Origin of the sequence: Coleofasciculus sp. FACHB-542, assembly GCF_014695825.1 — a bacterium.
Taxonomy (GTDB): Bacteria; Cyanobacteriota; Cyanobacteriia; order Cyanobacteriales; family FACHB-T130; genus FACHB-T130.
The window spans coordinates 115,343-173,013 of the sequence record NZ_JACJPB010000038.1; the positions used below are offsets into that span (position 1 = coordinate 115,343).

Annotated in this window: 48 protein-coding genes and 1 tRNA gene (1 of these 49 cut by a window edge); 21 read left to right on the forward strand and 28 right to left on the reverse strand. The window is 46.7% G+C overall.

Features of this window, described 5'->3' with window-relative positions:
- On the reverse strand, positions 1-269 hold the start of the coding sequence (locus tag H6F52_RS13860; protein WP_347276214.1) for a cation:proton antiporter. The gene continues 1,321 nt to the left of window position 1, outside the view; only the first 269 of its 1,590 coding nucleotides appear in the window; its start codon is at positions 267-269; its stop codon lies off the left edge, out of view.
- Between the two features lie 272 nt (positions 270-541).
- Between H6F52_RS13860 and H6F52_RS13865 the strand changes: the two genes are divergently transcribed.
- Entirely contained in the window at positions 542-1,417 is an 876-nt protein-coding gene (locus H6F52_RS13865) for an NAD(P)-dependent oxidoreductase (RefSeq protein ID WP_190535557.1), read from the forward strand.
- Positions 1,418-1,554: 137 nt separating this feature from the next.
- Here the strand turns inward: H6F52_RS13865 and H6F52_RS13870 are convergent, their stop codons facing one another.
- Complete coding sequence (locus H6F52_RS13870) at positions 1,555-2,067, reverse strand: DUF1648 domain-containing protein (RefSeq protein ID WP_190535559.1); 513 nt, start codon at positions 2,065-2,067, stop codon at positions 1,555-1,557.
- Between the two features lie 163 nt (positions 2,068-2,230).
- Between H6F52_RS13870 and H6F52_RS13875 the strand changes: the two genes are divergently transcribed.
- Together H6F52_RS13875 and H6F52_RS13880 are read left to right on the forward strand one after the other, a co-directional pair.
- Complete coding sequence (locus tag H6F52_RS13875) at positions 2,231-2,632, forward strand: hypothetical protein (RefSeq protein ID WP_199300552.1); 402 nt, start codon at positions 2,231-2,233, stop codon at positions 2,630-2,632.
- A gap of 75 nt (positions 2,633-2,707) precedes the next feature.
- Positions 2,708-5,311, forward strand: coding sequence for a tetratricopeptide repeat protein (locus H6F52_RS13880; protein ID WP_190535562.1), 2,604 nt, complete (start codon positions 2,708-2,710; stop codon positions 5,309-5,311).
- Positions 5,312-5,456: 145 nt separating this feature from the next.
- Here the strand turns inward: H6F52_RS13880 and H6F52_RS13885 are convergent, their stop codons facing one another.
- From H6F52_RS13885 to gcvH, 3 genes are all read right to left on the reverse strand, one after another.
- Complete coding sequence (locus tag H6F52_RS13885) at positions 5,457-6,089, reverse strand: type I restriction enzyme HsdR N-terminal domain-containing protein (RefSeq protein ID WP_190535565.1); 633 nt, start codon at positions 6,087-6,089, stop codon at positions 5,457-5,459.
- Positions 6,090-6,279: 190 nt separating this feature from the next.
- The gene (gene gcvP, locus H6F52_RS13890) at positions 6,280-9,231 is read right to left on the reverse strand and encodes an aminomethyl-transferring glycine dehydrogenase (RefSeq protein ID WP_190535568.1); all 2,952 of its coding nucleotides are present in this window, start codon (positions 9,229-9,231) and stop codon (positions 6,280-6,282) included.
- Positions 9,232-9,485: 254 nt separating this feature from the next.
- Positions 9,486-9,875 (reverse strand): glycine cleavage system protein GcvH, encoded by a 390-nt coding sequence (gcvH, locus tag H6F52_RS13895; RefSeq protein WP_190535571.1) that lies wholly within the window; start codon positions 9,873-9,875, stop codon positions 9,486-9,488.
- Between the two features lie 84 nt (positions 9,876-9,959).
- Here gcvH and H6F52_RS13900 point away from each other — a divergent pair, with 84 nt between their 5' ends.
- Entirely contained in the window at positions 9,960-10,802 is an 843-nt protein-coding gene (locus H6F52_RS13900; protein ID WP_190535574.1) for an alpha/beta hydrolase, read from the forward strand.
- An 81-nt stretch (positions 10,803-10,883) separates the two neighbouring features.
- Here the strand turns inward: H6F52_RS13900 and H6F52_RS13905 are convergent, their stop codons facing one another.
- Both H6F52_RS13905 and gcvT read right to left on the reverse strand, forming a co-directional pair.
- Positions 10,884-11,921: a M28 family peptidase gene (locus tag H6F52_RS13905; protein ID WP_190535577.1), complete on the reverse strand. Its 1,038-nt coding sequence runs from the start codon at positions 11,919-11,921 to the stop codon at positions 10,884-10,886.
- A gap of 4 nt (positions 11,922-11,925) precedes the next feature.
- Positions 11,926-13,077 (reverse strand): glycine cleavage system aminomethyltransferase GcvT, encoded by a 1,152-nt coding sequence (gene gcvT / locus H6F52_RS13910; RefSeq protein WP_190535580.1) that lies wholly within the window; start codon positions 13,075-13,077, stop codon positions 11,926-11,928.
- A gap of 54 nt (positions 13,078-13,131) precedes the next feature.
- Between gcvT and H6F52_RS13915 the strand changes: the two genes are divergently transcribed.
- Positions 13,132-13,314, forward strand: a complete 183-nt coding sequence (locus tag H6F52_RS13915) for a hypothetical protein (RefSeq protein ID WP_190535583.1) — start codon at positions 13,132-13,134, stop codon at positions 13,312-13,314.
- An 88-nt stretch (positions 13,315-13,402) separates the two neighbouring features.
- Here the strand turns inward: H6F52_RS13915 and H6F52_RS13920 are convergent, their stop codons facing one another.
- The 4 genes from H6F52_RS13920 to hisF all read right to left on the reverse strand — a co-directional run bounded on the left by H6F52_RS13920 (position 13,403) and on the right by hisF (position 17,892).
- Positions 13,403-16,198, reverse strand: a complete 2,796-nt coding sequence (locus tag H6F52_RS13920; protein WP_190535585.1) for a tetratricopeptide repeat protein — start codon at positions 16,196-16,198, stop codon at positions 13,403-13,405.
- Positions 16,199-16,666: 468 nt separating this feature from the next.
- Positions 16,667-16,739 (reverse strand) — tRNA-Ala (locus tag H6F52_RS13925).
- Between the two features lie 67 nt (positions 16,740-16,806).
- Entirely contained in the window at positions 16,807-17,019 is a 213-nt protein-coding gene (locus tag H6F52_RS13930) for a hypothetical protein (RefSeq protein ID WP_190410773.1), read from the reverse strand.
- Between the two features lie 102 nt (positions 17,020-17,121).
- Entirely contained in the window at positions 17,122-17,892 is a 771-nt protein-coding gene (hisF, locus tag H6F52_RS13935; protein WP_190535588.1) for an imidazole glycerol phosphate synthase subunit HisF, read from the reverse strand.
- 103 nt (positions 17,893-17,995) lie between these two features.
- Here hisF and ruvB point away from each other — a divergent pair, with 103 nt between their 5' ends.
- A complete protein-coding gene (gene ruvB, locus H6F52_RS13940) occupies positions 17,996-19,099 on the forward strand; it encodes a Holliday junction branch migration DNA helicase RuvB (RefSeq protein ID WP_190535590.1) in 1,104 nt (367 codons plus the stop codon).
- A 115-nt stretch (positions 19,100-19,214) separates the two neighbouring features.
- Positions 19,215-20,036, forward strand: coding sequence for a tetratricopeptide repeat protein (locus H6F52_RS13945; protein ID WP_190535650.1), 822 nt, complete (start codon positions 19,215-19,217; stop codon positions 20,034-20,036).
- A 355-nt stretch (positions 20,037-20,391) separates the two neighbouring features.
- On the opposite strand, the gene cax is transcribed toward H6F52_RS13945, so the two are convergent.
- Entirely contained in the window at positions 20,392-21,513 is a 1,122-nt protein-coding gene (gene cax / locus H6F52_RS13950; protein ID WP_190410779.1) for a calcium/proton exchanger, read from the reverse strand.
- 492 nt (positions 21,514-22,005) lie between these two features.
- Between cax and H6F52_RS13955 the strand changes: the two genes are divergently transcribed.
- Entirely contained in the window at positions 22,006-24,651 is a 2,646-nt protein-coding gene (locus H6F52_RS13955) for a DUF3536 domain-containing protein (RefSeq protein WP_190535592.1), read from the forward strand.
- Positions 24,652-24,814: 163 nt separating this feature from the next.
- Here the strand turns inward: H6F52_RS13955 and H6F52_RS13960 are convergent, their stop codons facing one another.
- Positions 24,815-25,792, reverse strand: coding sequence for a DUF2382 domain-containing protein (locus H6F52_RS13960; RefSeq protein WP_190535594.1), 978 nt, complete (start codon positions 25,790-25,792; stop codon positions 24,815-24,817).
- A gap of 1,602 nt (positions 25,793-27,394) precedes the next feature.
- On the opposite strand from H6F52_RS13960, the gene H6F52_RS13965 reads away from it, so the two are divergent.
- A complete protein-coding gene (locus H6F52_RS13965) occupies positions 27,395-28,552 on the forward strand; it encodes a helix-turn-helix domain-containing protein (RefSeq protein ID WP_190535596.1) in 1,158 nt (385 codons plus the stop codon).
- Between the two features lie 44 nt (positions 28,553-28,596).
- Here the strand turns inward: H6F52_RS13965 and proB are convergent, their stop codons facing one another.
- The 5 genes from proB to H6F52_RS13990 form a co-directional block, all read right to left on the reverse strand.
- On the reverse strand, positions 28,597-29,706 hold the full coding sequence (proB, locus tag H6F52_RS13970) for a glutamate 5-kinase (RefSeq protein ID WP_190535598.1): 1,110 nt from the start codon (positions 29,704-29,706) through the stop codon (positions 28,597-28,599).
- A 305-nt stretch (positions 29,707-30,011) separates the two neighbouring features.
- Positions 30,012-30,560, reverse strand: a complete 549-nt coding sequence (locus tag H6F52_RS13975) for a YqeG family HAD IIIA-type phosphatase (protein WP_190535600.1) — start codon at positions 30,558-30,560, stop codon at positions 30,012-30,014.
- A gap of 167 nt (positions 30,561-30,727) precedes the next feature.
- The gene (gene mltG / locus H6F52_RS13980; protein WP_190535602.1) at positions 30,728-31,813 is read right to left on the reverse strand and encodes an endolytic transglycosylase MltG; all 1,086 of its coding nucleotides are present in this window, start codon (positions 31,811-31,813) and stop codon (positions 30,728-30,730) included.
- 110 nt (positions 31,814-31,923) lie between these two features.
- Positions 31,924-32,493 (reverse strand): DUF3727 domain-containing protein, encoded by a 570-nt coding sequence (locus H6F52_RS13985; protein ID WP_190410787.1) that lies wholly within the window; start codon positions 32,491-32,493, stop codon positions 31,924-31,926.
- Positions 32,494-32,688: 195 nt separating this feature from the next.
- Positions 32,689-34,356, reverse strand: coding sequence for an alpha-amylase family glycosyl hydrolase (locus tag H6F52_RS13990; RefSeq protein WP_190535604.1), 1,668 nt, complete (start codon positions 34,354-34,356; stop codon positions 32,689-32,691).
- A gap of 490 nt (positions 34,357-34,846) precedes the next feature.
- On the opposite strand from H6F52_RS13990, the gene H6F52_RS13995 reads away from it, so the two are divergent.
- Positions 34,847-35,080, forward strand: a complete 234-nt coding sequence (locus H6F52_RS13995; protein WP_190410789.1) for a hypothetical protein — start codon at positions 34,847-34,849, stop codon at positions 35,078-35,080.
- A gap of 367 nt (positions 35,081-35,447) precedes the next feature.
- Here the strand turns inward: H6F52_RS13995 and H6F52_RS14000 are convergent, their stop codons facing one another.
- Complete coding sequence (locus H6F52_RS14000) at positions 35,448-37,100, reverse strand: alpha-amylase family glycosyl hydrolase (protein WP_190410790.1); 1,653 nt, start codon at positions 37,098-37,100, stop codon at positions 35,448-35,450.
- 550 nt (positions 37,101-37,650) lie between these two features.
- Positions 37,651-37,776, reverse strand: a complete 126-nt coding sequence (locus tag H6F52_RS26135) for a hypothetical protein (protein ID WP_277879652.1) — start codon at positions 37,774-37,776, stop codon at positions 37,651-37,653.
- Positions 37,777-38,035: 259 nt separating this feature from the next.
- On the opposite strand from H6F52_RS26135, the gene H6F52_RS14005 reads away from it, so the two are divergent.
- A complete protein-coding gene (locus H6F52_RS14005; RefSeq protein WP_190535606.1) occupies positions 38,036-39,994 on the forward strand; it encodes a chloride channel protein in 1,959 nt (652 codons plus the stop codon).
- Between the two features lie 79 nt (positions 39,995-40,073).
- Here the strand turns inward: H6F52_RS14005 and H6F52_RS14010 are convergent, their stop codons facing one another.
- Positions 40,074-40,487, reverse strand: a complete 414-nt coding sequence (locus H6F52_RS14010) for an AbrB family transcriptional regulator (protein ID WP_190410793.1) — start codon at positions 40,485-40,487, stop codon at positions 40,074-40,076.
- 394 nt (positions 40,488-40,881) lie between these two features.
- On the opposite strand from H6F52_RS14010, the gene H6F52_RS14015 reads away from it, so the two are divergent.
- From H6F52_RS14015 to H6F52_RS14045, 7 genes are all read left to right on the forward strand, one after another.
- Positions 40,882-41,325, forward strand: a complete 444-nt coding sequence (locus H6F52_RS14015; protein ID WP_190410794.1) for an Rrf2 family transcriptional regulator — start codon at positions 40,882-40,884, stop codon at positions 41,323-41,325.
- Entirely contained in the window at positions 41,270-42,403 is a 1,134-nt protein-coding gene (cbiB, locus tag H6F52_RS14020; RefSeq protein WP_190430628.1) for an adenosylcobinamide-phosphate synthase CbiB, read from the forward strand. Before H6F52_RS14015 ends, cbiB begins: the two co-directional genes overlap by 56 nt.
- Before the next feature lie 244 nt (positions 42,404-42,647).
- Positions 42,648-43,265, forward strand: coding sequence for a peptidoglycan-binding protein (locus H6F52_RS14025; RefSeq protein WP_190535608.1), 618 nt, complete (start codon positions 42,648-42,650; stop codon positions 43,263-43,265).
- A gap of 168 nt (positions 43,266-43,433) precedes the next feature.
- Positions 43,434-43,970 carry a bifunctional pyr operon transcriptional regulator/uracil phosphoribosyltransferase PyrR gene (pyrR, locus tag H6F52_RS14030; protein WP_190535610.1) on the forward strand — a complete coding sequence of 179 codons (537 nt, stop codon included), beginning with the start codon at positions 43,434-43,436 and terminating at the stop codon, positions 43,968-43,970.
- Positions 43,971-44,058: 88 nt separating this feature from the next.
- Positions 44,059-45,132: a type 2 isopentenyl-diphosphate Delta-isomerase gene (gene fni, locus H6F52_RS14035; RefSeq protein WP_190535612.1), complete on the forward strand. Its 1,074-nt coding sequence runs from the start codon at positions 44,059-44,061 to the stop codon at positions 45,130-45,132.
- An 88-nt stretch (positions 45,133-45,220) separates the two neighbouring features.
- A complete protein-coding gene (gene sppA, locus H6F52_RS14040) occupies positions 45,221-47,035 on the forward strand; it encodes a signal peptide peptidase SppA (RefSeq protein WP_190535614.1) in 1,815 nt (604 codons plus the stop codon).
- Positions 47,036-47,145: 110 nt separating this feature from the next.
- Positions 47,146-47,388: a hypothetical protein gene (locus tag H6F52_RS14045; protein WP_190430108.1), complete on the forward strand. Its 243-nt coding sequence runs from the start codon at positions 47,146-47,148 to the stop codon at positions 47,386-47,388.
- A gap of 91 nt (positions 47,389-47,479) precedes the next feature.
- Here H6F52_RS14045 and H6F52_RS14050 read toward each other — a convergent pair whose 3' ends face one another.
- The 3 genes from H6F52_RS14050 to H6F52_RS14060 all read right to left on the reverse strand — a co-directional run bounded on the left by H6F52_RS14050 (position 47,480) and on the right by H6F52_RS14060 (position 50,424).
- Positions 47,480-48,160, reverse strand: coding sequence for a GDYXXLXY domain-containing protein (locus H6F52_RS14050; protein ID WP_190535616.1), 681 nt, complete (start codon positions 48,158-48,160; stop codon positions 47,480-47,482).
- 15 nt (positions 48,161-48,175) lie between these two features.
- Positions 48,176-49,663 carry a DUF2157 domain-containing protein gene (locus tag H6F52_RS14055; protein WP_190535617.1) on the reverse strand — a complete coding sequence of 496 codons (1,488 nt, stop codon included), beginning with the start codon at positions 49,661-49,663 and terminating at the stop codon, positions 48,176-48,178.
- Positions 49,664-50,019: 356 nt separating this feature from the next.
- Entirely contained in the window at positions 50,020-50,424 is a 405-nt protein-coding gene (locus H6F52_RS14060; protein WP_190535619.1) for a PPC domain-containing DNA-binding protein, read from the reverse strand.
- Positions 50,425-50,561: 137 nt separating this feature from the next.
- On the opposite strand from H6F52_RS14060, the gene H6F52_RS14065 reads away from it, so the two are divergent.
- Together H6F52_RS14065 and H6F52_RS14070 are read left to right on the forward strand one after the other, a co-directional pair.
- Entirely contained in the window at positions 50,562-53,018 is a 2,457-nt protein-coding gene (locus H6F52_RS14065; RefSeq protein ID WP_190535651.1) for a dynamin family protein, read from the forward strand.
- Between the two features lie 154 nt (positions 53,019-53,172).
- Positions 53,173-53,565, forward strand: coding sequence for a KGK domain-containing protein (locus H6F52_RS14070; RefSeq protein WP_190535621.1), 393 nt, complete (start codon positions 53,173-53,175; stop codon positions 53,563-53,565).
- A gap of 64 nt (positions 53,566-53,629) precedes the next feature.
- Here the strand turns inward: H6F52_RS14070 and H6F52_RS14075 are convergent, their stop codons facing one another.
- A complete protein-coding gene (locus H6F52_RS14075) occupies positions 53,630-53,923 on the reverse strand; it encodes a DUF4090 family protein (protein ID WP_190535623.1) in 294 nt (97 codons plus the stop codon).
- Between the two features lie 33 nt (positions 53,924-53,956).
- Here H6F52_RS14075 and H6F52_RS14080 point away from each other — a divergent pair, with 33 nt between their 5' ends.
- Positions 53,957-54,202, forward strand: coding sequence for an HNH endonuclease (locus H6F52_RS14080; protein WP_190535624.1), 246 nt, complete (start codon positions 53,957-53,959; stop codon positions 54,200-54,202).
- Positions 54,203-54,465: 263 nt separating this feature from the next.
- Here H6F52_RS14080 and H6F52_RS14085 read toward each other — a convergent pair whose 3' ends face one another.
- The 3 genes from H6F52_RS14085 to H6F52_RS14095 all read right to left on the reverse strand — a co-directional run bounded on the left by H6F52_RS14085 (position 54,466) and on the right by H6F52_RS14095 (position 57,339).
- Positions 54,466-55,428, reverse strand: coding sequence for a DUF362 domain-containing protein (locus H6F52_RS14085; protein ID WP_190535626.1), 963 nt, complete (start codon positions 55,426-55,428; stop codon positions 54,466-54,468).
- A 121-nt stretch (positions 55,429-55,549) separates the two neighbouring features.
- A complete protein-coding gene (locus H6F52_RS14090; protein WP_190535628.1) occupies positions 55,550-55,852 on the reverse strand; it encodes a hypothetical protein in 303 nt (100 codons plus the stop codon).
- Between the two features lie 59 nt (positions 55,853-55,911).
- Complete coding sequence (locus tag H6F52_RS14095; protein WP_190535630.1) at positions 55,912-57,339, reverse strand: aspartate ammonia-lyase; 1,428 nt, start codon at positions 57,337-57,339, stop codon at positions 55,912-55,914.
- Positions 57,340-57,671: the final 332 nt, after the last annotated feature.

Here is a 57,671-nt window from a genome sequence, read left to right on the forward strand (position 1 = left end):
AGACGACTGATGTCGGTATTAATTGCCGATTCAAACAGTAGAATCGGCAAAAAAAGATTAAAAATCAGGGAGGAATCGAGACGGATGCGACCTGGCAAAAGCTCTGTAATCGCTAACCCTGCCAATACTAACCCTGTAATGTAGGGAATCCGAAATCGTCGAGATAGTAAGGCAACCCCCGTGGCAACCAACAACAAGACGATCAGAAAAATTACTAATTCAGCAACATTTCCCTGATTCTCGCTGCCTGTGACCGTCGGGACTGCCATGAGCGATCGCTCGCTTAGCCACTGCATAGCGCGTACTCACAAGTGATGAACGATACACCAAGGGTCAGGTTCTACAAAACTGCCCTTAGTATCTTAAAGGATGAGCTACGATGCTTTTGTTCTGAGTTAACAGCCGTTACCTTTAAAGGTACGGCTTTCGCGGGCTTTGGCTGCGGTTGACGCTTCCAGAGATTTTCGTCTGCGATCGCAGGCTTGGTTGGTTTAGCCCCTGGCGGAAGCTTGTGGGCTTATATGACAGGTTTGGTAATCCGATGAAAAAACTCTTAGTTACAGGTGCCAGTGGTTTTTTAGGGTGGCATCTTTGCCAGCTAGCAAAACAAGAATGGGAGGTTTATGGAACTTATTTTTCCCATTCTCTAGAGATTCCTGGCGTAAATTTGCTGAAAGTTGAGTTAAAGGATTTTCAGGAACTCAAGCATTTGTTCCAAGAAATTAAGCCTGATGGAGTGATTCATACCGCCGCGCGATCGCAACCTAATTTTTGCCAACAATATCTTGATGAATCCTACCCGATTAATGTCACTGCATCTTGTAATATTGCTGGACTTTGTGCGGATGCTTCGATTCCTTGCGTTTTCACTTCAACTGACTTAGTTTTCGATGACTTAAACCCTCCCTATCGGGAAACCGATCCCGTGTCTCCTGTCAATGTTTATGGGGAACAAAAAGTGATGGCGGAGCAAGGGATGTTAGAACGTTATCCGATGACTGCTGTTTGCCGAATGCCTTTAATGTTTGGGATGGCAACGCCTACCGCCACAAGTTTTATGCAGCCATTTATCCAAATGCTGAGAGAGGGGAAAGAATTAAGTTTATTTATCGATGAATTCCGAACACCAGTCAGCGGAACAACGGCAGCAAAAGGGCTTTTATTGGCATTGGAGAAAGTAAACGGACGCCTTCATTTAGGCGGGAAAGAGCGGATATCGCGCTATGAGTTTGGACGTTTATTAGTGGAAGTTTTGCAACTTCCTGAAGCGGGGCTTAAATCTTGCCGACAAGAAGATGTGAAAATGGCTGCACCAAGACCAGCAGATGTTTCTTTAGATAGTTCAAAGGCTTTTGAATTAGGATACTCGCCTTTATCTGTACGGGAAGAGTTAGCGGCATTGCGGGAGAAGGTTTGAGATTAATTGTTTAAACAGTTGTCATTTGGAACCTCACCCCCAGCCCCTCTCCGCAGGCGGAGAGGGGTGCCGGAGGCAGAGAGGGATAAGTTCAAGGTGGCTTATGAAATGTACATAATGAGCATTAAAGATATTCACTAACGAGCTTGATATGCTTGCCAAAAATACAGCCCATTTGTGACCAAAAACAGTGGCATTACTACCGAGAAAAAATCTACGCTCAATTCAGCAGAATGTCCCAAACTTACCTGGATAATCTGCCATTCTATAAATGCAAGTATCCACATAACTTCTGCCTTATTCCAGTCTAATAAGTTAACGGCTAGCTGATATTGTTTAGCGACATTTTGCTCTGTAATTCCCCAAATATAATTAAAGGTATGGGGAAACTGACGCAGCACTGTAAACACTACATAAACTAAAATAGATAAGCTGGGGAAAAGCCAGATTAATTGTTTGCTACCCGTAGCATTTGGTTTGCCTCCCATCTTAAAATGGATAGGAATACTGTTGGGTAGATTTGGCCAAGATTGTAGGGTAATTACAACGATGCAGAAAAGCCCTGCAACTGCGGCTATTTCTAACATCCAACTAATAGGCGATCGCACTATTGTCAAAATCGGTCGTTGATTTGATGGGTTCCTAGTCATAGGGTTAATTGCTAGGCGAGAACGGCATATATTTAATACACAGTTTATCTCTAAAGTCAATCGCCATAATTAGAGAGAAGTTAGTAAAGCCATCAATCTTAACATTGGCAGATAGAGGGTTGATGGGCTACAACAAATGGAAAGCATAGCCAACCTGTGACAGATGATATTTGAATTTACAGCAGCAAAGATTGCAGAAATTGCCTTTGGCGGAATGATAGAAGGTGGCGCTGGTAAGTTGACGGAAATCGCCATTGAAAAGTTAAATCTGCTACGCCAGAAGATTTGGAATCAATTATGGGGTAATCCGGAGGCAGAAAGAGCCATTAAAGCCGTTGAGCAAGGCTCGAAGTCCGAATTAGTGCAGGTTACTGAATATTTGCAGGCTTGCATGGATAAAGAGCCAACCTTTGCCCAAGAGATTCAAGCACTTGCCAGGGAAATTAATGACAGCAACCTGGAAGACAACAGCAGCATGAATCAGAGTAACTACGACAGCAGTAAAGGCTATCAAGTCAAAGCTGATACAGTTGGGCATATTGGTGACGTTATCCATAACCCCTGACTGCTGGTAGTCAACCAGGGAACCAACCCTCAACCAGTTCAAAACTCACCTAACCTCGATGAAAGTCCTCCTAGCTTGGATTATTGGCAAGGGCGCACGGAGGAAAGGCAGAAAATCGGGGAATGGATGGCGGATGGAAATATCCGGCTGATTGGCATTACGGGTTTGGGTGGCTTTGGTAAATCTACCCTGGCTGCGAAAATCTATGACGACGATAGCGCTGAGTTTGATAAAAAATTCTGGGTAGATGTCAATCGCCGGGTGACTTTTACCGAGTTTGCGCGGCGAGTCTTGCTGCGGTTGGGATTTTCCGCGTCCACTGTGGATGCAATTTCAGAATTGTCACTGGTGAATGCGTTGGTGAACCATCTGCGGGAGGGGCGGCATTTACTTGTCATAGACAACCTGGAAAGTCTGCTGCAACACGATGGGCAGTGGTTGGATGCTATCTACGAGGAGTTTTTTCATGGTTGGTTGGGATGTGGCGGTAAGAGTGTCATTCTGGTGACGACGCGGGAACGCCCGGATTTTCCAGCAATCAAGTTGAAATGGCTTCCTTTGCCGGGATTGTCACCAGCAGAGGGGGCTAATTTGTTGAGGGCTGCGGGGGTTCTGGGAACTGAGACAGAGTTGCAAGATTTTGCGAAAAAGGCACAAGGACATCCCCTGCTGCTGACGCTGGTTGCAGGTTTTTTGAAGGCAGAGGAGGAATCAGATCCGCAGATTAGCTACTTACAGAGGTATGGTTTGGCTGACGTAGCCCAGTTAGTGACTGACGAGAAGCTAAAAGGGTTGCACCGGGGCAAAACAACCGATAGCTGGATGCGCCTAGTGTTAGATGCCAGCTTTAACCGACTCAGTGACAAGTTGCAACGACTGCTACTAAATTTGAGTGTTTATCGGATTGCTTTCAATGCGGCGATGGCAGTTGCCCAATTACCAGGGGAAGAGGTATTGGAACGGGATTTAAGGCAGTTGGCTAGACGTTCTTTGTTGCAGGAGGAAAGGGATAAGAATAGGGAGCGATGGTTTCAGTTTCACCCGTTCATTTTGGCATATATCAAGCAAAGAGCGAGCGATCTAACCGAGGCGCACCAAAAAGCGATCGCATACTACAAAGAAAATGCCAAATCAGAACCCTGGCAGACAATAAGTGATGTAGCAGAATACCTAGAAGTTTTCTATCACTGCTATCAGTTAGGAGAGTATGACGACGCCTTCAACACTATTCGCCTGTGTGAAGATTTTCTAGCTTTACGGGGTTACAACACTGTCCGAGTTGAACTGTACAGGCCGTTAGTTGAAGCATGGCAGCAAAATAACTCCGAGAGTTGGGAATTCGTAGCTTCTCTAACTAGCTTGGGCAATGCTTACAATTCCCTGGGACAATACCGACTCGCCATTGATTACTATCAGCAGTCTCTGGCAATATTCCGGGAGATTGGCGATCGCCAGAGGGAAGCGGCTTCTCTCGGTAATTTGGGCATTGCTTACGATTCTCTAGGACAATACCAACTGGCAATTGATTACCGTCAGCAGTCTCTGGCAATATTCCGGGAGATTGGCAATCGCCAGGGGGAAGCAAATTCTCTCTTAAGCTTTGGCATTGCTTACGATTCTCTAGGACAATACCAACTGGCAATTGATTACCGTCAGCAGTCTCTGGCAATATTCCGGGAGATTGGCGATCGCCAGGGGGAAGCAAATTCTCTCAAGAGTTTGGGCAATGTTTACGGTTCTCTAGGACAATACCAACTAGCAGTTGATTACCATCAGCAGTCTTTGGCAATATTTCGGGAGATTGGCAATCGCCAGGGGGAAGCGAATTCTCTCAATAGTTTGGGTAATGTTTACGGTTCTCTAGGACAATACCAACTGGTAATTGATTACCGTCAGCAGTCTCTGGGAATATTCCGGGAGATTGGCGATCGCCAGGGGGAAGCAAATTCTCTCAACAGTTTGGGCATTGCTTACCATTTTCTAGGAAAATACTCACTGGCAATTAATTACCATCAACAGTCACTGGCAATAGAACGGGAGATTGGCGATCGCCAGGAAGCAAATTCTCTCAGGAGTTTGGGCATTGCTTACCATTTTCTAGAAAAATACCCACTGGCAATTGATTACTATCAGCAGTCCCTTGCAATATTCCGGGAGATTCGCAATCGCCAGGGGGAAGCAAATTCTCTCAACAGTTTGGGCATTGCTTACCATTTTCTAGAAAAATACCCACTGGCAATTGATTACCATCAGCAGTCCCTTACAATATTCCGGGAGATTGGCAATCGCCAGGAGGAAGCAAATTCTCTCAATAGTTTGGGCGATGCTTACGATTCTCTAGGAAAATACCCACTGGCAATTGATTACCATCAGCAGTCCCTTACAATATTCCGGGAGATTAGCAATCGCAAGGGGGAAGCGAACTCTTTATTTAATTTAGGATATGCCTTGGCAAAGCTAGGTCGAAAATCAGAAGCCATTCATGCTTATCAAAATGCCCGCGATCTATATCAAGCAATGGGACTGGATGTAAATGTCCAAAATGTTGAGAATGCAATTCAAAATCTTTTCAGAAAGACTAACGTTTGGGTCAGTTTTCCAAAAGCTATAGTCGGCTTTTTATTGCGATGGGTTTACCGCCTATGGCGATTGCTACACACCTTCTTCAGGCAGCGATGAGTCAAGGACGATACCCTTTTTGCGTCCTCTACACCTATGTCGTTCAAAAAAAATGCGATCGCCTCTCTCTTCCTTCCTTGTCCTAACGGCTATCGCCTTCGCTACACTAGCGCATCTTTGTGGTTCAAATTATTAAATGCGATCGCTACCCTACCACCAATTCACCCAATCGCTTTAAGATACTCAGAACACTATACAACTCATTCCCCCGTCGATAGAGGGTAAATTCATCCGATAAGGCGTACTGGGGCGTGTCTTGCTTGGTGAGTTTTATAAATCTGAAATGACTGCCATTGCTGATAAATCCAAATGTTGGTTTATCAGAATGAGGATTAGCTAAGATATAAGCGAGTATTTGAGGTATCGCTATATCCAAAGAAAATAGCGGTCTTTTAGACTCTATAACCACCACCCATAGTTCACTTTGTAAAACCAAAATATCAATTTTTCCCTGCACTATAACTCCGTCTTCATCTTTATCTGAAATCGTTACAGATTTTTCCGTTTCAATTTCATAAGGTGGACGATAAAAACCAGCTAATTTTAGCAATGGAGAAAGTACCACCATTTTTACTAAATCTTCTAGCATCGGACGGCGTTCAATCAAATGCTGATATTCCTCTTTAACTTCGTCTAAAAATTGCTGTTCCTGAGAGGTAATTTGAGGTAAACTATCTACCCATTCAGTAAAAAAATTCTTATTTTTAGAAGGTAACAAACCAAATTTATGTTCTAAGTCTCGCAGGGTAATATCTTTAGCTTGAATTGTTTGAACCATAGGGGTATTAGTTATTAGTGTTAATTTATGAATTAATTGTAACCATTAATACCCAATAAAAAAAATAGGGTTTTCTCGTTACTAGCCGAGAAAACCCTACTTGATGTCAGCGCAAATGGACTACTGTGAGATGCCAGCGGTTCAGATCCCCGACTTCATAAGAGAAGCCCTAGGATCTCGCCTTCACGAATCATTGAAGACTGCTATAAGCTTCCATCGGGAGACAAGCGCAGACAAAGTTGCGATCGCCAAAAGCATTATCGATGCGTCCGACAGTAGGCCAAAACTTGTGTTCTCTTGTCCACGGCGCAGGATAAGCAGCTTGTTCGCGGGAATAGGAATGATTCCACTCGGAAGTCATTAAAGCTTCTGCGGTGTGGGGTGCGTTCTTCAAGACATTATCTTGAGCGTCCATCTTACCCGATTCAATTTCGGCAATTTCTTGACGAATTGAGATCATGGCATCGCAGAAACGATCCAGTTCTTCCTTCGATTCGCTTTCTGTGGGTTCTACCATTACCGTACCCGCAACAGGCCAAGATACAGTCGGGGCGTGGAAACCATAGTCCATTAAGCGCTTGGCGATGTCATCCACTTCGATACCCGCAGACTTTTTAAGCGATCGCAAATCTAAAATACACTCGTGCGCCACCAAACCATTCTGCCCTTTGTACAAAACAGGATAGAAAGCTTCTAAGCGACGGGCGATGTAGTTTGCATTGAGGATCGCGACTTTTGTCGCTTCTGTTAAGCCTGCCGACCCCATCATGGCGATGTACATCCAAGAAATGGGGAGGATGCTGGCGCTACCCCAGGGTGCGGCTGCAACGGCACCGATGCCTTGTTCGCCGCCAGTTGGGACAACCGAGTGCCCCGGTAAAAATGGCACGAGATGCGGCATTACCCCAATTGGCCCCATTCCAGGCCCACCGCCGCCGTGAGGGATACAGAAGGTTTTGTGCAAGTTTAAGTGACAAACATCTGCCCCGAAGTCTCCGGGACGGCACAAGCCGACTTGGGCGTTCATATTCGCCCCGTCCATGTAAACTTGTCCGCCGTTGGCGTGGACAATATTGCAGATTTCTTTAATCGGTTCTTCAAAGACGCCGTGAGTGGAGGGATATGTCACCATCAAGGCGGCGAGTTCATTGCGATGCTTCTCAGCTTTCGCTTTGAGATCGTCTACATCAATATTGCCTCGATCGTCGCAAGCGATCGCGACTACTTTCATCCCACACATGACCGCACTGGCAGGATTTGTCCCGTGGGCAGATTGGGGAATCAGACAGACATTCCGATGTTCTTCCCCGCGACTTTCGTGATACTGACGAATTACCAGCAGTCCCGCATATTCGCCTTGAGATCCGGCATTGGGTTGCAGAGAAATGCCCGCAAAGCCAGTGATTTCAGCTAACCACGCCTCAAGCTGCTGGAACAGAATTTGATAACCCCGCGTTTGCGAATGAGGGGCAAAAGGATGAATTTTGCCAAATTCCGCCCACGTTACCGGAATCATTTCCGCCGTCGCATTCAGCTTCATCGTGCATGAACCTAAGGGAATCATCGATGTTGTCAGCGACAAGTCTTTCGCCTCTAGACGGTGCAAGTAGCGCAACAACTCGGTTTCTGAGTGATAGCGGTTAAAGACGGGATGAGTTAAATAGCTGCTTTTACGGGCAAAAGGTTCCCCTTGTATGGACGGGGTTACGCCTTTCCCCAACTCTTCCACCGTAAAGGGCAACTCATGTGTCCCGGCAAAAATTTCAAATAAGTCTTGCAAGTCCTGTACGGTCGTGGTTTCGTCCAAGCTGATTCCGACAGTATTTGCATCCAGAATCCGCAAGTTAATCTGACGAGCTTGGGCATCTGCGAGAATGTCTTCGAGAGTGCGATCGCGTAATTCAACCCGCAACGTATCAAAAAATTGCTCTGCACCGATGCCGTACCCCAGCCGCTTCAATCCTGACGCCAGAATTCCCGTTAGCTGATGAATATTCTGGGCAATTTTTTTCAGTCCCGCTGACCCGTGGTAAACGGCATACATACTTGCCATCACCGCCAGGAGAACTTGCGCGGTACAAATATTACTGGTCGCTTTATCACGCCGGATATGCTGTTCGCGGGTTTGCAAAGCTAAACGCAGCGCTGGCTTGCCGTTAGCATCCTTGGAGACTCCGACGATCCGCCCGGGCACCTGCCGCTTATACTCTTCCTTGGTGGCAAAGTAGGCTGCATGAGGTCCCCCGTATCCGAGGGGGATTCCAAACCGCTGAGTGCTTCCTACCGCAATATCTGCGCCAAATTCTCCCGGTGGTGTCAGCAAAGTTAGGCTTAAGGGATCTGCTGCCACGGTGACTAAAGCACCCGCTGCATGAGCTTTTTCTACAAAACTCCGATAATCGTATATCGTGCCATCCGTGGCAGGATATTGCAGGATTGCCCCAAAAATTGCTTGCTCAAAATCAAAGTTCTGATGAGTGCCGACAATAACCTTAATGCCCAGCGGTCTCGCCCGTGTTTGCAATACTTCGATCGTTTGGGGATGGCAGGCGCTGGAGACAAAAAAGGCGTTTGCCTTGGTTTTACAGAGGCTATAACTCATCGTCATCGCTTCTGCGGCTGCGGTTGCTTCATCAAGCAAGGAAGCATTGGCAATTTCCAGACCTGTCAAGTCAATAATCATTGTCTGGAAATTCAGCAACGCCTCTAGTCGCCCTTGGGCAATTTCTGGCTGATAAGGGGTGTAGGCGGTGTACCAGCCGGGGTTTTCTAAAATATTCCGTTGAATGACTGGCGGGGTAATGCAGCCGGAATAACCCATGCCAATCAATGAGCGAAACACCTGATTTTTGGAAGCGATCGCTTTCAATCGACTCAGCGCTGCGTACTCACTCTGGGCTGGGGGAAGCTGGAGCGAATCTGTTTTCGGAGTTGCTCCATTCAGAGAACGCGATCGCCGGATTGCCTGCGGAATCGTTTGGTCGATTAGGGCATCTAGGGTCGATATCCCCAATACCTCAAGCATTTGCTGGACTTCGTCCGGGGTAGGGCCGATATGCCTCTGTACAAAAGAAATCGGCTCTCCCATTTCTTCTAGCAGATGCTGACGGCTAGACTCGGTATGAGGGATAGAAATTACCACAGGTTGCTCTCCAGACGCGACTATTTCATATTTTGCAATAATTTTTCGGGGTCAGGCGCTGTAGAAACACCGATTTGCCGCGTCTCGAAGTTACTGCAATTTTAGATTTTAGATTTTGGAAGGAATTAGTTATAGGAATGACGCAGAGATCCCCCTAAATCCCCCAATAAAAAGCGGGACTTTTCTGGCTCCCCCTTGAAAAGGGCGGTTAGGGGGGGATCTAGGGTTCAAGCTTTCAGTGCGTAAGTCCCGATTTACTCTCCTTCCACCTGGGAGCGATACTCATCCGCCGATAAAGCCTCATCCAGCTCATCCGGGTCGTTAATCCGAACTTTTAAAAACCATCCTTCGCCGTAAGGATCTTCCGCCACGTGTTCCGGAGCTTCCAAGATAGCAGTATTGCGTTCTATAACAGTCCCGCTGATCGGGGCATACATATCTTCAACGGCTTTCACCGATTCAATTGTCCCAAAACTCTCTCCCTTGGAGAGGGCGTCGCCGATTTCTGGCAAATCCAGAAATACAATATCGCCCAGCTGATCGATTGCAAAGGCGCTGATGCCAATTGTGGCAATCTCACCCTCCAGTCGCACATACTCGTGAGAATCCAAATATTTTAGGTCTTCAGGATATTCCAGAGCCATTGCACTTCCTTCCTCAAATACGCGCTCAAATAGCTTTAACCAGCCATTAAGTTTACAGCTTCAAACCGTAATATCAGAAACATTATGGATAAGAAAAAGCTTAAACGCCTGGTTTTCGGTGAATTTTCTCTTAAAAGACTTATGCGCTCTGCCATCTTCATCTACGCTTTTCTTTGCTTCTACGCCTATTTCTTTTCCGATAGGATGATTTTTGTGCCCCAGCCGTCCAGCTATCGGGACAGTAGCGAGATTCTCAAGCTAACCACAACGGATGGCGTGCAAATCTCGGCAGCTTATCTGCCTAATCCCAATGCCACTTACACAATTTTATATAGTCACGGTAACGCCGAAGACTTATTTGATGTCTTGTCGGTGCGTCAAGGTTTGCGGGACATGGGCTTTGAGGTCTTCGCCTACGATTATCGTGGCTATGGAACCAGTCAGGGAACGCCTACCGAGCGCAATTCTTATCGGGATATCGACGCTGCTTATACTTATCTGACTCAGCAACTGGGTGTGCCACCGAATCGAATTATTGCCTACGGGCGTTCGGTGGGAAGTGGGCCTGCGGTGGATTTGGCTTCTCGTCAACCGCTTGCGGGTTTAATTGTGGAAAGTGCGTTTATTACGGCGTTTCGAGTGCTGACGCGCATCCCGATTGTGCCGTTTGATCGGTTCCGCAATCTCGACAAGATTAAAAAGGTGCGTTGCCCAGTCTTGGTCATGCACGGGAGGCGGGATGAAGTGATTCCCTTTTGGCACGGGGAGCAACTTTTTGCGGCTGCTAACGAACCGAAGCGCTTTTTGTGGGTGGATGAAGCCGGTCACAATGACTTTGGCTGGGTTGCAGCACAGAAATCTGAGAAAGCTGTGCGGGAGTTTGCCCAGTTGGTAGAGCAGTCTCAGCGCAATTTGCCCAGAGGCTGAAGCTTGGGGATAGGCACACTCCCCGCAGGCTTGACTGGAAACGCGATCGCTTGACGCTTGAAGCCGTGCAAATAACCTTGATTACTGACTCCCCGCCAAGTCTGCAACAACGCCCTCTAATCCAGCCACCACCCGCGCCAAACGGTCGTAATCAATTTTATCGGGGGTATCTTGTGAAGTGTGATAGTGGGGGTAACGGGAGGGTGCAGTGTCTGTGACGATGATGCCGGGATAACCTTGCTGCCAGAAAGACCATTGATCCGACCAGCCGACGCCGGGAATACTTTCTGGGAGGGCGGCACCTTCGGAGGGGAACTTCGCGTGACGACGGAAAGATGCGATCGCTTTCCTCACCAAATCAGCGGAGGTTGGGTTGCTCACAAAGGCAATAAAGTTACCCTGTGAGGGATAAAACAGGCTTAAGGGAAATGGGTATTTCTGGGTTCCTGGCTTGTCGGAGTAGTAGCCGATTGTTTCCAAACTGAGCATGGCAACAATATTTTCACCGGCGTTGCGGCAACGTTTGGCATAAACGACGCTTCCCATTTCCGGCGTTTGGAAAAATGGCGGTTCCTCATTCACAAACTCAACGAAGCGCAGAGTTCGGGAAGTCTTTTTTCTAGCAAAGGCACGCGCCAACTCTAGGACGGCTGCGGCACCCGTGCCGTTATCATTGGCACCGGGACTTCCAAATACAGAGTCATAGTGACCTCCAATCACCACAATCTCGTCGGCTCGATTTGTCCCGACAATCTCGGCTTCTAGGTTGTAGTAGGTATTCTCAGCAATTTTGTATCCTTGCCGTTGAACTTTGTAGCCAGCATTGCTCAAAGATACTTCCAAGAAATCAGCCGCCGCCGCTAGATTCTTATAGTTCGAGAAGTTATGTTCTCCCAGTTCACCGGCAATCTTTTCCACATCTTGCCGGAGGGCATCTCGCAGCGTTTCCTCCTTGGGAGTCAGCAGCGGCAATGCAGCTTGGTAACTGACTCCGGGCATCCAAATCGATGTAAACCACGCCCAAGCGATCGCAATGCCCAGAAGAATGCCAATGATGGCGAGTCCGATCAATGCTGCCCGATTCACCAGCCACCTTCTCCATCCACCTCGGTTCGCCATAAATTTACTTGCTAGGAAGACGGCTGGGGGAGCGATAAAAAGGTTTTTTAACCACAACGGCTGGATAAGCTTTGCCCCGGATTTCTACCTCCAATTCCTGACCTATCTGAGCCAGATTCGGAGGAACATAGGCGAGGGCGATGGGTTGTCCTACCGTTGGTGCTAAGGTGCCGCTGGTGACAACGCCGATGGCTTCACCTTTGGATAGCACCGGGTAGCCATGACGCGCAATAAAACGCCCCTGCATTTGCAGCCCTACCAAGCGTCGTTCTACGCCATTTGCCTTCTGCTTTTCTAAAACTGGACGCCCGATAAAATCGCCTTTCGTATCCAGATGAACCAGCCAACCCAATCCAGCTTCTAAAGGGGTGGTGCTTTCGTCCATATCTTGCCCGTAGAGGCCCATTGCCGCTTCGAGGCGCAGGGTGTCTCTGGCACCGAGTCCGCAGGGTACGACGCCAGCAGTGAAGAGACTGCGCCACAAGTCTACCCCCACTTCTGGGTCTACCATCACTTCAAATCCATCCTCTCCGGTGTACCCAGTTCGGGCGATGAAAGCAGGCTCATTCAAGACGGTTGCTTCCAAATGTCCAAATGCCTTAATCGGCGTCAGGTCTTCCTTGACAAATTCCTGAAGATATGCGAGCGCTTGCGGTCCCTGAACGGCAATCAAAACTTTTGCCAGGGAAAGATCCTCGAAATCAATTTGAGAAGATTCTAGTTGGGCAAACAGCCATGCTTTATCTCTGGATCGGGTGGCGGCGTTGACAATCATCGCTCCTCGCTGCTCGCCGTCTGCATCTTCGCCCTGATAATAGAAGATAATGTCGTCCAAAATGCCGCCGTGAGAATTCAGCAGGACGGTGTACTGAGATTCACCAGCTTTCAAGCGGCTCAAATCTGAGGGAATGAGAGGCTGTAAGTACGAAATCAGCTGTTTCCCTTTGAAGGTAAATTTCCCCATGTGGGAGATGTCGAACATTCCCGCTGTGGTGCGGACTGCCAGGTGTTCTTGTCCGATTCCGGTGTATTGTACGGGCATTTCCCAGCCGGAAAAGGCAGTCAATCGGGCTTTTTGTTCTAGGGCAAGTTCATACAGGGGAGTACGGGCAAGTGCAATCGCCGTCTCTGGATGCAATTCTTCTGACTTAGCCACAGATAGTCATTCCGTCGCAGGTGGATATCTTTTATCCTACGGGATGCTTCTTGCTTGAGCAGTATAAAACGGCAGGTAGCGATCGCACTCTCTGGATATGGTGGATGCGATCGCGCGGTAGATGTGGTGAAGGTGATCGCACTTTCACCCAGTGCCTCTAATTTTTGTAGCTTGGCGATTGGAAATCGCAGCTACACAGACGAAACCCGCCTTCGCGGGTTAAATAAAATTTATTAGTCCGCGCAGGCGAACTTTGTTTGTATAGCCGCGAATTACATTCGCCAGGGTATATTTGGTTCCCAGGATGTCCCAGATGCGATCGCTTTCATTTTGGCGAATTATCCTCTGATTCTTCCATGATTGCTATCATTTGCGCTAATATTTCCTGACCTAGAGGATGCTCCCGCAACGCCTCTATATTAAACCGATTCTCCATCATTCCTTGCATCCAAAATATTGCAAAACTTCGTTTAATTGTCACCGTATTCGGATGGTTATCTCCTAAACTACGCTGACAAATTTCAATCGCTTGCAGATACAAAGGTTCCGCTTCGCTGTAGCGTCCTCGACTTTTGTAGAGTCCGGCTAAGTTGTTGAGGTGGGTCGCAATTTGTGGATGGTCAGGGGGGAGACTTTTTTTATGGATTTCAATTGCTTGGAGATACAAAGGTTCCGCTTCGCTGTAGCATCCTTGACTTTGGTAGAGTCCGGCTAAGTTGCTGAGACCGATGGCAATGTGTGGATGGTCGGGGGGGAGACTCTTTTTATCCATTTCAATGGCTTGCAGATACAAAGGTTCCGCTTCGCCGTAGCGTCCTTGAGAAGAGTAGAGGTGGGCTAAGTTGTTGAGGTAGGTCGCAATTTGTGGATGGACGGGGGGGAGACTCTTTTTATTGATATCAATCGCTTGCAGATACAAAGGTTCTGCTTCGCTGTAGAATCCTTGACTTTTGTAGAATCCGGCTAAGTTGTTGAGGTGGTTGGCAATTTGTGGATGGTCGGGGGGGAGACTCTTTTTATTGATATCAATTGCTTGCAGATACAAAGGTTCTGCTTCGCTGTAGAATCCTTGACTTTTGTAGAGACCAGCTAAGTTATTGAGACCGCTGGCAATGTGTGGATGGTTGGGTGGGAGACTCTTTTTATTGATATCAATCGCTTGCAGATACAAAGGTTCTGCTTCGCTGTAGCGTCCTTGATCTCGGTAGAGATTGGCTAAGTTGTTGAGGCTAGCGGCAATTTGTGGATGGTCGGGGGGGAGACTTTTTTGAACAATGTCAATTACTTGCAGATACGAAAGTTCTGCTTCGCTATAGCGTCCTTGATCTCGGTAGAGATTAGCTAAGTTGTTGAGGCTAGCGGCAACATCGGGATGTTCTGCACCAAGGCAACTTTCAGTTACTTCTACACACTGTTTTTTCCAAGGTTCTGCTTGCTGATAAAACCCTTGGCCTTCGTAGAACCTGCCTAAGCCTGTAAAATGCCAAGCTAAATCCTCATCGCTAATATATTCAACCAAATAATTAGCTGCTTCTTCAATATGAGGAATTACTAGACTAAGATTGATAATCTCCTCACGAGTCGGCTGATAAGGAATTTTCCTGGCTTCTGCCACCATTGCCGCTGCAAATTGGCGTTTCATTTCATCAGCCACATCTGACTCATTTAGCTTTTGTTGGAAAAATTGCCGAAGCAAGGGATGTAAACGATAAGTTTCATCACCCAGGTTTTGTACCAAATGTAAACTTATTAAATCTCTTAGCGTTTTTTCCCATATCTCTTGCTGTTCATCATCCTCCATCTCTAAAGATAAAGGAATCGGAGATAATGCATACAAACTTAACAAAGCACCAAGAGATTGTGCATTTTCATCCAACTGTTCCCAACTCAAATCAAAAGCCGCCGCTACCCCCAATTCATACCGCATTAACGGGTCAGCTTTCAGAATTGCTTCATGTTCCAGCCGCTTTCTTTCCAATCGCGCCAGTAGTTTCTTCAGCGACAAATTCGACTGTTGATCCAGATATCTCCCAACTAACTCTAACCCCAAAGGCAAATATCCCAACCATTTACAAAGTCTTCTCACCACCCAAGCTTCGCGTTTTAGCCGTTCCCTGCCAATTATTGATTCTAATAACTTCATCGACGCCAAAGGTTTCAGCACATCTAGCCGTAACTGCGGCAAAGATGACCCAAACTGAAATCTCGTCGTCAGCAGCACTTTAAATCGAGATAATTTCTGTCGCGGCAAATAAGGCTGGACTTGTTGTTTGTAGTCGGTGACATCATCCAACACAATTAAAACATTGCCGGGATGCCATTTCTTCCAGCAAAACTCCAATTGCTCTGCTAATTCCCAATCTTGCGGCGGTTCAATTTCAAATTCTAACTGGACAAATCTAATAATATCAGTTGCAATATTCCCCTGTGCAGATAGCCAGCAAACACCACCCACGTAACTTGATAAATACTGTCTTGCATACTGAGTAGCGAGTTCGGTTTTACCCACGCCACCCATCCCAACCACAGCAGCGATGGCGACTTGCTTGTTTTCCTGCAATAACTGGTGAACTTCTAACAATTCTTCTGTGCGTCCGACAAATTCTTTTACAGCACTCCGAGGAATATTGTTAGCAACAGATTTCGATTCTCCTTTCACCTTATTAAGGGCAGTAGACGTAGCGGTTAGGTTATCAGTTTGCAGCTTAGTCTTCTTGGCAATAGCTTGGGATTTTGGCGGTCTTTTATTTTCCCACTCAATATCAAATTGCCTCAGATTATCCTCTTTATCTTTGTGCCACAGCTTCAAAGTAAAGTGCCAATCTTCCGAACCTTGAGTTGAGACACGGTTATCTTCTAAAACTTCTAAATAATCTTCCAGAAGATTTAGGGCTTCCCTAACTTGCGCTGGGGTTAACTTACCTTTGTATTTGTCTTTTGCGGTCAGTTCTTCCAGATATCGGCGCTTTGTCCTAATTATCAACTGCGTCTCGCTTTGCGGTTTGAAATCAATTCCGAGTTTATCGCCATCCTCAAATTCATCATCAACATAAGCTAGCAACGCCTCAAACAGACGCTTCACCCGCGCCTTGACATCATCACCCAGAGAACGTCGCGCCATAGATTAAGTCCAAAGATTTTGCCACAAAGTTTGGGGATAACCCTAAACTTCGCACCTACCCCAAACTGCTTATCGCTTATTATAACTAGCTTTCAGCAGTTGCCCAGTCTGCCTTGCTTTCAGCTACAGCCCCAAAAATACCTTGCATTCAACCCCAATAAATACAGGTTGAATCAAGATGAAACTTTCCCCGAAGCAACGCCGCAACATTGTTCTGTTTGTAATAGCAACAACAATCGGACTAATCAACAACCCATTAGGTATTGTCCTTGATGTCTGCTTCCTAATCTGGCAACTGATGGAAGAAGACGATGAATAAAAATTAGTTTTGTGGAGTACGCGATCGCCTTCTTCCCTCTCTTCCTTCGCGTCCCCTGCGTCTTTGCGGTTCATTAAAAACGCGCGATCGCAAAACTCTTACCCCCCTCTCCGTTAACGGAGAGGAATTGGGGGTGAGCTTTATTCTTATGGAGCTAAGCGGATTCGAACCGCTGACCCCCTCAATGCCATTGAGGTGCTCTACCAACTGAGCTATAACCCCTTACGGTGCTTTATGATTATGCCTTAAAAATTCGCAAGTCGTCAAGTAAAATTTCAGCAACTATAAATTAATAAAATGAGCAAGGGTGTTGAGCAAGATGGCTGATATAACCCATGTAGCTGTTCATCAGGAAATATACGACTAGCATGGCGGCTGCGGATAGCGCTACCAGGGTGCCAGCAAGCATTAAGGAAAACTCCTGTTGGTCGAACGCTTCCTGCATCAGGTGCAGCGACCACGCCACCAGAGCCACATCAAAAATTAAAATACCAACTAACATAATTTACGTTTTGTAACACTTCCTTTATTCTAATATATACAACCGAGCAGATTGATGCTACAAAGCCAAAGCCGCTTCTTCCAGAAGGAAGAAGTTTCGCCTTTACAAAAGCCGCACCGGCACCTGATGCTCTGCGAGATAGTTTTTAATTTCTGATACAGTGAGTTCTCCGTAATGCAGGAGAGAAGCCAGCAGAGCCGCTTCCGCTTTACCTTCCGTTAAGGCGTCATAAATGTGACTCGTGTTACCAGCACCCCCAGAGGCAATCACTGGAATTTGTACTTGTTCCGCGATGGTGCGGGTAAGCTCTAAGTCATACCCCGCCTTGGTTCCATCGGCGTCCATACTGGTTACGAGCAGTTCGCCCGCGCCGCGTTGCTCGACTTCTTGCGCCCAATTAATTGCATCGAGGCCTGTGTTTTCCCGCCCACCACGCACGTAAACATCCCAACCGGGGTTGGTGGGGTCTTGCCGTTTTCGTGCATCAATTGCTACCACAATGCACTGATTGCCGAAGCGATCGCTCGCCCGATCGATCAACTCTGGATCGCGTACCGCCGCCGAGTTAATGCTGACTTTGTCTGCGCCAGCCCTTAACAATTGTTTAATATTTTCTAAGGATTGAATTCCCCCACCCACGGTAAGGGGGATAAATACCTGCTCAGCGGTGCGATAGACCACATCCAGAATGATGCCCCGGTCTTCGTGAGTGGCAGTAATATCCAGAAACACCAACTCATCTGCACCCGCCTGATTATAAGCTTGTGCCAGTTCCACCGGATCGCCAGCATCCTGGAGATTGACAAAGTTAACCCCTTTGACAACTCGCCCTGCTTTCACATCTAAGCAAGGCAGTATTCTTTTTGCAAGCATGACAATCCTCTGGTTCCCCGATGTAATGATAATGAAAGCCTATACACTCTAGACCTTCTGTGTCTTCATGTCTTGGTATTGTTTTTAAAATAAATTTTTAATCATGGCGATAATTTCTTCTAAACAACAGCCTCAAGAACCCAACGGGAAACCCCAGGAACGCCGAAAGCCAGGGGGACGCCGCAAATCTCAGCCAGAGGAAACGGTTGAAGAGTTATTACAGCCAACTGTCGCAATGGACGAAACCGAGAAGCAGGAAGAAGGTCTGCGACCCCAGCGACTGGCTGACTATATCGGGCAAAAAGACCTCAAGGGCGTTCTAGAAATTGCGATTCAAGCGGCAAAAGGCAGAGACGAGTCGATGGATCACTTGCTACTGTATGGCCCGCCGGGTTTGGGAAAAACCACGATGTCGCTGATTTTAGCGACGGAGATGGGAACCACTTGTAAAATCACCTCCGCACCCGCTTTGGAGCGTCCCCGCGATATTGTAGGGATACTGATGAGCCTGAAGCCGGGAGATATTATATTTATTGACGAAATCCACCGATTGAGTCGGATGACGGAGGAATTGCTATATCCGGCAATGGAGGACTTTCGGTTAGATATTACGATTGGCAAGGGTCAAAGTGCGAAAACTCGCAGCTTGCCGCTCCCGCCATTTACGCTAGTCGGAGCAACAACGCGGGTAGGTTCGCTGTCGTCACCCTTGCGCGATCGCTTTGGTTTAATTCAACGGTTACGCTTTTATGAGTTGGATGAACTGATTTTGATTGTGCAGCGGACGGCTGAAGTGATCCAAGCCCCGGTTACACCAGATGGTGCTGAAGAAATTGCGCGTCGTTCCCGTGGAACTCCCCGAATTGCCAATCGCCTTTTAAAACGGGTGCGAGATTTTGCTCAGGTAAAAAAAGTTGGGGAAATTACACAACCTATTGCAGTGGAAGCTTTGGAAGTCTTCGGTGTCGATCCAATGGGTTTAGATTGGGCAGATCGGTTGATGCTGACCGTCATGATAGAACAATTTAATGGGGGGCCTGTAGGCTTGGAAGCGATCGCCGCCGCCACAGGAGAAGATGCCCAAACAATTGAAGATGTCTATGAGCCGTATTTATTACAGATTGGCTATTTGCACCGAACGCCTCGCGGTCGCATTGCCACTCCAGCAGCCCGAAAGCACTTAGGATATGATTCGTCATTATTCTAAGGATAATAAGCTAAAGACAAATGACGAATACAGCAGTAGTAGGATGGGCATTGCCCAGGAATTAGCTTTCTGCTGGGCAGCGCCTATGCTACCAAAATCTAAAAGCCAAGATAATATGATTCGTTGGATTCTGACTTTACTGAGCATTCTGTTTATTACTGTTTCAACTGGGTTCGTGAATGCGCCGCCAGCGATCGCCCAAGAACAACCTTCCACTTACACAGAAACTGAGTTGCAGGAAGGAGACGAACTCGCAGCTAAAGCGTTTACCGCGACAAATGCCGGTGATTTTGTTACGGCTGAAGGGCTTTGGACACAGCTAATTGAGCGATTTCCCACTAATCCGGCTATTTGGAGCAATCGGGGAAATTCCAAGGTAAGCCAAAATAAATTGTCAGATGCGATCGCTGACTTTAATAAATCTATTGAACTCGCCCCGAATGCCACCGATCCCTATCTGAATCGCGGGACTGCATTAGAAGGGCAGGGGAAATATTTGGAAGCGATCGCCGATTACAATCGGGTGCTGGAAATCGATCCCAAGGATGCAATGGCTTACAACAACCGGGGGAATGCCAAAGCGGGATTAGGAGAGTGGGAGGAGGCGATAGCCGACTACAAAAAAGCAGCCGATCTGGCTCCCAATTTTGCGTTTGCCAGAGCCAATTACGCGACCGCTCTGTATCAAATGGGTGAGCAAAAAGAAGCGATTCGCAATATGAAGAATATTGTTCGTAAATACCCCCAGTTTCCTGATATGCGGGCTGCCCTTACCGCTGCTTTATGGGAACAGGGAAATCGGGGTGAAGCCGAAAGTAACTGGGTTGCCGTTGTCGGAATGGATCGTCGCTATAAAGACATTGACTGGGTGAAAAATGTCCGCCGTTGGCCTCCAGTCATGGTTGCCGCTTTAGAGAAATTTCTGAGTCTACAATAAAGGCGATTGCAACTAGCCCCAAGATTTGTGCCACAAATATCAGAAAACCGCCTTCTTCAAGAAAGCGGTTTTTTGAATTGGCAATTTTCCGTATAGAGCTTCTGTATATAAACGATCGCGTTTAGTGAGAAAGGGCGATCGCGGTTTTGATTCACTTCTAGGGATGACCTGGAAGCAAATCAAAACTTTTCTACAGTTCCAAGGTAATCTGCTTTGCCACGCTTCCCCCTCACCCTGCCAGGTAAAAAAGAATCACCCATTCAGGTTAGATCGCCTTTTCTAACAATCGACAGACGCCGGAGGAGTCATCACAAAACACAAAAGCTCGAAGAAAGAACTTTTACCTTTTGTCTTTCTACCCAATCCCCCCCATGACTGGGTGGAAGTAAAAAGCCAACGCCAAAATTGCATAAGCAGCCAATAGCAGCGTACCTTCTAACCAGTTCGACTTGCCATCAGAACTAATCGAATTGGCAATGAGTACCGACACCGCCACTGCCACCAATTCAAACGGGTTGAAGTCCAAATCCATCGGTTTGTGCAACGCCCAACCCGTCAGAACAAGAACCGGAGCCACAAATAAGGCAATCTGCAAGCTAGAACCCACCGCCACTGAGATAGAAAGATCCATCTTATTTTTCATCGCTACGGTGACAGCGGTAGCGTGTTCGGCAGCATTGCCAATAATCGGAACCAGGATCACCCCTGTAAACAGCGCCGTCAGACCCAGTTGGGAGGTGGCTTCTTCCAAGGAGGAAACCAATAGTTCCGACTCCGCCGCAACCAGTAGCGTTGCGCCTAATAGCACTCCAATCCATAGGGGCAGGTTAACTTTATGTTCCGGATCTTCTGGAGCGAGATTTGACTCAGCTAACTCAGTGAGTATCTCCTGTTCTGCCACACCCGCATCGTAGAGATAGCTGTGGGTCTTCATCGAAAATAGCAGCGTCAACCCATAGACTCCGATTAATACTACGGCAACGGCGACCGAAAGTTGCTGGACGATGGCTTCATCAATCCCGGTGGAGGTATAGTCCATCGCGGTTGGTAACAGCATTGCAATCACTGCTAGGTTCATTGCCGAGGCATTTACCCCTGCCACCATTGGCTGAAATTCCTGCTCTTTGAAGCGCAAGCCCCCCAATAGCATGGAAAAGCCCATGACCAGGAGTAAGTTGCTGATAATAGAGCCGGTGATACTCGCTTTGACGACATCCACCAGCCCCGCGTTGAGGGCAACGAGGGAGATAATTAGTTCGGTGGCGTTGCCAAAAGTAGCATTCAGCAGTCCTCCCAAGGAGGGGCCAAGAACAACCGCGATTTCCTCTGTGGCGGTGCCCATCCAAGCGGCAAGGGGAATGATCCCCAGACAAGCGGTGATGAAGACGACTGACGATCCCCATTCCAGAAAGTGGGCCGTAATGGAAATAGGGATAAACAACAAAAGAATGGAAAAAAGCGTGTTTAGAGACAGCATCCAAATTATTCGTATTTAGCTCGTGTCTAGGATAGCCGCTTGTTGAGTGTTCTGGCTTCTTTCAGTCTTTGAGTATGTAACAGAATATTTCTTTAGATGCAGGATTCCTTAAGCAAAGTTAATTTACTATTCATTTGCATGAAGTTAGTGTTCCAAGCATGGCAGCATTACGCTTGAATCATGTAAGTAACAAGTAACTATCCTGGCTTTTCAATTTTGTTCATTGACCGTTACCGGCATGGGGCACAGGCAGTTGCTCATCGGTACGGGCAAAATAATTGGATGTTAAACCGATTGCTTTGATCCCCCCATTTAAGGAGAGAAGGCTTCGCCCCCAAGAGTCTTTGCCATGTTTGGGTGGTGAGTCTTCGCCTTCTCCAGATGGACTGATTTAACTTGCTGTTTCCCTGGCGTTCAAGTAAACGCGGGGATGCTCAGTCTATCTAGATAAGTTATTGACCCTAATTTTTTACTAATTTTGGATGCGATCCTATGACTTCTGCTGCTGAAAGACCAGCTTCACAGTATTCTGCTGAGGGAACAGCAAACACCAGTGTAGCAACCGATCCCCTGCAAACGGCTACCGGCGTTTATGTTACGGTTCACGGTCATTTTTACCAACCGCCCCGCGAAAACCCTTATCTAGATGCGATTGAACGGCAGCCGAGTGCGTCTCCGTTCCATGACTGGAATGAGCGGATTCACCATGAATGCTATCGCCCGAATGCCTTTGCCAGAGTGCTAAATGACCGGGGCGAAGTCGTGGGGATCGTGAATAACTATGAGTATTTCAGCTTTAATATTGGTCCCACATTGATGTCGTGGCTGGAACGCTACGACGTGGAGGTATATCAGCGAATTCTGGAAGCGGATCGTAAAAGTAGCGATCGCCTGAACGGACACGGCAATGCGATCGCGCAAGTTTACAATCACATCATCATGCCGCTTGCCAACGAGCGGGATAAGTACACCCAAATCCGCTGGGGCAAAGAAGACTTCCGCTCCCGATTTGGGCGCGATCCCGAAGGAATGTGGCTGGCTGAGACTGCCGTAGACTATGCAACTTTAGAAGCATTAGTTGCAGAAGGAATTAAATTCATTGTTTTAGCACCTTCTCAAGCTGAACGTTGCCGCCCGATCCCCACAGACGAGCAGCCCGTGACTCAGTGGTTGGAAGTGGGCGGTTCGCAGATCGATCCCACCCGTCCCTATCGCTGTTATCTAAAACCCACACTCAGCAATCAAGATTCACCCCTCAGCGCTGAGTATTCATTTCCCACCAACGAAAGCTCTGATACCCCTTACATCGATATCTTTTTCTACGATGGCCCAATCTCGCGGGACATGGGATTTAACGATGTCCTGGGCTGGGCGGGTACGCTAGCTGGGCGCATCGGTTCAGCAGTGCGCGGGGATCGCCGGACTTCGCAGCTCATCTCTGTTGGCACAGATGGCGAAACCTTTGGACACCACAAAAGCGGGACAGAGAAAACCTTAGCCTTCGCCTTTGTAGACGAGTTTCCCCGGCGCGGCTGGACTGTCACCAACTATGCCCATTACCTGAGTCTGAATCCTCCCACCTGGGAAGTGGAACTGAAGCCAGTCACGGCTTGGAGTTGCGCTCACGGAGTCAATCGATGGCAGGATGATTGCGGTTGCGGTGGCGAAGGTGGAGTTTGGCACCAAAAATGGCGGCGTCCCCTGCGGAATGCCCTAGATTGGTTGCGGGATCAGCTAAGCAAAGTTTATGAGGAAACGGGTCGCCAGTTCTTCCGCGATCCTTGGGCGACACGGGATGAATATATCCACGTAATTCGCGATCGCTCTCCTGCTAATGTAGAGCGCTTCCTCGCCCGCCATCGCACCCGCAAACTAACACCATCAGAACAAGTAGACGCCCTGCGCCTATTAGAGATGCAGCGCCATAGTCTGCTGATGTACACCAGTTGCGGCTGGTTCTTTGAAGAACTCTCAAGACCCGAAGGAACGCAGATTCTCCGCTACGCTGCTAGAGCCTTAGAACTTGCCGGTGATGTCTCTGGTGTGCAGTTGGAAAAAGGATTTATCAAACGCCTCTCCCAAGCTCCCAGTAATGTTGAGTTATTCAAGCACGGAGCTGAGGTGTATCGGCAGCTGGTAGTCAGTGCCCAGATTGGTATAGAGCAAGTGGCAGCGCACTATGCCATCAGTTCCCTATTCACTACCTATCCCCAACAACAGCGGGTCTACTGTTACGATGCCCATCAGTTGGATTACCAGATGCAACGCATGGGATCGCTGACTCTAGCGGTGGGGCAACTGCGACTAACTTCAGAAATTACCTGGGAAAGTACTCATTTAGTCTTTGCCGTTCTTCATTTGGGCGGCTGGGATTTCCATTGCTGTATTCAACCATTTGGCGGTCGCCGCACTTATAGCCAGATGAAGGAAAAGCTGTTTGCGGCGCTGCAACAGGCTAGTGCTGCTCACGCGATCCTGGCGATGTCCCAACTATTTGGGGGTAATTCATTCAATTTGCAGAAATTATTTGCTGAAGAACGGCACCGGATTATGCGGCTGCTGAGTCAGAAAACTTTAACGCGCTTAGACCAGCTTTATACGCAGGTTTACCGGGATAACTACGGCATCTTGATGGCGTTCCAGCGCGATGAGCTGCCCGTTCCGCAAGAGTTGCAAGTAGCGGCAGAAGTGGCAATTTCTAACCGCGCCCGGATGTCTCTACGGGCACTGGAGCAAGAAAACGGTGAACCCCAGCAAGGTTTGAATCAGCTGGCAGAACTGGAAGCGATCGCGAAAGAAGCGAATCAATTGCGCTGTCAGCTAAATATTCCCGATGCCAAGCAAACGTTAGAGCAGTTGATCTTGCGATCGCTCTGGAAGCTTCTGCACGACTCTAACCCAGCCACTCTAGAAGCAGATATCCAACGCTTAGAGCGCATGATTTCTATAGGCAACCAGCTACACCTCGGCTTATCTTTGCATCGCCCTCAAGAACTCTACTTTAGCTGCCTGCACAGCCAAATTGTGCCTCTGCTGGAGTCAGACACTAACGGCAATTCGTCTCAGCTACGTCAGTTGCTATTACTCGGTCAAAAGCTAGCTGTAGATGTCAGTCCCTGGTTGAACCAACTGTCATAAATGTCACGGGTAATGGGGAATTGTCCGACGAATCACCCATTACCTGAATCAATTAGCTGCTCTCAAATATTAAGGGGTAAGTTACAAAACCTACCCCTTAATATTTACACTTGAAGCGTTTCACCCATTATTTCAGATTCAAAAGGGTGTAGCCTCTACGCGATTAGATGCGATCGCGATCGGTGCGGATGTTTTGATCCCGAACGGGCAGATCGTTACTATTCACATCCAGTTCTTCTCGACGAAGCTGTTCTTCAGCATTAACCGTTTCACGATCTACTTCTTTTCTGATTCTGACTTCCTCACGTACAAAAGCTTCCTTTTGAATGTTAGGAGTTTCTTCGTAGATTTCTACCCGTGCAGCTTCCCCTTCCTGGAAGGCAGCTTCGCCCGGAGTAACAGCTCTTCCCGCATCTGCTGGAGTCACGCGCTCAACGATCACTCGCTCCCTTTCAATGGGGACTGAAACTCGCGCTGTCTCAGTTTCAACGTGTTTACCCACCGCTACCTCGCCTGTTTTCTGGCGGGTTTTATTAGCAATCAACCGTTCTTCGTACAACTTGAGGGTTTGATGATCCCGATCGTTCATATCGTACAAAGATGGCTCTTGCTGATAATTGTAGCGATCGCGATCGTAAGCTTCATAATTATCCTCAACAGGTACAGCACCTGCCATCGGAGCGGCGTAACTAGGTTCCACAACAGGTGCCCCCAAAGGTGCAGATGCATCTAAAGGTGTTGCTGTGTTTATCGGTGCCGATGTTTCCACAGATGGCTCTACCGCCGAGTTGCGATAAACTCCTCTCACCTGCTCTTCGTAATCGTAATCAACCTTGAGCTCGTCGCCAAATTCCGGTAAATTTTCTACTTGCTCTTTGGTAAGCCCAACAGCGTAGACGTGCCGATTATCATAGTCGATCCGAGAACGACCCACTGGTAGCAATACTTGCTTACCGAAAACCCAGAAGCCTGTATCAACAACTAAATAGCGGAAACGCCCCGATTCATCAACTAAGATATTTTTGACGCTACCAACCTTGTCATCGCTGATATCTGAATAGACGTCAAATCCCTTAACGTCTTCACCGCCAAAAGTGTCTTGATAGTCTGTGTCGAAATCTTCAAGCTTGTATAAAACCATGCTTTTCTTTTCCTCCAAATTTCTTGTGTATTTCTTATGTATCTATGCTAAAAGTCTCTACGCTGGCTCCATCTGGCTAGCGACTGACTTCAATAAATTCAATACATAAGCCCTAAAGAGGATGCACAATTATGAAGCATTCGCTCAGATTTTGTTAGTTAATTATTAAGTAGAAATAAAAATAAGTTTTTTTTACAAATGATTACCAATTATCTTTGTATATTTGCTATAACAAGCAGCAAGTTTTGATTTTCTATCTCCCCGCAGACAGGTATGTATATATTTCAATGGATAGATATAGAATTTAATTAATAAACTCTTCAAAAGATTAAATTATTCTTAACCTAAGAGAAGCATCTAACATTTTTTGAATGAGATGAATTGCTCCTGCAATCTTAGATTCAATATTTTGTAAAACTAATAGACTGCTTCTGAGCTTTCCTTGGCCTTCTTTGCGCCTAAAGCGGAGATTGTGTACGTCAGCATCGCTTACGAAGTTTTTTTATTTCACAAGTCGAATAAGGTTGCTACAGCAGTTCTAAATGATTCCCGAAGGCAAGATACCCAACTTCTTAGAAGTTGGGTATCTCAAGCCCTGAATTATCACAACTTGAGTAGGATTGCTGTATCTTGTGAACTTAATTGAGGTTGTAATCGATCTTTGCAGATTAAAACTTACGCAATTTACTAGCCTTGGTGCCCCTGACATTTTAAGATTTGTAAATTTATTTAAGCCTGCTCGCCTATAAATTTTTTCTATCTTTGGTAGTAGTAGAAAATCTCGCTACATCTATTAAGTATAAGTACCTAAGATTCAATTGTTGAGCTGCTCCTTGAAATATCTTGACACGGTCTCTAGAAGAGCGCTTACATAGCGCTTACGCTCTAGTAGCAGAGTACCCTAACTGGGCAGTTCAACAGCGCATCCGTGGAAGTACAGAGTTTGCAAAAACACTTTCTAGAGATTCCGTAATCTAACCCAAGCAAATTTGTAGTAATCTTTGGCAAGGTAATATTAACCAAGCAGATGTCACCATAGATAGATGCACGGTGCCCCTGTTTTGTACTACTGCTATCTGGAATTTTCAAACTATGGCTCCCCAAAACGGCAAGATTCGGTTCCCTCTGTGGCAGTTTCTCAATCAGCCCCTGTTTAGTTCCAAAACTAAATTAGTGCTCAATCCCCGCCGCTTCTCGTATTGTTACAGAATTCACCTTTTGGAACGCTGCTGGGTTAAAGATTACCAGCCAGGAAACCGCCGTCAGCACTAAACCGCCAAATTGCATTCAGTTGTCAGGAGCCAAGTTGAGACTGACCACCACAAGGTCTCTACAGAATCCAGGAGCCAGAATCTATCCTCAGTCTGACCCCTGGATTCTAAATAAGGCGAAAATTGTTATTTTAATTTATTAAGTTTAAACGCACTTCAGGTTCTAAGTGACGCCGCTGAACAGAGAAAATTGACTTTTGCTCGATCCGGAATCTAGTTCCTGCTTGCCGAATACTTTACTCAGATAGCTCAAACAGCCTGCGAATTCACCGTCAGTTATGGGTGAAAAGCCCCTGTAACCGTCGTGGGGAGCCGTTTTAGGCTCTCAGGAATGCACGCTCGCGAGCGATCGCATAAGTTTGGTTTTCCTCAAGCACGCTCGACAAGAAAAGTCATGGCATTACAATCGGCATATGGTAGCGGTATTACCGAAAGCCCAACCATTGAAATTTCTCAGGAAGTATTACGGTCTATCCTTAGCCGGATAGAATCTGAACTCCATAGCAGCGAAGTCTACAATCGTGCCTTGGCTGGGTTACAGACAATCTTGGGAGAAGCTGCTGGGAGTGCCCAGATTATGGTTAAGGCAGTAGGGAGAGAAGCCATCCGGCTAGCGTTCCAGCAGTTTGCGAAAACTTATAAGGTTGTCCCAGTCACATCTCCAGAAATTGGTAACAATCAACAAGAGCCGCAAGCTAGCACTCAGCCTCAAGAGTCATCAGTCCATAGCGAACAGTCATCCGTTAATCACCCAGAATCAACGACGAATGACTTAACTTTAACGAATGACCAAGGACGCAGTATGAATGCCTCACCTGCCGATTTAGTAGACATTAGGCCACTGCCTGTGCCAACCAGCCCAGATCCGGTTTTTCCCAAACCACTCAAAAAGCTCTCCAAGGCGGAATTGGCAGCGCAAATCGCAGATGAGCAACGGCAAGAGTGCCTGCGTCAAATTGGTCAGCAATTAGGGCAAGCACGTCATGCACAGTCAATGACTCTGCGGCAACTTCACAATCAAACACTCGTGCCGCTTCATCACATTCAGGCTTTGGAAGTCGGTTGCTTCGAGCATTTGCCTGAGGATATCTATGTCCGAGGTTTTATTCGCCGGATGGGGGTCGCCTTGGGGTTAGATGGTGCTGCAATGGCTGCTTCCTTACCCGCGCCCGATCCTGCAAAATCTGTACTGCCTTCTTGGTACCGACCGAAATCAGTGCCTGGGTTTGGATTTCAGCTCAATACAGTTCATTTATACGTGGGTTATGCTGCGCTAGTGGCAGGGGCAGTGGGAGGACTCGCTTTGATGTCGAACCATTCACAATCATCGGCGTCTGCTGATTCTCCACCGGATGTTCCTAACAACTCATCTGCTTCTGAGTCGCATCGTCCTGTGAAACCTGCTGCGAAACCCGGTTTAAAGGCGGGTCAGAAAGGAGTGGCGGTTGGGCCTGATATTGCTCCGCCTGAAGCAATTAGTCGTAATTAGTCATTTGTTATTAGTTATTGGCAGAAAAAACAACTGACTGCTGACTAACTAATGACAAGATTATCTCGATGGACGACGGTTTCTGCACCGGCGTAGCCTAAAATGGCAGGAATTTCTTCGGAACGGCGTCCACTAATTTGCTGTAGCTCGTCGCTGCTGTAGTTCACCAGCCCTCTAGCTATTTCCCGTCCTTGGGGGTCGCATAACTGCACAGCGTCTGACGCCTGGAAGTCTCCCTCGACTAGGGTAATCCCAGCAGCTAAGAGAGATTTTCCTGCCTGACTAATTGCCGCGATCGCTCCCTTATCCAGATATAGCTTCCCCGCAGGAATCAACCCGTGGGCAATCCAACGCTTACGGGCGTTGCCCATCGTGTCGCGGGGTTCAAACTGAGTGCCGAGGGGTTCTCCTTGCAAGATTTTTTGGATGTTGCGGGGAAATCGCCCTTCGGTGATGACTGTCCGAACTCCGGCGCTGGTAGCAATGCGGGCGGCAGTAATTTTTGTAACCATGCCGCCTGTGCCCCATTGAGAGCCGCGATCGCCTGTTTGCACTTGTAATTCTTCCAGCTCATCAATGTGGTTTACTAGAGCGATCGGCTGAGCATCCGGAACTTGACGCGGATCGGCGGAGTACAGTCGGTCTACATCGGTCATTAAAAATAGCCAATCTGCCTCTATCAAGCTGGCGACTAGGGCTGAAAGCGTATCATTATCCCCAAATTTCAGTTCCTCTACGGCTACGGTGTCATTTTCATTCACCACGGGGATGACGCCCAACCGCAACAGTTCCCGAAAGGTGTTGGAGGCGTTGATATAAGCTGAGCGTTCTTTGAAGCTACTGCGAGTCAGGAGAACCTGGGCAATGGGTTGTTCTAAGGTTGTAAAAAAGTCATCGTATACGCGCATCAGGCGTCCCTGACCGACTGCTGCCACTGCTTGTTTGAGTGCTAGGGTGCGCGGACGTTGCACGAGTCCCAAGCGGGCGCAACCCACTCCGACAGCACCCGAAGAAACTAGCACCACTTTATGACCTTGCCGCCGTAAATCTGTGAGGGTTTCTACTAAGGCAGCGATAGTGGAAAGAGCCAGATGACCTGTTTCAGGCGATGTCAGGCTAGAAGTACCAATTTTGATGACAAGGGTTTGACTCACAAAAGAGAGGGGGCGCAGGGGAGTAGAGGGGAGGGGGAGCAGATTGTCGAGACGCGATAAATCGCATCTGATTTATCGCGTCTGGAGGCTGGGAATTGGCAATGAGTGATTAGCTTCAGCCGATTTCCCATTCCAAATTGTAAAACGCCAGCTCCTCCATCGGGGAACTGACGCTTCACACAGGTATTCACGGGGATTAATGTTTAGGGTCTTTATATTGGCTGACCCCATTTGAACCATATGTATAATGCCAGGGATTTTTGACAATCGAGAATCTCATAATTATTTCTTTATATTTTGGTTTTTCAGGATTTGTCTGGATTTTTTAAGTTTTGTTGCTTTGCGGTGAGCGAGACGCCCAAGGCTTGGGACACCCAGACCTCAAAGGTACGGACTGGATAAGAGCGCACGGCAAGCGCTGGGTCAAGCATCGGCTCGACGAGAATGGTAAACATACCGAGTCGGTTGCCTGCTAAAACGTCTGTAAATAAGCGATCGCCCACCATCCCTACTTGTTCGACAGGAAGGTTCATCGCGGTGACAGCCTGCCGCAGCTTGCGCCGCGATGGCTTAGCAGCGCTGGTAATGTAAGGCAAATTTAACGAGCGAGCGATGCCACTAATTCGGTTTTCGCTCAAGTTATTACTCACCAGCCATAGCGTCGCCACCTGTCTAATTTCCTTCACCCATTCCACGAGTTCTTCAGACGCCTCGGCTGCTTTTAGGGGTACCAGCGTGTCATCGACATCCAAGACTAAACCTTTGAGATGATATTGCTGGAGAAGATCGGGGGTCAGACTCACAATAGGTCTGCCCAGAATTAAGTCAGGCTGTAACCGTGTTACCCAGGACATAAGCAGTTTTTAATTGTAAGTGTGAGTTGTTAGGAGAACTCCCAGGTAAGAGCTTTTTCAACCCGGCAAAGTTATCAATGGGATTGCTAGTAGTTGCAAGTCCAACTTCCCCGATCTTAATTAGACTTATTGGCAGCTTGGCGACTAGACCAATCTAGGTACTGTTGTTAGCGGCTTTGTTGCCGTTGTTGGCGAATCGCGTTTGTAGCGGCTTGGTGTTCTTGTAGCGTCCGACTAAACACATGGGTGCCATCGTAGCGAGCCACAAAAAAGAGGTAGTCTGTTTTTTCAGGATTGAGAGTGGCTTTGAGACTTCCTAAGCCAGGGCTGGCGATGGGAGTTGGGGGCAATCCTGCGTTGAGATAAGTATTGTAGGGGGAGGCTGTCCTCACCTGAGCCAAAGTTAAGGGCTGATCCGCTGTTTGCCGAATGCCGAGTCCATACTCAACTGTTGGATCGGATTCCAGTCTCATCCCTTTCTGAAGGCGTTGTGTAAACACACCAGCAATCTGAGGGCGTTCGACCGGAATCACTGCCTCTTTTTCGACAATACTAGCCAATGTCACCCATTGAAGAAGAGGTATCTGGGTTTTGTTTGGCGCTTGTTGATAGATGGGGAGTGCCACCTGTTCAAAGCGATCTAGCATTTGTTTGATGATGGCTTGGGGGGTGATGCGATCGCTATTTAGCTTGTAGGTATCCGGGTACAAAAAACCTTCTAAATAAGGCAAATCCGCAGGTAGCCAAGGATACTGGTCTTTGGGAATCTGAGTTGCGGCAGTGAGAAATTCTTCGCTTTTGAAAAATCCCTCAGATTCAAAGTAAGCCGCCATTTGCCGAAGCGACCATCCTTCAGGGATTGTGAAGGAAAGCTGCACGACATCGCCCGTCCAAATTTTATCAGCGATCGCTGGCAGCGGCTGGGTGGGTGACAACTGGTAAGTCCCAGCTTTAAACCCACCCGGTCGCTTTTGCAAGTCCAACCAAAACGTCCATAGCTTCCAAGCATCAGCGGAGCGAATCAACCCTGCTGCTTCTAGATCGCGCCCTATCTGCTGCGCCGAGGTTCCTTGAGGAATCCGGATTAGCACTGATGTATCTTTTCCAGCATTCGCTGACGGTTGAGTTTCGGCAACGGGGGGCGCACTCGCCCAGCTCCACCACGCCCAACCCTGCCATGCACAGAGTCCAAGCGTTGCTGGGATTAAGGCGAGATAAAACGTCCATTTGGAGATGCGTTGGATTGCTTTCATCTTGATTGCGGGTAACAACCGCTGTCATGGAATTAAGAAGGCAAAATTAAAAATTAAAAAAAGAAAATTCTTCATATTTAATTTTCAATTTCTAATTTTTAATTCTTTACCTATTCCATTTCATCAAATAGCTGATCTTCCAGCAGCGGTTGCACTTTTTTAAATTCCTCAGGGGAAAGTAGCACTGGTTCACCCGCACTATTAATCCGCGCAAACAGTAGCAGCGGATCTAGAGGCGTGTATATTGTGTATTCTTGTTCTTTGTGATAAAAGCTGGCTAGAAACTGAAATTCCTCTGGTTCGAGCTGAGTATCGTCATCTTCGATTTCCAAGGTGAGGATTTCTTCCTCTTCAACCGCAGGCAGTTCACCGGCAACAGTCAGAGCAAATGCGGTTCGCTTTAAGGCGAGATTCCGCTCTGCCAGGACTGCTTGAGCCGTAGGAAAAACTTCGTCAATTTCGGCGTCGTCTTCGACTAAGGTGGCTTCTTCCTCCTCCTTCTCCTCGTCCCACGCCACAATTTCTACAGGTGAATCTACCGGCAGGAGGATGACGTATTCTTCACCATCTACTTCTATTGAATGCTCAATGTAACAACTAAGCGATCGCCCGGATTCATCCGTCAACGAGACGGTTTGGACGGAAGACCCATTCTCTTCAGGGGGTTGGGATGAGAACATTGCAGATATGCTGCTATCAACGTGAGATTGTGGACTAAAAAACTCCAACCCCAAAGTTTGCACACAGTGGGGAAGTAGCTTGCAAAAATCAGGATATCACGGCATAAGAGTTGTAGAGACGCCATACGTCAAGGAGGGACAATTTATCAATTGTCCCTCCTTGAGTTGAAAGATTCTTCCAAGCAATAGATTCGGTTACTGACAGACAAACACCTTCGCTTCGTACTCTGGCAAGTCAACTAGAGAGCCATCCTCTCCAGCTTCGATGCGGGAGTTATTCATCCAATCCTGCCACGTCCCAGAGGATGGGAAGTTAGGAATGCGATACCCTGACAGAGACTTATCTGAGAAATTCGCCACAACAACCACACGGGAAGCAGGTTCGTTCCAACGGTAGTACGCCAAAACTTTTGCCTCTGGATTTTCGTGAAAATACTCAATGTTGTCGCTACAAAGAGCCAGATTTTCTTTCCGGAGAGCGATTAATCTTTTGTAATACTCAAACAAATCTTGATTTAAGTCTTGTGACAACAAAGGCCAAGCAATTTTCTTGGGCTGAGTCACGTTTTCACTTTTGCGCTGGTATTCTCCAAACTCTTCTCCCATCCAGAGCATTGGCACACCTACCGCCGTCATTAACAAAACAGCTCCTAACTTCGCTCTGCCAAATGCGGCTTTGTCAAAAATCCCGCGATCGCCTAATTCTCTCATCAAACGTTGGCGGTCGTGAGTTGCCAAATAATTCACTACATTCGTAGCAGCCGTATAACCCTGCCTTCTCGGATCTAAAACTTCCTTCAGTTTTTCTAATTCAAACATTTCGCCACAAATATGTGGAAGCACAAAGTAGCGAAAACTTTCATGCCAACAACCATCCAGCGGGCCTTCTGGATAAACTACGGTTTTGGTATCGGGAATATGTTCGGCAATGTTGTAGAACGGCTTAGGAGCAGTATTTTTCTTGGCTTGCTTCGCAAGCCAATCCAAAAATTCATAATTTGCCAATTGGCGCACGGCATCAAAGCGAATCCCATCAATGTGATATTCCTGAACCCAGAAACGCACCACATCTCCGACGTATTTCCAAGCAGGCTTAACATCCAACTTTTCGTCGTAGTTGTCGTAGTTAAATTCTGGTCCCCAGTAATTACCCGGGTCTTCTGGATAATGCATATGCTCGTAGTACCAGTAATTCCGGTCAATCAGCATTAACGGGCATTCTTCATCTGTGTGGTTATAAATCCCATCCATGAAAACGCGAATGCCTCGACCATGACACTCGTCAATAAACCGCTTCAAATCTTCTGTGGAGCCGTAACTGGATTCTGTAGCGAAGTAGTGGCGGACTGTATAGCCCCAATTGTAATCACCGGGATACTCATTTACTGGCATCAATTCGATGGCATTAATTCCGAGTTCGCTCAAATGATCTAACTTAGCGATCGCGTCTTGGTATTTGCCTCGCTGGTGTGGGTCATCTTCACCACCGGAAAAATCTGCAACGTGCATTTCATAGATGACTAATTCGTGATTGTCTGGCAAGAGCGTATCGTCATGCTGCCAAACGTAAGTATCAACAATTCGCTTCCCATCTTTGATCCGCGCGACACTGTGGCCTCTTGCTTCATCAACGTCTGTAGCGTATGGGTCGATTACATCCACCCATTGATCGGGTTCAAATTTTGGGCTTTTCGATTGAACTCGAAATTTATATTGATAAATGCCATCCTCCAAGTCTACCTGGGTTCGGAAATAGCCATCCTTACCTTTTTCCATTGGAATGTTTTTCCAGTTAGAAAAAGAGCCGATTAACGCCGCTCCTTGGTTGCGAGGAGCAAATAAATTGAATTCGACTGCTGCCATAAAACCTTTTAATGAAGTAGATTCGCTTACTTAGTTGACCAATGGTTCTTTGCAAACATTTTTGAAGCCTGCATTTATAATTTTAAAGTTTAGTAATGAATTATACTGAATTATCTATCTTGAGAAATAGCAGAACATTAATAAAGTTTGTATCTTCAAAAACAAAATTAACTAACTTCCGGATTTTTATATCTGGAGAAGTAGACAAAAACTATTTTCTAAACTTTAAGAGATAGGTTTAAAAAGACTGCAAATAAGGCTAGCGAGAGATGTCAATTCAGGGATGAATAGGGAAGATCGGGTCATAAATAACAGCTCAAAGGAGCTGAAGATGAGTACATTACAATGGATTCCCCTACTTTCTACTCTTAGTCTCGGTCTTGCATTTATCATGCTTGCTTACTGCTTTGCAGCAGTTACTATCTAGTTTTTCCTAGAAAGAGATTGTCTGATTAATCAATTATTTCTAAGTTGAATTAAGGAGTTTCAAATGTTGAAACAAATGTGTTGGTTGCCAGCGATGGGAGTCAGTGGAGAAAAGTTGTTGCATTTACGAACTGCACCCAATCAACCGTGGCGACCTTATACGGCTTTTCCCGAATATGCTGTACCAGACTATCCAGTTCCAGGCGGTTCTAAGGGTTGGGCAACCTACCAAAAATTAAGATGCGAAGGTTGGGCTTTAGCACCCAGTACGCAGAGCCAGCAACTGAAAAGTGCTTAAAATTATCCACTGATTTTTAGGCAATGTATCTAATAGAGTTGTTGCTTCATTAGCCTTATGGGTTTCGGCTCTTACCTCTAGTAAGGGTTGAAACTTCGCTTCTTAAAAAGCAAGGCTCTAATCAATACTTCTTTTAGGAAATAATTGTTTTCCTAAACCTATCCATTTAATACCGTTCGAGTTGTGAGGCAGTATATTAACGAATAATTCAATTCCCCAATCCACGCTGCGCCATAGCAGAGCATTAGCGCAGCGGCTAACGGGGAGTAAAACGAGACTGGCAGGTTCACTGTATAGACACAGTAGTTTTTTGCTTTTTTAAGGGCGGCAAAGAGAAGCTACTGTTCAAGGCTTTAGCAAGTTTCGATTACTGCCAAACTAATACTTTGGCTTCGTAACTTCCTAAGTCGAGCTGGATGCCATCCTCCCCTGCTTCGACATCATAATCGCCAGTCCATTCGTGCCAGGTTCCTGCTTCGGGGAAGTTAGGAACGTGATAGCCTCCTAGGAAATTGTCAGAGAAGTTTGCAACAACGACAACACGAGAACCCTCGCCATTCCAGCGGCTGTAGGCTAATACCTTTGCTTCTGGATCTTCATGGATAAAGTCAATATTTTCGGTGTAGAGGGCATGATTATTTTTACGGAGATGAATCAAGCCTTTGATAAACTCAAACATCCCGCGATTGAGGTCATGACCTAAGAGCGTCCAATCAATTTTTGCTTGTTCAGTTGTTTTGTATTTATACTCTCCGAACTCTTCACCCATCCACAGCAGAGGTACGCCGACAGCGGTCATATTGATGACAGAACCTAACTTTCTCCGCTTAAATGCTTCTTCATCCAAAATGCCGCGATCGCCTAACTCAGCTAAAACATGATTGTGGTCGTGATTCGTCAGGTAATTCACAACATTCGTAGCACCCATGAAGCCTTGCCGCTTGCAGTCAATGGCATCTTTGAGACGCTCTAAGTCAAAGGTATCGCCGCAGATATGTTCTAGAATGCAGTGATAGAAACTGTCATGCCAGCAGCCATCCATTGGTCCATCTACATTGGTAATGCTGGGGGTTTCAGGAATGTGTTCGGCAATATTGTAAAAGGGCTTTGGCCCAGCTGCATTTTTTGCTTCCTGAACAATCCAGTGCATGAAATCGTAGTTGGCAATTTGTCTGGCTGCATCGTAGCGAATGCCATCAATGTGAAATTCCTGAATCCAGAAGCGCACGGTATCGCCAACAAACTTCCATGCAGGCTTAAGATCTAGATTTTCATCATAGTGTTCATAGTTAAACTCTGGCCCCCAGTTATTATCAGGGTCGCGCGGAGAATGATGGTACCAATAATCGTGGTCTATTTGCGTCAGTGGACTTTCTGCTTCTGAGTGGTTAAAAATTCCGTCCATAATGACGCGAATTCCACGACCATGACACTCATCAATTAGGTTTTTTAACCCTTCAGTTGTGCCATAACTGGATTCTGTAGCAAAGAAGTGACGAGGATTATAGCCCCAGCTATGGTCCCCTGGATACTCCTTCACTGGCATTAACTCAATGGCATTAACTCCTAACTCGCATAGGTAATCTAATTTCTCTACAACGTGTTCGTATTTGCCCCGGGCGTAGGGATCATCTTCACCACCGGAGAAGTCGCCAACGTGCAATTCGTAAATGACTAATTCGCGATCGCTTGGCAGTGGCTTATCGTCATGTTGCCAAACGTATGTATCCACAATCCGCTCACCATCTTTAATTCTCACAACACCGTTTTGGGTGGGATTATCAATATCGGTGGCGTAGGGGTCAACTACCTCTATCCATTGATCTGGTTCAAAGAACCAAGATTTGGATTGAACACGGAATTTGTATTGATAAACTCCATCTTCCAGTTCAACTGTGGTACGGAAATAACCATCATTACCTTTTTTCATTGGGATGCTTTCCCAGTTAGAAAAATCCCCAATTAAAGCAGCTCCATTGTTATAGGGAGCAAATAAATTAAATTCAATCGGAGTTGCCATAGAAGTGTTTGGAGTTTGATGAAAAAAATGCTTAGAGCAGTATTTTCTCCTTTTCATCCCGCTGAGGTATCGTTCTTGAGAAATAAAGTTGCCTCTGGTGCCCTAATTCCCAGGAGAGAAGTGGTAATGAATGCTAAAGGTAATTTAAGCTGAATTTCAGCGATTAATAGCGATTAATGCCGAATTTAGCGTTATTGTTGCGATCGGTTGTAGAAAAAATTTACCTATTTCAGTTGGCTGAAATAGGGGAGACCCCCACCCCTGCGTCCCTTTGCAAGCGACTACTGTGTATACACATCTAGGCAAGAAGCTAAAGACCAACCGAGACACAGAGAATCAAACTGTCGCAGATCCTGAAAAAGAGTGGCAATTTCGGTAGTCCGTTGGCTTTACTAGCCGAGTCAACCGTCTAGTAGAGCAATTAAGTTGCCTAAGCCAACCTTAGGGGAGGACAAGAGTTCATTGTTTTGGGATGCAACTATTAAGTGACCATTAAGTATGGGTGCAAGCTCTGTGAGGCAATACTGCTGGGAATCACAGAAGATGACTGTTACTGATTGAGTGACATCTTCAAGCCTTTGAGGAATTGAAGCAGACGCACAGCAGCAGACAACGCCAACACACACAGACGTTGAATGGCTGCTCCAGATTCGAGTTGGGTTGCTTCCTGATTCAACCGGCTTTGTTTGAGAGTGGCAAACAGTATATCTATAGCGATCGCTATGGATAGAAATTAAGGTTTCACACATCAAAGTTGTACATCATGCAAACCATAAAACGAGCAAAATGCCGGATGCTCTGTTTATGCAGGCTAAAAACCCAAAATTTTCCCTAATTGTTCGCCTTTTAAAGCTGATAGCCAATCGCTCGCAGTTACAATGAAAATCATGAATAAAAATTAAGCTTTTTCTCATTTTTCCTGTTAACCTCCATCAATGAGCGCCACTCCATTGTCAGATGTGCTGTTGGCGGAATCATCCGCACCAACTTCTCCGGCTTCTCGTCTTACTAAAATTCTCAATCGACTCGAACCCTCACCCGAAAGCGTCGTCCTGCTGTTGGCTGTACTAATTGGCACCGGCACCGGGATGGGCGTTGTCACGTTTCACTATTTAATCGCTGTCATCCACAGCTTGATGCTGGAAGGGGTGATGGGGATAATTGGAGGCTGGGGTGCCTGGACTTTAGCTTGTATTCCCATTTTGGGAGGATTAATCGTTGGTTTAATGCGTCTTGCTTGGCCCGATTTTGGGCCGAGTATTTCTTCACTGATTGCCGCGGCCCAAGGCGTCCGAGAGTTGCTACCCCTGCGACCCGTCACCAAGATGGTAGCGGCTGCTGTTTCCCTCGGTAGTGGAGCCTCTTTAGGCCCAGAAGGGCCGAGCGTGGAAATTGGCGGCAATTTTGGAATGCTGCTCGGTCAAGTGCTGCAAGTCTCCAGAGAAAGGCAGCAGTTACTCCTGGGAGCTGGAGCAGCGGCGGGTCTGGCGGCTGGTTTTAATGCCCCGATTGCCGGGGTTTTCTTTGCCTTAGAGGTGGTCTTGGGAACCACCTTTGCAACTTCAGCGGTTAGCGTCGTATTGCTGGCAGCAGTTGTGGCGTCTTTAATTGCTCAGATTGGTTTGGGTGCCCAACCAGCTTTTACGCTGCCCGTCTATGAAGTCCGTAGTCCTCTAGAATTACCGCTTTATCTGGGATTGGGGGTATTAGCAAGTTTGGTGTCGCTGACCTATACCCAGTCAATTCAACTGGCTCGAAGTTTCTTTCGGGGACAGATTGCCGGTTTTGAGTGGCTGGGAAAGATACCGCGATCGCTTTGTCCAGTAATTGGTGGTGCCTGTTTGGGCTTGGTTGCTTTGCAATGGCCCCAAATTCTGGGAATCGGTTACGAAACGATTGCCGCCATGCTTCAGGATGTGGATTTTCCGTTAGGGTTACTCCTCGTCCTACTAGCGGTTAAGCTGATCGTGACGGCGATTAGTCTGGGTAGCGGTTTGGTGGGGGGTATCTTTGCCCCTGCCATGTTCCTCGGTGCTTCTTTGGGGGCAGCGTATGGAAAAATCCTGGCAGCGATGCTTCCAGGCGCACCAATTCAGATTGCCGCACCTCCAGCTTACGCAATGGTGGGAATGGCAGCCGTTCTTGCTGGCAGCGCTAGGGCACCCCTGACAGCGATACTGTTAATGTTTGAGCTAACGCGCGACTACCGGATTGTTTTGCCGCTGATGGCAGCAGTCGGTTTGAGCATTTGGCTGGTGGAGCGCTTTAAGTCAGCGCCAACGAAAGGTCAAAATCTTCAACAGCTGGAACTCAATGTGGAGAAAGACCAGCAGTTAGAAATTTTGCAACAAATGTTAGTTGCAGAAGCAATGCAAGTACCAGGTTTGATGCTGAGTGGTTCTTTATCAGTATTAGAGGCAGGTTTAGCTTTAACCAATGGTCGCTGCCGCAGTGCTTTAGTCATTGATGATGCCCAGCAGTTAATTGGCATCGTCACTTTACAGGATATTAATCGAGCAATGTCTACAGCTCGAACGCCAGTTACCGCTCCTACTGAAACAGTAGAAACAAACAACGTTCTTTGCAATGTCTCGAACAATTTAACCAGTCATCTGGCTTATCAGCCAGTTGCTGACATCTGTACTACTGAAATTCTGTATGCAAACCCTGATGAATCGGTAGCAGAAGCGATAGACCGGATGGCAGCACGCGGTCTCCACCAGTTACCCGTCGTTGACCGCGATCGCCCCCAACAAGTGTTAGGTGTGCTGGAACAAGAGGGAATCGCTTTAGCTTATAGTGTCGCTGCCACTCGCAAGACACTGCGCCGCTATCTTCCCCTCAATCCAGTGTCGAAAGAGTTAAATTTACCGCCCCTCAAGCAAACAGTTTGAAAATTTAGAGAATCGCTAATGAGTCATTGGTTACAAATCAATGACTCATTACGAATAACTGCTAACTAAAACTAAAGTTTTAGGATGCCTCTTCCAATTCTTCGTCTTCAGCGCCTTCTTCTCTATCCAGTTGCCGCAGATGAATGTGCTTCCGTCCCAGAGAGATTTCAAACTCATCCCCTGCCCTTAGACCCATTTGTTTGGTGTAGGCAGAACCAATCAGTAAGTTGCCGTTCGATTGCACGCTAATTTTGTAGCTGGCACTTCGACCGCCACGTCCGTTACCATTTTGTTTGCCGTCTAACTCAATTCCTTCAGCATCAATGAGAGCATTCAGGAACTTCATCATATTCACCCGCTCTACACCGCTTTTGGTAACAGTGTAGTAACCGCAGGCTCTAGCCTTTTCTTCTTTGCTGAGGTTTTCTAGCTCTTTAACTTTCTTGACTAGCGCTTCCCCCGTTAAGGGATCGATCTTTTTCTTTTTATTCATCAACTTGGAGCGAAAAGTAAGGAATAGCGAGTGTGTACAGTGTTTTCGACTGACTGTTTCTAAGCTAATTTTAGCTTAGCTTTATATCAGCTCATAAAACTATATCATACGGATTGGGGAAAGCTAGTTCAATAAGATCGATAATTTATTCACTACTAACCTTTTTAATCCAAGTTCTTGCTTAAGCATAAATATCTGTGCCTTGCGAACAACCGATGCATCTCGATGATCGGAGTTCCTCACAGCATCAACCTGAGAAAAAATGAAGGGGGTACGCTGTAGGGTAGTCGTTAGTCTATCATTAGCGATCGCTTCTGAGCTGTTTTTTTTTCCATTGACTACCGCCTCATGACCACTGACTAATTATCCATTACCCTAAGGAATATTTTCCAGTATGAAGCTGACAACCCGCGGACACTATAGTGTTAAAGCACTGCTGGATTTGAGTCTACAACCTGGGTATGGACCAACTTCTGTAAAAGCGATCGCAACTCGGCAAGACTTACCCGCACCCTATCTGGAAAAATTGTTGATAGAGTTACGTCGATCTGGGTTAGTCCAATCAGTTCGAGGTGCCCAGGGGGGGTATCAACTATCCCGCGTCCCGGCACAAATTTCCCTAGGACAAATATTAGAAGCAGTCGGTGAAACAATTGAACCGCTGCCTCGCCATACCCCAGATGCAGAGCTTGCTGAGGATTGGGTAACGTTTACACTTTGGCACCGATTGCATCAAAAACTTAAAGAAGCGTTGTACAGTATTACACTGGCAGACCTTTACTATGACGCTCGCAGTTGGCAAGCAGCCCAAGGCGAAGAAACCAGTTTTGTTGTATAGAAACTGTCAGCGGATCTCTAGCAGCTTTGGTGTTGTGAATTTCCAAGATTTATTTGCCGCAGTCCTGCTTTCTCATTCCTCAGTCCTATCATTAGCGATCGCTTCCCTTTTTGATTACATCATCGGCGATCCGTGGGGTTGGCCTCACCCAGTCCGAGTCATGGGCTGGCTAATTTCTCGCTACAGCCAGATGGCTTTCCAATTATTTAGTCATCCTCTCACGCTCCGATGGGCTGGAGTAATTTTAGGAATTGGGCTGATAACTGGCAGCTACGGGATGGGGTGGTTAATCGTTCACGCAGCGAACTGGGTGCATCCTTTTTTAGGAATTGCGATAGAAAGTATTTTACTCGCCAGTTGTTTCGCCGGTCGAAGTTTGAGAGCTGCTGCTGAAGATGTCTTGCAACCTCTAAATGAGAACGATCTTGTCGCGGCGCGTTCTAAGTTAAGCCAATATGTAGGGCGTGATACCGAAAATCTTCATAAAACAGAAATTCTTCGGGCTGTTTTGGAAACCGTCACAGAAAATGCTACCGATGGAGTAATGGCACCCCTTTTTTATGCGATTATCGGGGCATTTTTACCTTTACTAGGAACGGTTCCTCTCGCCCTTGCCTATAAAGCCGCCAGTACCCTAGATTCAATGGTCGGCTATCGAGAAGCACCCTACACCGATTTGGGTTGGTTTAGTGCCAAATTAGAAGATATCCTGACTTGGTTGCCCTGCCGCTTCACGGTGATTACCTTGGCTTTACTATCTAGAAAACCTGGGTATGTTTGGAGTATTTGTCAACGCGATGCGACGAAAGATCCTAGTCCTAACTCTGGCTGGAGTGAGTGCGCCTATGCGGCAATTTTGGGCGTTCAGGTGGGGGGCACAAATTGGTATCGTGGCGTTGCTAAACACAAAGCCTTACTGGGAGATGACCTCCAGCCTATCAATGCAGAATGCATTCAACAAGCCTTGCAGTTAACACGATATAACTTTTTGATTTGGTTGGGGATAGCGATCGCTATCTTGCTGCTGTTGGGGTTTAGAAATGGGCGCTCGCTTGGAATCAACTTGATGACTTTTTAATCGCCCTATCAGGTGAACTCAACGGGCGATGGCTACTGAATAGGTGTAAGCATATCTTTGAATATAGAGCAACCAGTTGAAGGGTAATCAATCACTGATTCATCTGGGAAAGCGATCGCACTTTTTAGTGATTGGTCAAGTGAAATGCCAATGAGGAGATGCGACCCAAAAACTTAACCCCCGCTAAACCACGGAAGCGATCGCCTAAGTCTGAGCTACGAAGTTATCATCTGCGACTAAAACGATGGAAACTCTTGCATATCTTCATTTATCTGCCAATTACGAAGACCCTAACTCGGAGCCTCACCAATTTAAATTGTTCCAAAATCGGAACCCGCTTCCAAGTTCAGCATGGATTCGATTACTATCCGTTGCCCTTGCCTTATCCGTTATCGGGACAGCCGGTCATGCATTAGCACTCCAGAGAGGAAATAGCGGTTCTCAAGTTGCCACGCTTCAGAGAAATCTGAAAATCGCAGGCTTCTATAACGGCCCCGTTACTGGATACTACGGTCAATTGACGCAGGCATCTGTCAGCAGTTTTCAGCGAGCGGTTGGGCTGAGAGCCGATGGCGTTGCAGGCTCTAGAACTCTAGCAGCGCTAGAAAATCGGGGTGGTGATTATGATGAACCGATTACGGGGGGTGGTTTTGGCAGCAGCACTCTGAAACGCGGCAGCAGCGGTTCCTCCGTAACGAGGCTTCAAAATACTTTGAAAGGCTTGGGCTATTACAACGGGCCAATTACTGGATACTATGGTCGGTTAACCGAGACCTCCGTCACAAGATTTCAGCAAAGCAGAGGGCTATTCGCTGACGGAATAGTTGGGCAAAGAACGAAAGCAGCACTTGCCGCTGACTAATCTTATATAGCTTGATGAGATTGAGCTATCTATACTCAATGACATAACTTCCTGTTCCTGGTAGGAACAGGAAGTTATTTTTGTTGAAATGATAACGATGATGGTTTAGGTGAACTTGTACACTGAGGCTGTAATTTGTCCGCAGTTATCATCGGATTTTCCTAAACCATGTCTCCCGAAGTTGTAGAAATTCTTTCCGCAGACGAAATCCGTCGAACCCTCAATCGTATCGCTTCCCAGGTGGTAGAGAAGTCACGCGACTTGTCTGAGTTAGTGCTAGTAGGTGTTTATACCAGAGGCGCTGTATTAGCCAATCTCTTGGCTCGTCAGATAGAAGCGCTCGAACAAGTGCAAGTGCCCGTGGGAGCGCTAGATATTACCTTCTATCGAGATGATTTGGATCAAATTGGCATTCGCACACCCGCCAAAACTGACATCCCTTTCGATCTCTCTGGTAAGACGGTAGTGTTGGTGGATGATGTCATTTATCGAGGGCGTACCGCTCGTGCTGCCCTGAATGCGGTAAATGATTATGGTAGACCAGCGGCGATTTGGTTAGCCGTTCTGGTGGATAGGGGGCAGCGGGAGTTACCCATTCACCCGGATTTCACGGGCAAGAAGTTGCCAACGTCCAAAGAAGAACAGGTGAAGGTTTACTTACAAGAGATTGATGGACGAGATGCTGTGGAATTATTAAAGGTTTAAGCGGTCTGTCTTCGGTTTCCCTGGTGTGTTGGTGGGAAAATCGAGATTGTTAATAAACCAGTCTGTACAGATTTGTCAGGCGCTGTCTATGCAGAACGTTGGAGATAGTAGATTGATTAATAAATCGGCTCTTACCAAAGAAACCCAAACGAGAAAGGCAGATCATCTAAAAATTTGTCTCGATGAGGATGTGCAATTTCACTCCACAACGAATGGATTGGAAGGCTACCGCTTTAATCACTGTTGTTTGCCGGAGTTAGATCGACGTGAAGTTGATATCTCAACAACATTTTTGGGAAAACAGCTTGGTGCGCCTTTGCTCATTTCTTCGATGACGGGGGGAACGGAACTGGCGAGGATGATTAATTATCGTCTAGCTGCTGCGGCGCAACGCTATAACCTAGCGATGGGCGTGGGTTCCCAGCGGGTAGCGGTGGAGAATCCCCAGGTTGCTTCAACTTTCGCCGTGCGATCGCTTGCTCCCGATATTCTCCTATTTGCGAACTTGGGGGCGGTGCAACTTAACTATACCTATGGAGTTGATGAATGTCTGCGCTCAATTGACTTGTTAGAGGCAGACGCCTTGATTTTGCATCTCAATGCCTTGCAAGAGTGCATTCAACCCAGAGGTGACACCAACTTCCGAGGTTTGCTTGACAAAATTAAAAATCTGTGCCATAAGTTACCAGTACCCGTGATTGTCAAAGAGGTGGGAAATGGCATCTCCGCTGCGATCGCGCAGAAGTTGATTGATGCGGGTGTGAGCGCCATTGACGTTGCCGGTGCCGGTGGGACATCATGGGCAAAGGTGGAGAGTGAACGGGCTGAAAATGCCCAGCAGCGCCGGTTAGGACTAACTTTTGCTGATTGGGGTTTGCCCACAGCAGAATGCATTACCAGTATTCGAGCCATTGCCCCAAATATTCCCTTGATTGCCTCTGGGGGATTACGCAACGGTCTGGAAGTGGCAAAAGCGATCGCGCTAGGAGCCGATCTCGCGGGTCTGGCGTGGCCTTTTCTCCAGGCAGCCGTAGAATCGGAAGACGCCCTTGATGCTTTGGTTGAAGTATTAGTCGCTGAAATCACCACTGTATTATTCTGCACTGGCAATCCCACCTTGTCTGGTCTGAAACAGTCTGGCGCGTTGCAACCATTACGATAACTGTGTTGGAAATGGGAAAGCGATAAGTGAATTCAAAGCTTAAAACTTTTACCCATTCCCAATTACCCATTACCCTAACCCCAGCCTAATGCGTAGTTTCCTAAAACAAACTTTTGCTAGCTTGCTTGGAAGCCTATTCGGACTCATCCTATTTTTCGGTTTGGGAACGAGCGGGCTAATCTTGTTATTGATTGCGGTGGCATCTAAAGATACAGGGCCGGAAGTTGAGGATAAATCGGTACTGGTAATCGATCAGTCTTTGACGATTACGGATAGCGATCCGATATCCAGCACCAGCGAAGCAATCAGCGAAGCTTTATCTGGTGAGGAAAATAATAGCGTGCGGCTGCGAACGGTTTTGAATGCCCTTGAGCAGGCAACTAAAGATAAGCGGATTGTAGGCGTATATCTAGACGGCAGTGGTTCCTCTAGTTCTAGCAGCGGGTTTGCCACGCTCAAAGAAGTCCGTTCGGCGCTGGAAAAATTCCGTAAGTCTGGCAAAAAGATTATTGCCTACAACATGGATTTGGGGAAACGGGAATATTATTTAAGCTCAGTGGCAGACACCATTGTAATGAACCCGTTGGGAACAATCGAAATGAACGGTTTGCGTTCTGAGTCGATGTTCCTAACAGGAGCCTTGCAGAAATACGGGGTTGGGGTTCAGGTGATCCGGGTCGGGAAATTTAAGTCAGCGGTGGAACCTTATGTACTCACGAAACTGAGTCCGGAGAACCGACAACAAACTCAGAATTTGTTGGGCGATTTGTGGGGAGACTTTTTGACAACAGTGAGCCAGGGTCGAAAATTAAACCCGAAACAGCTACAAGCGATCGCAGACACTCAAGGAATATTAACCGCACCGGATGCGAAAAAGCGTGGCTTTGTGGATCGGGTGGCGTATTTAGATCAGGTGGTGGCAGACCTGAAAAAGCTAACTGGCAGAACCGAAGAGAATAAAACATTCCGTCAAATTAGCCTTGCTACTTACGCTAGAGCGACTCAAACCGAAGGGAAAAATCGCACTTCTGACAACAAAATTGCCCTACTTTACGCCGAAGGGGAAATCGTAGACGGCGAAGGTGGCTCTCGGCAAGTAGGAGGCGATCGCTTTGCCAGACAGCTGCGACGGCTGCGGCTTGATAAAGATGTGAAGGCAGTCGTGCTACGGGTAAATAGTCCCGGCGGTAGCGCCTCGGCGTCTGAGGTGATTCAGCGAGAGGTACGGCTAACTCGTCAGGTGAAGCCAATCATCGTTTCTATGGGAGATATGGCAGCATCCGGTGGCTACTGGATTTCCACCTATGCTAACCAGATTTACGCCGAACCAAATACTATTACCGGCTCGATCGGTGTCTTTGGGATGCTGCTCAATTTCCAAAAGCTTGCGAATAATAATGGCATCACCTGGGATGTCGTCAAAACTTCCAAATTTGCGGATAGCAATACGGTTTCTCGTCCCAAAACGCCTCAAGAATTGGCGATTCATCAGCGATTTGTTAACCAAATTTACGGTCAGTTCCTCAACAAAGTGGCGGATTCTCGAAAACTCTCAAAGCAGAAAGTCGCTGAGATTGCCCAAGGACGAGTGTGGTCGGGTCAAGATGCCAAGCAACTGGGACTGGTTGATGAGATTGGCGGTATTGATGATGCGATCAAATCTGCTGCCGTTGCCGCTAAACTGGGTGAGAATTGGGAGCTGGAAGAGTACCCCAAGGTTCGCAGTCTAGAACAACGCATTTTGAAACAGTTTGCCGGTGGGGACAATGCCCAAACCAAGCAGCCATCCGATCTGCTGAGTGCAGAACTCCTCAAGTTACAAGAAGAATTAGTAGCGCTCAAAACAATGAACGATCCTAGAGGTATTTACGCCCGTTTGCCCTATAATTTGCGAATTGATTAGTGCAACGTCCGGAATAGGCAGTTGAAAATGTGGAATATACGGTAACAGTCTGCCGATAGGTAGAGTAGACTGAACGGAATAGCTAACCAAGTACTTAAAAGCCTCTATCTATGGATAGAAAATCTAACCGCTTTGTCCTGCTGATCGTTTCTTGTAGTGCTGCTGGTATCCTTGTGGGAGGCGTCTCCAACTGGATAGATAGTAATCAATGTCTGCAAGCCAAAACGCCTACCAGTGAATGCTTGATGCAAGACCCCACGAGCCAAACGATTCAAGGAATGTGTATGGGTTTGATAGCGGGAGCAGGAGCAGCACTGGGTGCTACTTTGCAGCTAAAGCGGCAAGAAGATTAGAAAGTTTGTTCTTAGTAATGAAAGTATCGCTAATTGATAAGATATGTCGAACAATTAGCCATACTTTCATTCCCCTATTAAAATTCTCCTATTAAAATCGATAACGGCGATCGCTTACCCAGAAGCTAATCGGTACTGCACGACCTTGGGCATCCACCTTGGCTTCCACCACAATCGCTTGCCGTTGTCTGTCCGATCGGGCTTGATAAATATCTTGGTTAATTTCATCCCGCCGCGCTTCTGGCATATAGTAGCTTTCTAAGCCGTAGTCGATGGAATTACCGCTAGATTTGCCCTTTAACGCTATCTGATTTGCTGGCAAAGATTTGGGCATCTTGCTACTCACCCGCACGGGTTTCCATGCTTGGGGAGAATTTGTTTTAGCAGCAGGCGCTTCTAAAATCACGTAGAAGCGAATTCCTGTCGGTAAAGAATTTAAAGGCGGTACGGACGGTGGCAAATCCGTTGCTTTTGCTTCGAGGTGTTGTTTTACTAACCCTTTCCAACCCGGAAGCGATCGCAAATTCTCTTGACGCGAGATGTCATAGCTTAGCGTCTGCGAATAGCCACGCAAGAAATCGTATGGGTCTACGGGAACCGTCTTGAGAACGACCGTTTTCCCAGTGAGGTTAGTGTAAAGTGGCTGGGCAGGTGCGGCAAGAACGATCGCCGTTTGCAACAGGAGAGGCACCCAGAGTCTCCAAGCAGGCATTCGCTTTTGTGGCTCTATGAGAGTCGGAGCGATTGAAGATGATTGAGAAGTGTGCCTCATTAAAAATCCTCTGAGTCAATTTTTAATTTCCAGCGTGTGGACATAGCGCTCGAACCAAAGCCCGATAGCGATCGCAGTGATACCGCACAGAATAAACAGCAAGGATTTGAATACTAATCCCGTCGCAGACAACACAAACCAAGTCAGAATTCGCACAATTAATAGCATCATGCCCCCCCAGAAGGCGCTGCGTTCTGCTTGTGCTAGCCCTTGGCGCATCAATCCCGCGGCTAACAAGAACAACAGCACATTGCCAATAAAAGTGGCAAGCAGGGGAATTGGCTGGACGGTGAGATGCCAAACGGGTATCCCCGCCATAAAGCAGATGAAGACACCGATGGCAATTGTGGTCAGAATTTCCTCCCGACGAGTGCGAGGGCTTCTGGTAAGCCACAGCAGACGCAACCACGCAAAGATTGCCAACCCACTCAAAATCACTACATCTACCAGGGGAAACCAAGTAACTCTCGCGGATTGCTCCGCAGAAGACATTTTGGATAAAACACCCCAGAACCAAAGCGAGGACGACAGATAAAGTACAACGCCTAGAAATACCAGCGCCAAACGACGGGCGAGGGGTCGAAAGGAACCTCCCCAGCTTCCCCCTTGCCAAGAGGCGGGAAAGATTTGGTTTGGCTTGGGAACCCGATTTAAGTCACTGTAGACCCACAGCGAGTCATCATAGCCCCACAACAGTGCGGGGGGCAGTGCCAAGGCGATCGCTAATACGATACCCGTAGACTTCAGGGAAAATAGATTAAATAGTCCTAAGCTGAGCGGTCGGAGGTTTGCTTCCAAAGAAGAAATAACTGCGATCGCTGCCAGTCCAAAAATCACGCGAGAACGACACCAGTATGCCAGCGGCACAAACATCAAGCTTGCCAACAGCGGCATATGTTGTCCCATCTGGGATGACCAGGAAAACTCCTCATAATAGTAAGAATTTGACCAACTTGCCCCTTCCCAGTTCCACCAAAAACTCCAGTACCCCAATCCGATAATGATGATTGCCAGCACGCTTAAGGAAGTCAAACGCAAGCTGTAAGCCATTGCTAGCACACCGACTCCCCACGCTAGCAATAACTCATAGAAGGGACCGCTGATGTGAAACATCTGACCCATCAGCCCCATATTTGCCCCTAAAATGATTGCTCCTAAGAGCAAGAATCCATGACCGAGACGTTGTTGCGCCCCATTCGGACGCCGCCACAGATAAAAACCAGCAATATTCACTCCAATAAACAAACTCAGTAGCAGCGTTACTTTGCCATTTCGCGGCAACTCCTGCCAGTTCGCTGCCACAAAGCTAATCGTCCCCAAGCCAATGAGGATACTCCCCAACCCTAACAAGATCATCACAAAGCGATCGCGGGCAGCAGTCTCCAGCCTATTAAATTGATAACGCTCTGATAACTGTTCGTATAGTTGAGCATCAATCAGCCCCTCAGTTCGCCAAAGATTTGCTTCCTGACGTAACTGACGGCGAAATTTATCTGAAACCATAACCCTCAATTACAATCCGCTCTGTAGTCTAATTTTTTTGACTATAAACTTAGTTTTAACGCCCTCCCATGATTCAATTCAAGGGGATGTGACAGTTAGATTCACTATCTACAGATGGGAAAACCTTCTACGTTACTGCTTAAACTCAGTCGGCGTCTATTCGATGACTTAGGCGAACAAGCAAAGTTTCTTGAACTCTTAATTCATCCTTAACCTTTTCCTCCTTGCTTTCTTTGATGTCAGGAAAAAACGGGGAATTTGTCCTTGGCTGTTCTTAGGCCGACAACTTGGCAATACATTTTTGTAGACTGCTGACCTATTTGACTTTAAGTAATTTAAGGCTAAATAGCATTTAGTTAATAATTAGTGTTTGGGAAAATCTCCAACTCTTTATAGCCTGTCTGCTCATCCATTGTTCTTAAAAAAGTGAATTCTTCGCTAACTCCGATGACAATTTCGGCAGTAGTATAGATAATACAGCCTTCCATTAAATGTCCACCAATGGTTTTTCCTTCTTTATTCGCAATGGCGATATGCAGGTGAATACCAGTTGCTTCCAAAGTGCCATTGAGAGAAATAATTTCAAAATTGTCGTTAAAAGCTGTACTATACCTGTGATTTGCAAAGCGAAGAGTCGCTTTTTTCAAGCTGCCAACTCCGGTTAAGATAAAGCCCGATTGAAGATTTTGCTTGATTGCAAAATCTTGTAAGCTTTTTTTTAAATCTTGATCTGGCTTCAGACGAATAGCAAATACTTTCATGAATTAAAGACTGGTAAATATACTGGGATTACGCGAATAATTACTAATTGTATCGGTAATTCCATCATACCCGTCATGAATTGCCATTCCTAAAATATGCGTAAAGGCTTCTACTTTATATTGATAGGATGCAAACTGTGCCTGAATTGCCGCCTCAGTGTCAAAATCTGAAAGAACAGGTCGAGACTATACTACAACTGTTGCATCAGGAGCCGTCTCTGCGATCGCAAGATGTTACACCCGTACAGACATCTCTCGGTAAAGCGATTTCCCCTAAGTTTGAGATTGTATTTGCGGGAGCTTTTAGTGCAGGGAAATCGATGTTAATTAACGCTCTGTTAGAGCGGGAATTGCTTTACAGTGCGGAGGGACACGCTACAGGTACGGAATGTAAAATTGAGTACGCCGAACCGGATAAAGAACGAGTGGTGCTGACGTTTCTGAGTGAGGTAGAAATTCGGGAACAGGCAAGTGCGGTATCTCAGATGCTGGGGTTAGGGACAGCTAGCAATATTAATCAATCTGAAGTGATTCAATTGCTAAGCGATGGATGCCAAGCGATTATCGAGATTGAGGGTGGAGAAAGTAAATCAGAAAGAGCAAAACAAGCGAATGCGTTGATGTTGTTGTTGGAGGGATTTGTTGCCAATCGCGATCGCATCAATACGGTTAATAATGCTACATATTCAATGGAGCAATTTAACTTCTCCAACCTCAAAGAAGCGGCTGGTTATGCTCGCCGTGGCAGTAACAGCGCGGTTTTGAAGCGAATTGAGTATTACTGTTATCATCCGCTGTTGCGGGATGGAAATGTGATTATTGATACGCCGGGAATTGATGCGCCAGTGGAGAAAGACGCACAACTGACCTACGCTAAGATTGAACATCCGGATACGTCAGCGGTGGTGTGCGTTCTCAAACCCGCGTCTGCTGGCGACATGACGAAGGAAGAAACGGAACTGCTGGAGAAAATGCGCTCAAATCCGGGGATACGCGATCGCGTATTCTTTGCCTTCAACCGGATCGATGAAACTTGGTATAACAGTCAGTTAAGGCAACGTTTAGACGGTTTGATTAGCGCTCAGTTTCGAGATACTACTAGGGTTTATAAAACGAGCGGACTATTAGGATTTTACGGCAGTCAGATTAAGCAGACCAGTGGACGCGATCGCTTTGGTTTAGATTCTGTCTTTGCTGATAGTGTTAAAGGCTTGGATGAACGAGAAGAAACACCACAATTTGTTACAGCCTTTAATAACTACTGCGCGAATTCTGGAAAATTACCTCCTAACAAGTTCCGGATTTCCGTTAATAGCTACGAATCCCCAAATGAAAATTACGTGCGGATTTTAGCTGAGCAAGGTACACCTATCATTCAACAGTTAATTCAAGATAGTGGAATAGAAGAGTTTCGCGCTGCTGTTACAGACTATCTTACCAAAGAGAAGCGTCCTCAACTGTTCAAGAATCTAGCTGACGATCTCGAAGATGCCTGCATTAGTCTGAAGAAACATTACCAATCTGCGCTGCGCGACTTGGATAGCCAACCCCGCGAAATTGAGGCAATGAAGACGCAGGAATTACAACGCCTTAACCAGCAGTTACAGCAAATTGGTCAAGAATTTCACCAGCATATTACAGAAGAATTAAATCAGGTTGTAACAGGTCAATCTAGCGCTTTCGAGGCAGATTTTCGCCAACTGCAATCTCGAATGGTTCGGCGTTTAGATGAGTTGCTGGATACTTTCTCGGTTGCAGATGCTTATAGTCGCGCTATCCTCAGCCATCCTCGCAATTCTACAGCACCTTTGATTGCTGTTTTAGTTGAGGCGCTTTATTACTTGGCAAATCAACTAGAGGATATTTTGAAAGAGTCTTGTCAGGAAGTAGTTACTAACCTATTCCAGCGTTTAGTGGAACAAGTTCATAAATCTGACTACTATCGCCAGCTTTATCGTTTGCTAGGCAATGATGGCGGGATTGAGCAAAAGTTAAAAGAGATAGAAAAACAGGTTCATCATGCTTTAGTCAATGCAGCAAGTGACGAATGCAATCGCTATGTCCGTGAAAGTCCTCGCTTTTACGATGAAGGTACTTTCTCGATTTATCAATTTCGGCAAACGTTGTTGCAAACTTCCCAAAGTTATGGTTGTGAAAGTATGATAGCAGCAGAACCGGCAATCCGTCAGTTGTTAAAGTTAGATTTTGAGCCAAAAGTCAAAGCAACAATTAGTAGTGGTTTTCCAGCAACCGTTAATCAAACTCTCACCACTAATTTATTGCCAATGGCAGCGCATCAAGCTGATGAAATATTACAGCAGTACACTCAAGCTCGTGCTTATTTAGAGCAAACACTAGAACAAGAAGCTGAGGAAAAAATTGCTAACAATCGCCGTTTGCAAAGTACAGTTGAGCAAAAAATAGCGGCTTACAACTCTGCGGTTGCCAGTATCAATGGTTGTTTGCAGGCGATAGGCTTGTACGATCGTCAACTGCCTGTAATTGCTGATTCTGATGTTAGCTCAATTGAGCCTAGTTTAGAAGCTGCCAAGGTTAGCGCTATGGGTAATGGAGTTGTTCATTCAGAAGCATAGTTCATCATAGCCTTGGCGATTGGAAATCGCGGCTACACAAACGAAACCCGCCTACGCGGGTTTCAAATCTATTACTCCGCGTATGTGAACTTTGTTTATACAGCCGCGAACTCTATTTGCTGGTTCTTGTAAAAATAAATAGTTGGAGATTAGCATGGAAAACTGGATAGACGTGATAGATTTCAACGAAGATGATGTTTTTTCATTTCCAGAACTATTCAAAGTCGGTAAAGTCAAGAAAGCAGTGAATGAAGCATCCCATACCGACTCAGTAGTAGAGGCGCTAATTTATTCATTATCATTTAAAGAAGTATCAATAAATAAGATTGATAACCTTCGACCTCCCAATATATTATTTAACAAAGGTATAGATTGTGAAATACTCAGAATCGGTGCTAAGGGCTGGAAAAAAGGAAGACTTAGACTCAAACTCCAAGTTGCTGTAGAGTTTTGTCCTGATGAACCTGATGCTGAAAAAATACCAGAGATTAGCCAATCGGAATCGCCGCTTGACGATCTTCGTAAGATAATTAACCAAGAAAACTAGGAGAAAAATTTATAAAAAATCCCCTAGAGTTTCATTCATCTAGGGGGAATTGTAATTACTAAGACTATTTGCCGCTATAGTAAAAAGCGATTTCTTTATCTTTCAGCGGCGCAAAGTCGGCATCGATTAGCATCTGGTTGAGTTCTTCTTGGGGAATATGCTTAGCGCCGATGCGAACAATTCTAGAACGCATCGTATTGGATACGCCGCTGCGCTGCCGCCCAGCTTCCAACCCCATTACTTTTGTGTACAATTCTAGTTTGGGTGTTGGAATCGGGGAACCGTTAAAATCAATTCCCTGAGCGATCGCTACATCAATCGCATCAGCACCTGTAGTTGTTTGATTCTCTGAAGTCATTGCAGCGTGGGATCGTGTTTACAAGAGCATTTTATGACTAAAACACCCAGAATTCGCATCCCGCCAGAAGTCAGGAAGTATGTGTTTCAGCGCGATCGCTTTCAGTGTCAAAGTTGTGGCAAAACGTCGCTAGAAGCAAATCTCACGATTGACCACATCATACCGCTCTCTTGTGGCGGTTCCAATGACATCAGCAATCTACAAACCCTCTGTCTCCCCTGTAATCAGCGCAAAACCAACCATTTAGATCCTCGGTTCCGGCGTTATTTCGATCTTTAATCTAGAAAACACACCAGACTCGGTTTTAAAAATATACCGTCCGCGCAGCGCTGCTAACACTCCGTCATTTGGCAGGCAGAAAAAAACCGCCTCTAGCATGAGTCAGGGCGGTCTTCCTAAGCAATCGGAGGGTAGATAATAGATTACGCTGATGATTTTGTATCCTACTGTAACAGAATTTACCGAATCTGCCTCAAAGCTGTTTATTTGATAGCTTTCTAAACCCAGTTTCGATAAAAACCGAGTTTTTTATCGGTAAACTCTTATCGTCCTGCGTAGGCATTCATCGGTTCCTTGATAAACCGGATATAAAGATGCCTAAACGTGGACTTAATCACGCGAGGCATCGCGAAGTCGATAGGCATCATGTTAGTAGGAAGTTGCCAATCCAGCACCTTTAGATCATCCGTATGCAGTTGGGGAAAGTCAATTTCCTCCACATTTGTGCATAGTCCTAACCTCATCGAAGCCGCCATAGTAGGGACGTTGAGAGGATCTACATTGAGAATTTCCACAATCGCCCGATCCAGGGCAAATACATCAGCCGATGCCGCTAAAATTCCTAGGAAGCGAGGTTCGCCACCGCTAGGGCCGTTCCCTTCATGCCCGATAATTGCATCTAAAATCGTTAGGGTAGGATTAATTGCCCTTGCAGTTTCTACTAACATTTCCCCAAATCGGGCACTATCTTTCCCCGCTTCCATGTGCCACCAGGCTTTCATTTTTCCCGGTACGCAACCGAATAAGTTTTTGACCCCCATTGTCATCGTTAGCTGACAGTGGGATTTCAGTTTAGGCAGGTTGATTACTACATCTGCATCCATTGCTTCTTTGCACAACAACAGATGGTTGAACCCTTCGCTAACGGTTTCGTAACGCTTCCCTGTAAATTCCACTAGCGGCAAATTGAGTTCTTCCATAAGGGGAAGATAACCATTTGCCTTTGCCACACCCATCGCGCTGCCAAACGCGGGACTGTCTCCCAGGAAAGGCTTGCCACCCGCTTCCTGTACCAGTTTGGCAACACAGTGAACCAGTTCGGGACGGGTGACACATTCTTTACTCGGATGTCCGCCAGTGAGTAAATTGGGCTTCAGGAGAACGCGATCGCCTGCTTTGACAAAAGCTTTGATTCCTCCCAACGGTTCCAGCAAATTTTCCACCGATTCTCGCAATAATTGCCGATCGTAGGAATTCGCACGAATTAAACTAACGGAAGGTTTCATGATTCTGCGTTTGTAATTGAGGATTGAGCGAATACAAGAATTTTGAATCAATTAAAGCGAGAATTGCCAGCCTCCAATTCTCATGAAGACCTGGCAATTCTTAATCTAAAATCTCAAATTCTCAGCGATTGCTGCCACGAGTCAGGGCAGTTACCCGCTGGGCATTCGAGAAGACATCTTCTCCCTGGAGGTGAGGAATCGGGGGCTTCACCTCAACTTTGGTAATATTGGCGGTGTTAATAAAAACCGTTTCTTCAGGTAAGTGGAGAATCCACCAGGATTTATCTAAAAGCCGACGGATTTCTTGCCGAATTTCCTGCTTCGTTTCTAAGCCTTCCTCTACTGACTCATAGACAGTAAAGGATTCTGTGTGCCCATCAATATAGTGAAAAGTCAACTGGGTCAAACCATCATGACTATGCATAGAACAAGACTCCTGGTTAGAAAGTTTTGAGTTTTGGATAGATGCAAATTTTGGTGTATCTACAACTCCGGACGCTGCACTCCTGACATCGCACTCATTTCCTCCAAGTCTAAGACCTTGGCTAGTTCTTCGGAACTCATCAACTCTCGTTCTAGGACAATTTGCCGCAAGGATTTGCCAGTTTCGAGAGATTCTTTGGCAACAGCAGCCGCGTTGAGATAGCCGATGTGGGGATTGAGGGCAGTAACGAGGGCGAGGCTTCCTTCTGCATAGGCAAGGCAGCGATCGCGATTGGCGGTAATTCCTTCCAAACAACGCTGCGTCAGTGCGCTTAAGGTATTGCCCAAAATTTCAATACTGTGAATCAAGTTATAGGCAATCAGCGGCATCATCACATTTAACTCTAACTGTCCCGCTTGGGCAGCTAAAGCGATCGCCGAATCGTACCCCATCACCTGAAAACACACCATCGAAGTCATTTCTGCCATCACCGGGTTATATTTCCCCGGCATAATCGACGATCCAGGCTGTACTGGCGGTAGCTGAATTTCCTTTAAACCTGTTTTTGGCCCGGAATCCATCAGCCGTAAGTCATGAGATATCTTGACGCAATCCTGGGCTAAGTTCCGCAAACTACCGGAAACGCTGACAAAAGGTGCCATACTCTGCATTGCCGCCATCAGATGAGGGGCTGGGCGCAAGGGTTGGTCGATTAATTCTGATAATAATTGGGCAACGCGATCGCAATATTCGGGATGGGTATTTAACCCAGTTCCCGCCGCACTTCCACCCAAACCCAGCGCCATTAAATCTTCAGACGCCCTCTCGATGCGAATCATGTGTTCTGCGAGAATTTGCCCCCAAGCGCGGAAGTTTTCGCCCAGTCGTACGGGTACGGCGTCTTGCAGATGGGTTCTTCCAGATTTGACGACATCTTGAAATTCCTCAGCCTTGTTATCCAAAGTAGCGATCGCATCGGCTAAAGCTGGGTACAGTGTCCTCTCCAGCGCCACCAGCGCCCCAATCCGAATCGCCGTGGGAATTACATCGTTCGTCGATTGACCGTAATTAACATGATCATTGGGACTGACGCGCTTGTAATTGCCTTTTTCATCGCCCAGCAGTTCCAGCGCCCGATTCGCCAATACTTCGTTGATATTCATGTGGTGCGAAGTCCCCGCACCCGCCTGGTAGACATCCACGACAAACTGATCGCGGAACTTCCCGGAAAGCACTTCATCCGTCGCCTGGACAATCACCTGACTGATTTCTGGGGGAATGCAGCCAAGTTCCCCATTTGCGATCGCTGCTGCTTTCTTAATCAGCACGCAAGCATCAATATAAGTGGGTAACGGCTTAATTCCACTAATCGGGAAATTTTCAATCGCCCGTAGCGTCTGAATGCCGTAGTAAACGTTATCCAAGATTTGGCGATCGCCCATTGAATCGCGTTCGATGCGGTAGGTTCTACCTATCTGTTCACTCATGTTAGTTGTCTATGGATTCTTTTAGATGAGATCATCCCATGTCTAGCTGGGGGATGCGATGAGTCAGTCTTCAGATTTGGCAGCATTCTTTTCTCAGAAGGATTACGCAATACCGGCGCAATCCTTCTGAGAAAAGATCCGTCTAAATCCCATTTCACCTGAAGGTCGGCACAAATAAATTGTTAGAAGTGTCTACTGACAAGACTGGTGTCACCCAGAATCTGAAATCCCAAATCTAAGATGGGATAACCCCTGCCCAGGGTTCCTAATCCTGCCCTAAGAGAGAGGGAAGCGGAGTCAATTTTTTATAGAAGAGGATATTTATCGCTCCT

What these genes read in the sequence shown, in the direction of transcription:
- H6F52_RS13865 (WP_190535557.1), top strand. Translation starts at nt 542, where the DNA reads ATGAAAAAACTCTTAGTTACAGGTGCCAGTGGTTTTTTAGGGTGGCAT.
- H6F52_RS13870 (WP_190535559.1), bottom strand. Translation starts at nt 2,067, where the DNA reads ATGACTAGGAACCCATCAAATCAACGACCGATTTTGACAATAGTGCGA.
- H6F52_RS13875 (WP_199300552.1), top strand. Translation starts at nt 2,231, where the DNA reads ATGATATTTGAATTTACAGCAGCAAAGATTGCAGAAATTGCCTTTGGC.
- H6F52_RS13885 (WP_190535565.1), bottom strand. Translation starts at nt 6,089, where the DNA reads ATGGTTCAAACAATTCAAGCTAAAGATATTACCCTGCGAGACTTAGAA.
- gcvH (WP_190535571.1), bottom strand. Translation starts at nt 9,875, where the DNA reads ATGGCTCTGGAATATCCTGAAGACCTAAAATATTTGGATTCTCACGAG.
- H6F52_RS13900 (WP_190535574.1), top strand. Translation starts at nt 9,960, where the DNA reads ATGGATAAGAAAAAGCTTAAACGCCTGGTTTTCGGTGAATTTTCTCTT.
- H6F52_RS13905 (WP_190535577.1), bottom strand. Translation starts at nt 11,921, where the DNA reads ATGGCGAACCGAGGTGGATGGAGAAGGTGGCTGGTGAATCGGGCAGCA.
- H6F52_RS13920 (WP_190535585.1), bottom strand. Translation starts at nt 16,198, where the DNA reads ATGGCGCGACGTTCTCTGGGTGATGATGTCAAGGCGCGGGTGAAGCGT.
- H6F52_RS13930 (WP_190410773.1), bottom strand. Translation starts at nt 17,019, where the DNA reads ATGTTAGTTGGTATTTTAATTTTTGATGTGGCTCTGGTGGCGTGGTCG.
- hisF (WP_190535588.1), bottom strand. Translation starts at nt 17,892, where the DNA reads ATGCTTGCAAAAAGAATACTGCCTTGCTTAGATGTGAAAGCAGGGCGA.
- ruvB (WP_190535590.1), top strand. Translation starts at nt 17,996, where the DNA reads ATGGCGATAATTTCTTCTAAACAACAGCCTCAAGAACCCAACGGGAAA.
- H6F52_RS13945 (WP_190535650.1), top strand. Translation starts at nt 19,215, where the DNA reads ATGATTCGTTGGATTCTGACTTTACTGAGCATTCTGTTTATTACTGTT.
- cax (WP_190410779.1), bottom strand. Translation starts at nt 21,513, where the DNA reads ATGCTGTCTCTAAACACGCTTTTTTCCATTCTTTTGTTGTTTATCCCT.
- H6F52_RS13955 (WP_190535592.1), top strand. Translation starts at nt 22,006, where the DNA reads ATGACTTCTGCTGCTGAAAGACCAGCTTCACAGTATTCTGCTGAGGGA.
- H6F52_RS13960 (WP_190535594.1), bottom strand. Translation starts at nt 25,792, where the DNA reads ATGGTTTTATACAAGCTTGAAGATTTCGACACAGACTATCAAGACACT.
- H6F52_RS13965 (WP_190535596.1), top strand. Translation starts at nt 27,395, where the DNA reads ATGCACGCTCGCGAGCGATCGCATAAGTTTGGTTTTCCTCAAGCACGC.
- H6F52_RS13975 (WP_190535600.1), bottom strand. Translation starts at nt 30,560, where the DNA reads ATGTCCTGGGTAACACGGTTACAGCCTGACTTAATTCTGGGCAGACCT.
- mltG (WP_190535602.1), bottom strand. Translation starts at nt 31,813, where the DNA reads ATGAAAGCAATCCAACGCATCTCCAAATGGACGTTTTATCTCGCCTTA.
- H6F52_RS13985 (WP_190410787.1), bottom strand. Translation starts at nt 32,493, where the DNA reads ATGTTCTCATCCCAACCCCCTGAAGAGAATGGGTCTTCCGTCCAAACC.
- H6F52_RS13990 (WP_190535604.1), bottom strand. Translation starts at nt 34,356, where the DNA reads ATGGCAGCAGTCGAATTCAATTTATTTGCTCCTCGCAACCAAGGAGCG.
- H6F52_RS13995 (WP_190410789.1), top strand. Translation starts at nt 34,847, where the DNA reads ATGTTGAAACAAATGTGTTGGTTGCCAGCGATGGGAGTCAGTGGAGAA.
- H6F52_RS14000 (WP_190410790.1), bottom strand. Translation starts at nt 37,100, where the DNA reads ATGGCAACTCCGATTGAATTTAATTTATTTGCTCCCTATAACAATGGA.
- H6F52_RS14005 (WP_190535606.1), top strand. Translation starts at nt 38,036, where the DNA reads ATGAGCGCCACTCCATTGTCAGATGTGCTGTTGGCGGAATCATCCGCA.
- H6F52_RS14010 (WP_190410793.1), bottom strand. Translation starts at nt 40,487, where the DNA reads ATGAATAAAAAGAAAAAGATCGATCCCTTAACGGGGGAAGCGCTAGTC.
- H6F52_RS14015 (WP_190410794.1), top strand. Translation starts at nt 40,882, where the DNA reads ATGAAGCTGACAACCCGCGGACACTATAGTGTTAAAGCACTGCTGGAT.
- cbiB (WP_190430628.1), top strand. Translation starts at nt 41,270, where the DNA reads ATGACGCTCGCAGTTGGCAAGCAGCCCAAGGCGAAGAAACCAGTTTTG.
- H6F52_RS14025 (WP_190535608.1), top strand. Translation starts at nt 42,648, where the DNA reads ATGGAAACTCTTGCATATCTTCATTTATCTGCCAATTACGAAGACCCT.
- pyrR (WP_190535610.1), top strand. Translation starts at nt 43,434, where the DNA reads ATGTCTCCCGAAGTTGTAGAAATTCTTTCCGCAGACGAAATCCGTCGA.
- fni (WP_190535612.1), top strand. Translation starts at nt 44,059, where the DNA reads ATGCAGAACGTTGGAGATAGTAGATTGATTAATAAATCGGCTCTTACC.
- sppA (WP_190535614.1), top strand. Translation starts at nt 45,221, where the DNA reads ATGCGTAGTTTCCTAAAACAAACTTTTGCTAGCTTGCTTGGAAGCCTA.
- H6F52_RS14045 (WP_190430108.1), top strand. Translation starts at nt 47,146, where the DNA reads ATGGATAGAAAATCTAACCGCTTTGTCCTGCTGATCGTTTCTTGTAGT.
- H6F52_RS14050 (WP_190535616.1), bottom strand. Translation starts at nt 48,160, where the DNA reads ATGAGGCACACTTCTCAATCATCTTCAATCGCTCCGACTCTCATAGAG.
- H6F52_RS14055 (WP_190535617.1), bottom strand. Translation starts at nt 49,663, where the DNA reads ATGGTTTCAGATAAATTTCGCCGTCAGTTACGTCAGGAAGCAAATCTT.
- H6F52_RS14060 (WP_190535619.1), bottom strand. Translation starts at nt 50,424, where the DNA reads ATGAAAGTATTTGCTATTCGTCTGAAGCCAGATCAAGATTTAAAAAAA.
- H6F52_RS14070 (WP_190535621.1), top strand. Translation starts at nt 53,173, where the DNA reads ATGGAAAACTGGATAGACGTGATAGATTTCAACGAAGATGATGTTTTT.
- H6F52_RS14075 (WP_190535623.1), bottom strand. Translation starts at nt 53,923, where the DNA reads ATGACTTCAGAGAATCAAACAACTACAGGTGCTGATGCGATTGATGTA.
- H6F52_RS14080 (WP_190535624.1), top strand. Translation starts at nt 53,957, where the DNA reads ATGACTAAAACACCCAGAATTCGCATCCCGCCAGAAGTCAGGAAGTAT.
- H6F52_RS14085 (WP_190535626.1), bottom strand. Translation starts at nt 55,428, where the DNA reads ATGAAACCTTCCGTTAGTTTAATTCGTGCGAATTCCTACGATCGGCAA.
- H6F52_RS14090 (WP_190535628.1), bottom strand. Translation starts at nt 55,852, where the DNA reads ATGCATAGTCATGATGGTTTGACCCAGTTGACTTTTCACTATATTGAT.
- H6F52_RS14095 (WP_190535630.1), bottom strand. Translation starts at nt 57,339, where the DNA reads ATGAGTGAACAGATAGGTAGAACCTACCGCATCGAACGCGATTCAATG.